The following is a 55679-nucleotide window of genomic DNA, read 5'->3' on the forward strand; positions in this document are numbered from 1 at the left end:
ATCCGAAAGCTCGTTAACATTGTGCTCCTCTCGACTGGTGGCCATATTATGGCAGGATTGTGCCTTGTGAAGGGATGAGCAAGAAAAATCGAGGGATATCCGTGGATTGCTGGTGAAAATCGATATTGGCAAGAACGCGGTTCGATCACATTGGATCAAATGACGCTCCTTCGATTTGTGTTGAAGCCCATCTTTTCCGAAAGCCGTTTCACACTTTTCGGGATGCGCTTTAATCATTATAGGCAACGTGATGGCCATGGTTCACGATGACAGGCAAATGAACGATTTCTGGGTTTTCGGCTACGGCTCGCTGATGTGGCGACCGGGCTTTGCACATGTGGAAACGGTTCGCGCGCGTCTTTATGGCTACAGGCGCAGCCTGTGCATCTATTCCCATGTCCATCGCGGAACACCCGAGCATCCGGGCCTAGTCCTCGGACTGGACGCTGGCGGCTCCTGCCTTGGCATCGCTTTTCGCGTACCCGGCGACATGAGCGACGAGGTGATGACCTATCTGCGCGAACGCGAAATGTCGAACCAGGTCTATCACGAAAAGCACCTTCGCCTGCGCCTCGCTGACGGCCGCAGTGTGGATGCAGTCACTTATGTCGCCGACCGGCACCATATCCAGTATGCGGGGTCGCTTTCAGCCGAGAACGCAGCCGCAATCGTTGCGTCCGCCCGTGGCGATTCCGGAGCCAATGTGGATTATGTTACCAATACGCTTCAGCATCTGCGCAATATGCGGGTGCGCGACCACTGGCTGGAACACGTTAATGATCTCATCCACCGCACTATCAACCAAAATTCGATTTAAGTAGCAGAAGGCAGGCGCAGCGCTTCTCAAAAATTCCGGCACTCCGCTGCTCAGCCCTTGTTCTTGCCCGGTGCAACCGCTACATCTCCGCCAATTGCCAAGGAGGCCCCTATGATCGCATTGTTCCGCACCATTGATCTGGCGCTTGATATCTATACCTATATCATTATTGCGAGTGCCATTTTCTCATGGCTCTATGCGTTCAATGTCGTCAATTCCGGCAACCGGTTTGTGGCTTCGATCGGGGAGTTTCTCTATAAGGTAACGGAACCCGTCCTGCGGCCGATCCGCAATCTTCTGCCCAATCTTGGCGGCATTGATATTTCCCCGATCATCCTGCTGCTGATCATCTTCTTCATCCGCCAGTTCATGTGGACGAGACTGCTGCCACTTTTCCTTTAAAAACGCCTTCCGAAAAGTGGGCCGGAAGCTGACGCGCAACTAACCATCAGTACAAATACAAAAGCGCCCGGACATCGCCGGGCGCTTTTGCTTAGACTGATCGAGAAGCTGCCGCTTACTTGTTCTTGGCGCGTTCGATAGCTTCGACAATGAACTTGCGTGCGTAATCTTCGTCACCCCAGTCACCGATCTTCACCCACTTGCCGGGTTCCAGATCCTTGTAGTGTTCAAAGAAGTGCGCGATCTGCTTCAGAGTGATCTCCGGCATATCGGTATAGTCGTGGATCTTCTCGTAACGGCGCGTCAGGTGCGGCGAGGGAACGGCGATGATCTTCTCGTCCTTGCCGGAATTATCTTCCATGACCAGCACGCCGATGGGGCGAACATTGATCACGCAGCCGGGAACCAGCGGACGGGTGTTGCAGACGAGAACGTCAATCGGATCGCCATCTTCCGAAAGCGTATGCGGCACGAAGCCGTAATTGCCCGGATAGGTCATTGGCGTGTAGAGGAAACGGTCGACGATGAGGGCGCCGGCCTTCTTGTCCATCTCGTACTTGATCGGCTGGCCGCCGACAGGCACTTCAATGATGACGTTGACGTCTTCAGGAGGATTGGAGCCGATGGAGATGGCATCAATATTCATGATGTGTCCTTTCGTGTCGGGCTCTGATAACGGGTTTCAAGGTTGCACGCAAGAAAAACGAAAGTTCTAGAAAACGCGGCGAATTGTCGTTCTCGCAACGCAATTGAACGTGATCAGGCCGTTAACATTGGGTGAAGGTTAAACGCCGAGCTCGTTCAGCCGTTGAACGGCTGTCGGCGGCATCGGGGGCGGGTTGGGATCGCGGCTGGCCGCGAGCAGAAATTCGTCGCAAGCCATCTCGGTCGTTTCGATCAGCCGTTTGAGGAATTCCTCTTTCGGCAGGCCCGGCGGAATGGGCGGGAGAATACGGGCGCGTACGGTTCCCGGATAACGCAGGAACTTGCGGCGCGGCCAGTAAAGGCCCGCATTGTGCGCAATCGGAACGACCGGAATATTGAGCGCTTCGTAGAGGTGAACGATGCCGTATTTATATTGCGGCGGAGCGCCCGGCGCCCTGCGCGTTCCTTCGGGATAAATGAGAATCTGGCGGCCATCGGCAATCGCCTTTTCCGCTCCTTTGGTGATGGAGTGCAGCGCCTTGACACGGGAGCCCCGGTCGACCGGGATCATCTGCATCTTGGCGATATACCAGCCGAAAAGCGGAATGCGCATCAATTCCCGCTTCAGGATCAGCACCGGATCATCGAGATAGGGCAGGAAAGCATAGGTATCCCAAGCCGATTGATGCTTTGGCGCGCAGATATAGGCACCTTCGGGAATGTTCTCCAGTCCCTCGACAACACAGTCGGTGCCAGCGATGTGCTTTTGGAGCCAGAGATTGACGCGTGCCCACAGCTTCGGCACGATCCACGCCTTCTTGCGAGGCAACAGGAAATAGAAGGGGGTATAGACGATCATCTGAACGAGTGTGCAGATATAAAACGCCGCATTGAACAGGATTGAGCGCAGGTAGAGAAGCATCAGTCGGCGGAGACCCTGGCTAAAGCATTTTCGTTTCCGGGTTCCGGCAAACGATCACGCACAAATTCTGGACTTTCTTCGGAAAGTGACGGCACCGATATATCAGGAAGATCGGCCATTTCCATCAGGAAATCGTAATTTGTAGGAGAGATCAGTTCTCCGCCGTCGCGCTTTGTTCGGGCTGCGTTCCCAACAACTCGTTTGCACCCACACGGACTGCGGCGCCCAGATATTTCACATATTCAATGAAGAGCACGCGTAACGTGTCGCCTTCGGCCACCCAGCTGTGTTCGCGATGCTCCCCGTTCACCACCGGATAGGGGATGAATTCCACGTCCTTCATGAGATAGGACATTTCCAGCGTGCTGCGCGGAATATGATAATTGTTGGTGACCAGGATCACACGGCGATAATTGTTTGTGCGAATCCAGCGTTCGCTTTCCGCAGCATTGCCAATGGTATTGAGCGCCGAGCGGTCGAGATCGACGCAGCAATCGAACAGGCTCTGGTCGGCATGTGTTGCGCGCTGCAGTGCCTTTTCGTTGGTCGACGGATGAACACCGCTGATCAGAAGCCGCTTTCCGCGCTTGTCTTTCAGAAGGTTGACCGCAGCCTGAATTCTGGACTGGCCACCGGTCAGAACGATGATCGCATCGGCGGGTTCATCGATAGTCGGCGGCTGCATGCTGGTGACCTTTTCACCGAACGCAACGAAGCCGACGAGAAACGCCAGAAGAATGATAAACAGAACGATGGAAACCGGCTGGAAACGTCTGAACATGCGGATCATGACAGACCACAGGAAATTACCGGACGCAAGTGCAAAGGATTGCAGGTGGACGTGGTTCCGGCTGCGGCGCCAGACCACATCTTTGGGCAATCCGTTTGCTGTCTGCCTCTGTGCCACTGCATCGTCACTCGACCGGTGCCCGCCCGATAGCGCTTGCGGGGTTCGCGCGTCATCTCGTCTTCCATCATAGCCAGCATTGCGGCGAGAAGTCGGAGAAGCGGCTGAAAATCCCGTCCTGAAAGCGCCCGTATCGGAAAAGGTCTTCATTCGGAGCGCACCCCCGGGCCGTCCATGGTTGCAAGCTGGCGGATCACCGTCAGGCGGCTGGTCAGCATGGTCAGGAAACTGACCAGAATGATGATGACGCCGGCACCGATATACCCGCTGCGCCCGATAGCGAAATTGCCGAACATGGCGGCCGCCTGATCGCCTTCGGGCGTCGCCATATGGCTCGATGCCCACCAGGAAAAGACCAGGAACACGACCATCGCCGTTGCACCGCCGCACAGTGCGCCCTTCAAGGCGGTGCGGAAGAAATGCCATTCGAACTCGCGCGCTACGAATTTCGATTCCGCACCGATGAAATGCAGCACCTCGATAATGTGTCCGTTGCCCGACATTGCGCCGCGCGTGGCAAAGATCACAGTTAGGACTGTTGCCGCGATCACAAGCCCGAGGACACCCGTCCCGACGAGTACGGTCGTATGCGCCATCGAGACAAGCCTGTCGACCCAGGTGCGATGGTCGTCAAAGGTTGCAGCCGGAATGGCTCGTGTGATTTCAGCACGCATGGTTTCAAAGTCAGGCGGTGCATTTTCGTCGATGGTGACGACGACCAGACGCGGCACAGGCAATTCATCGATGTTTAGACCGCTGCCGAGCCATGGTTCAAGCAACCGCGCGGTCGCATCCTTATCAATAATGCTCGTGCCTTTGACGCCAGCAAAACCGCGTGCGATCTCGCTCGCCTGGGTCAACGCCTTTTCCATGTCCTGTCCATCGACAGGCCTGATCTGGATCGTGGCTTCGCGTGCGATCTGGCTCTGCCAGGCTGCGGCCGAGGCGCGAACGAGCGTAACGCCGCCCATCGTCAAACATGCCAGAAAGGTCATGATGGCAATCACAATGACGAGCGCGGTGCCCGTTACGCTGCCATCGGGAACGATGGGACTTGGCCCCTGACGCTTCCGACGCTTGCCGATACGGACAAGCAGCATATCCTTCAGGTCTTCCAAACGGAGACGGACATCATCAAATTTACGCTGTAAGGCGTTCTTTGCATCAATCATAGATGTCGAGCCGCCCATGTTCGAGGATCATGCGCCGCGCATCGACCTGATCCATGAGGGACAGGTCGTGGGTCGCTATGATGACAGCCGTACCCGAACGGTTCAGCTCGGTAAAAAGCCGCAAGAGACGCTTTGCGAGCGGCGGATCGACATTACCGGTCGGTTCGTCTGCGAGAAGCAGTTCCGGCTGGTCGATCAGCGCCCGGGCAATTGCGGCGCGCTGCTTCTCACCGCCCGAAAGGACGGGGGGAAGCACATTCATGCGATCGCCCAGCCCAACCCAGTGCAGAAGCTCCTCCACCTCGTGACGATAGGTCGCCTCTTCCTTCCCGCGCACGCGTAGCGGAAGCGCCACATTTTCATAAGTGGTCATGTGGTCGAGCAGGCGAAAATCTTGAAAAACGATGCCGATACGGCGGCGCAGAAGCGGTATTTCCGCATGATTGAGCCGGGCAACATCCTTGCCGAAAATATTGATGAGGCCGCGCGTCGGCTTCAGCGCCATGAAGAGAAGGCGCATAAGCGAGGTTTTTCCCGCCCCGGAAGGTCCGGTCAGGAACTGGAATGAACGCGGCGGAATATGAAAACTGACATCGCGCAGGATTTCAGGACCCATTCCATATCGCAGGCCGACATTCTCGAAACGTATCACCGGGCTGTTTCTCTTCAATTGTCCGCGCTGAAGGACGCACGGATGACATCGATATCGGATCGACCTTTATCCTCTATGGTTAATGTTGCGTTAATTCAGCCCGAGCGAGCCTTAAAAAATGCATGATCGCGACTGCGGCCATGAAGCATTAACCAATATGAGCCAGTCTATAACGCCGGTCGAAGGAGCGAAAACGCAAAGGAAGATGACGTCATGATGGCGAAACGACCATCAACAGCGCAGATGTCGCGGACACCTTCGCGCGAAGACCATCCCACCGCGTGGTTTGCCGTCGATCACGGTCCTGTCGAGGATGCCGAATTCGAGACTATCGTCCCGGCTTCGCCTCGCCGAAAATCCTTCTTCACCGTCATTTCGCAAAAGCCGTACGCATCGCGCAAATTCGCGTCCAAAACCGGTCCGACCAGCGAATGGCCAGGTTTCGGATACTGGGTCTTCGTCGCTCTTTGCGCGACAAGCGCCTTCTGGGTAGCGGGCGGATATACGCTGCTTGCCGACAAACCGGCTTCTCGCGGACAGCCGCTGCTGCCACTGGTTCCAGCGCTTCAGCTGACCGACCTCAAAACCAACATGCCGGAGAATAGCGATGTTCTGAGCGTCGGCGGGCGCATTCGCAACACCACCTCGGAAGAACGCATTGCGCCTCCGCTGATCGTCGTAATCACCTACAGCAACGGCAGCAAACGGGAACGCCGTCTGGCTTCGGGAGAAACGATGCTGAAACCCGGCGAATATATCGAATTCGAGACGATGCTGCCCGCGCTGCACGGCACCATCGAAAAAGTCGACGTCCGACTGGCGGAGCGGGCTTAGCAGGCGCGGCTCACAAAACGCTGGTGGATTGTTTGCTACTGCCAGCAGCCGAGATTGCGACCCTTGAGGTTGTGCGAGTCGATCTCGACCACAAGGCGCGGATCTTCACGCAGGAGGACCAATGTCGTGCGCTGCTTGAGGTCGATCTTCTGCCAGCCTGCGCATTCGGTCGGCATGGGACTGCTGTCGATCTTCACTTTTTCGGTCCACGCCGTCGCCGTACAGCCGGACAGGGCTGCAACGATCGGAACGATTTTGGCTGTCCCGGAAACGAGCCTTTGCGCTTTCGTCCCACGATGAGTGTTCAAGGCTGACAACTCCAATCTGCCCCGCGAACCACCCGCCAATCGCTTCTGCGATGGAGAGCGTCGCCCGTTCGACATCTGTGCTTATAACGTGCCGCGCTCCCTTTCCGCAATATAGCCGAACGGGTTTACCGGCTTTAAAAAAAGCTCGGTCCGACAACGTTGAAGGCACACCGGAACCCGAATTAGAAGAGATATAAAAGCAGAACCGAATATAATAAGAATAGCCTCCCTATTTACTGGAACGATGGGATAAATCCACAGGAAACGAACATCGACAAGCAAGTTAAACATGGCTGTAGAAAGAAAAAGGCGATTATATGCTTCTTGCTAAATGATTCGCATGCAGCAGTTTCACTACACCAACCCTGGGGATTTCCATGCTGAACAAATTGTCGGCTGAATTTTTCGGCACATTCTGGCTCGTTTTCGGAGGCTGCGGCAGCGCGGTCCTCGCCGCGGCCTTTCCTGAGCTGGGCATTGGCTTTCTGGGCGTAGCCTTCGCCTTTGGTCTGACGGTCCTGACCATGGCCTATGCCGTCGGCGGCATTTCCGGTGGCCATTTCAATCCTGCCGTTTCGTTGGGACTCGTGGTTGCAGGCCGCCTTCCGGCTAAAGACCTTGTCCCTTATTGGGTTGCGCAGGTCCTGGGGGCCATCGCGGCCGCGGCCGTGCTTTTCCTGATCGCTTCTGGCAAGGATGGCTTCACCCCCGGAGGATTTGCATCGAACGGTTATGCCGAGCTTTCGCCGGGCGGCTATAGCATGATGGCGGCCCTGCTTATTGAAATCGTCCTCACGGCGTTTTCATCATCATCATTCTCGGATCGACCTCTTCGCTGGCGCCGGCTGGCTTTGCTCCGATCGCCATCGGCCTTGGCTTGACTCTGATCCACCTGATTTCGATCCCGGTCACCAATACCTCCGTCAATCCGGCTCGCTCGACCGGCGTTGCCCTGTTTGCCGAAACGGCAGCACTCGGCCAGCTTTGGCTGTTCTGGGTTGCACCGCTTGTCGGCGCCGCCATCGGCGCAATCATCTGGAAAGGCTTGCTCGGCAAGGATTGATTCCGAAATGGCAGCAAGGGAAAGGCCGGCTCAAACCGGCCTTTCCTGCGTTCAGGGTTGTGCCGCAATTCCTGCCAGCACCCCACAAAATAGTTCCATAAAGTGGTTCCGATCATGGGAGGGATGCTGTAAGTAACATCTAATTTCTTGGTGTCACGCATTGTCCGACGCAAGGTCGCTTCGCGCTTTTGCTGGAAATGCCTCAGATGTAATGAGCAATGTCTCCCGCAACCGACGCTTCCTCTGCTGATCGTTACGCAGCATTCCGACACTCTGCCTTCAAAAAATATTGGGGCGCCCGTTTCCTGAGCGCTTTTGCGGTCCAGATCGTAAGCGTCTCGGTCGGCTGGCAGATCTACGACCTGACACGCGACGCGTTCAATCTGGGCATGGTCGGCCTGGTGCAATTTCTGCCGTCCCTATTGCTCGTTCTGGTGACCGGTGCCGCCGCCGACCGCTTCGGCAGACGCTTCATCATGGGTCTTTCGCTCATTCTGGAAGGCATCGTGACGGCATTGCTGCTCGGCCTGACGCTCGCAGGCCTGTTTGAGCCCCTGACCGTCTTTGCGGCACTGACACTTTTCGGCGTGGCGCGCGCGTTTCTCGGTCCCTCCTCCGCATCGCTCGTGGTGAACCTGGTGCCGACAGAGGATTTCGCCAACGCCGTTTCATGGAATTCGTCAGCATGGCAGGTGGCAACAATCGTCGGTCCGGTTGCAGGCGGTCTGCTTTACGGGATTTCGCCGGTGGCGGCCTATTCCGTAGCAACTGTCTTCCTGCTGATCGGTTCCGTGCTCATCTTCTCCATCCCCAGACCAAGGCAGCACACCCTTGCAGAACGGCGTTCGCTGACGAGCATGCTGGCTGGCTTCCGTTATATCTGGAAGGAAAAGATTGTCCTCGGCGCGATTTCACTGGATCTCTTCGCCGTTCTCCTCGGCGGAACAGTGGCCCTCCTGCCAATTTATGCGCGCGATATCCTTGATCTCGGACCTTGGGGACTCGGACTGCTGCGCTCCGCACCCGGAATTGGCGCCGTTCTGACGGCTGTCTGGCTGGCCGGACATCCCATCCGCGACCATGCAGGCCGCGTGATGTTTCTATTCGTCGGTCTCTTCGGCTTCTTCAATATAATTTTCGGCGTTTCTACCCTGACATGGCTGTCGGTCGTTGCCCTCGCGCTTGCGGGCGCCGCTGACATGATCAGCGTCTATATCCGGGAAACCCTGATGCAATTGTGGACGCCCGACCACGTGCGCGGTCGCGTCAATGCAGTGAACATGGTCTTTGTCGGCGCATCGAATGAGTTGGGGGAATTCCGCGCCGGGCTTATGGCCGCGGCCATCGGCGCCGTTCCCGCCGTAGTCATCGGTGGACTGGGATCGATTGCCGTTGCCGTCGTCTGGGCTGCAATGTTCCCGCAATTGCGCAAGGCACGACACCTGCAGGGGCGAACCTGACTGTTGAAACCGACCCCGGATCGTCAGGAAGTGGACGCGCTGCGGTTCGCCTTATCCATCCGATCCTGTATGGCATTCCGGTCATCGTGACTGATGCCAACCAGTTCGGCCACCCGCCACATCACGTCTGCCTCGACTTCGCTCACCTTGCCGTCGGCATAGACCATGTCCCACATCAGACCGATCAGGTCGAGCCGCGCCTGATAGTCAAGCTGCCGCTTCAGAACAGACGTGAAATCTGACAGGTCAATGGCTTCCTGATCGGCTTTTTCCGCAGCACGGATCAGCTGCTTCAGACTGTCGCCTTTCAGATCATATTTCAGCGACAACATGGAAGAGAGCTTCTTGCGCTCGCTTTCCCGCGTTTCACCGACGGCATCCATGATGTGATAAAGCAGGGCGGCAGCAGCCAGTCGCGGGTCGTCATTGGAAAATTTTTCATTCCGGTCACGAAAACCGCTGGCCGGAAGCTCTTTTAGAAAATCCAGAAAACGATCGAACATTCAACCTCGCTGCCACATTCAAAGCTTGCCGGCCATATCAGCGGCGTTGGCATATTTTCATCAACAAGATTGAAGGTAACGGGCTCAGCACGTCGCGCAAGGCGGTAAACGGCCTATACAACCGTTTACCGTCCAAGAGTTGCGCTGCGTTGTTTTTCGGCAACGATCAGCGAAGGCAGAATCAAAAAAGCCGCAATCCGCTCTGCGCCTTTTGCGTAGTTTTGCTTTTATCGACGCCCGGATCATCCACCACGATATGCGCGTGACGCTGCTCATCCTCAGAATCCGTTGCGCCAGCAACGTCGTCGACCAGAGGCGGCTTCATCTCTTGCAACTGAGGCGCCGGAGGCACCGAGCGCGCTTTGACCGGCTCGGCTGCGGGCACGACGACTTCGGCTTCCTCAACATCGCGAACAGCCGGCTTGTGCTCAGGCCGGGCGGCTGCAGCCATCGCGTCGGCCTTTTCCCTCGGCTTTGGCAGAACAATCGGATTGTCCGGTTTCGTTTCCACCGGCCCCTTGATTTCGGGTTTTTCCGCCTCGATGGCTGGAGCGAGTTCCACCACCGGAACCTTCCACTCGAAACTGTTCAGCCGCCCCGTGACCGGCGATACCGGCGACCATTGTTCGGAAACATAGCCGTCGGCGGTCCACGCAGGATCGCGCGGCGCCCTGACGGCGCGCGCCAGCCACTCGCGAACCTTGCCCTGATCGCCGGTTTCGGCCTCTTCGATGTCGGCGAGCAATAGATAGGCGCTCTCGCGGGGGGAGGCGCGCAGAACCTGCTCGGCATTGTCGCGGGCAAGACGATAATCACCCGCCTCGTAAGCCGCACGCGCCAGAGCAAGACTACCTTCGGCATTGTTGGAGCGCAACGATACGAGATGCCTTGCACGCTTCAGGCGGTCCTGGGCTGTATCGCCCGATCGAGCATAGACGTAGGTTGAAGCGATATCGGGATGCGGAACCCGTTTCCAGGCCGCCTCCAGAATTTTCGAGCCTTTCCGGATATCGCCATCGGAAAATAGCGCGCGTGCCGCAACCACGGCGGCAGGCACCAGATCGGGTGCGAGCTTGTTCGCCTCCAGCGCGAGCGTCCGTGCCTGCGCATGATCGACATCGACAACCGCCATCGCCTTGGCGGTCAAAAGCGCGGCACGTTCCTTCTTCACCACATCCTTGCCATGGGCGAGCGCCTGCTTGCGTGCATCGACGAGCTTCAACGCCGCATCCCAATCGCCCTCCGCGCAAAGCTGGCCCATCATCGCCGACGAGGCCCATTCAAGTTGCGGAGCTTGGGCGGAGGCTTCAGCGGCATAATGACGGGCGGCGTCGCGAGCGCCAACGCGCTGCGCTTCGATATAAAGCCCACGCAAGCCGAGCAGCCGTGTCTCAGGATCGTCCACCATCGCCTCGAAACCCTTGCGGGCATCTTCCGTGCGCCCTTCGAGCATAGCGGTCTGTGCTTCCAGAAGCTTTATCAGCGGCTCCTGATCGGAACTCAGCAACTGACCAGCCTGCTTCGTCATGCGGCGCGCGGCTTCGGCATCCCCGGCACCGGCCGCAATCAATCCGGTCGAAAGCGATTGATAGCCCCGGTCTCGCTTGCGTGCACGAAAATGACGGCGCAGCGTGTAGGGGGACTGGATAATGCTTTTGACCAGCCACCACAGGATGAGGATGGCCGCGACAAGCGCCACGATCCCTGCAACGGCGGTAATCAGCGGCACATTGTAATGGTTGCCCGCGAAAGTGACGTCGAGTTCGCCCGGACGGTCCGCAAGCCATGCAAAACCGAAGCCAAGGGCAGCAACGATGACGAGATAGAACAGGACCCGCAACATCGCCCCGCCTCCTATTGGCCGGAAGAGGCCGGAGCCCCACCGGTTTCATCTGCGGACGTCTTGGGTTTCAAGCTGTCGGCGACGAGCTGCTGCACAAGCGCATCGGCATCACGCCGTGCCCGCATCTGATCGGCAAACTCCTGCGAGGTCGCCTTGGCATCGGCGGGCAGCTGTTCCCACTCGGTGAGCGCACGCTCCAGATCACCAGCCTGAAGGGCTGCTTCCATACGGGCAGTGATCGGTCCAACGCCGGTTCCGCTGACATTGCCCGCAACCGGGCGCACGCTTACCAATCCTCTGGCGCTGGCGACGAGCTGGTCCCAAATTCCGGCATCGGCAGGCAGTTTGTTCTCGGTCGCGACAATCCGGTTTGCGACGGCGCCGAACCATGCATTCAAATCTGCTACAGTCGGAACGCCCTTGTCGGCATGGGCGCGCAACTGTTCGATGGCCGTTTCATCTGGCACGACAGACGCGTAGGTGTCGAGCTCCGCCTTGAACGAACCACCACGATCAATCGCCATTTTCAGCGCATTCGCCGCGATGAGCGCCGTCGCGTCGGGCTGGCGTGAAGCCTCACTGACCTTTTCCTGCAAGGAGGTCAGTTTCGATTCGAGCGATGAAATCGTGCCGCTGTTCCCGGTCACTCCGGCTGTTGCCTCGTCGGCCCGGCTCTGTGCCGCCGAAAGCTTGCTTTCCAGCGCATCAAGCCGTGCGGACAAGGCAGTAGTATCCTCGGCCTGCTGCCCGGCTTCCTTCGGCAAGGCCGCCATTTGCTGCTGGAGGTCGGCGAAGGAGCCCGCGACTGCCTCTGCCTTGATTTCAGCCGCCTGAACATTCTTTTCCAGCGCCGCAAGCTGTGCCCGGCTTGCATCGTCAAGCGGAGCCGGTGCCGGATTACTGCGCAGATTGGCGATCTGCTGTTCCATATGCGCCAGCTGTTCCGCCGTCACTTTCGCGCCGGGTGACGGGACGACATTGCCCCATTGCAGCGCCAGCAGACCGCCAAGGCCGATCACGCCGCCGGCAATACCAGCCAGAAGATGCGACGCGCCCGCACCGCTTTTTTGCGCAGGCTGTTGGATTTCCGGTTTCACACCCGATGTAAAGGGCGGTCCGGCATAGGTTGTATTTTCCGGCTTTTCAGTTTTGGCGGGCTTTTCGGCGGTTGACGATTCCCCTTTCGGCGGTACCGGCTTTGCGGTTTCCGTCTTCAGGCTCTCGGTTTTTGAAAAGGTTCCTACTGGTTCCGCGTCCGGTGTCGCCTTCGCCGGTTCGTCAACCCGCTTCACATCCGAGGGATCGAGATTAATCGTCACGGGGTTGCGGGCAGGTTTGGAATGTCGCGGAGTGCCGGATTTCGCCATGGATCCTCTCGAAGTACCAATTGGTTGTCTCAACTCTAACAGATAAAATCGCCAGATGAAGGAAGGTTGCGCCAAAATGAGTCAAAGTTTGGCGAACAGCCGGAAAAGTCCCTCCTCATCCGGATGGTCCGCAACAAGCGCGTTCGCCCGCCAGACGGGCGGCAATCGATCAGCTACGCGGAGGGAAATGCACAAAAAGCGCGTTTTTTTATCAAAAGGCGGTTCGACTCTGCGCATCGCATCCACAAAGCTCGTCGCCGCAACACCGGAATAGAGCATGACTGCGGCAAAAGGCGCATCGCCCAGCGCAGTTTGGAGGGACGCGGCCGTGTAAGCAATCGTCTCGGTGTCGTAGACATCGACAACATGCATATCGAGTTTTGCGGCCCGCATCTGGTCCTCGAAAACCGGCTGGCGCACCCGTCCGGCGAGATAAAGGATACGAGCTTTTTCTGGAAGTTCGCGCTGCATGGTCGCCGCAAGCCGAACAGCGTCGCCGCCGCCATCAATCACGCTGCCGAAACCGGCCTTCCGCGCTGCCTGCGCCGTTCCCTGCCCCACGGCAAAGAGCGGCAGGTCAAGAAACGGCTTCAGCTGTTCCATGTCCATGTGGTGAAAGGCATTCGCGCTTGTCACTGTCAAAGCCGCAAATGGACCGGCGGGCACAGCAAAAGAAAGCGCAACGGTCCGGCTCAGCGGAAGCAAAACCGCCTCATAGCCTTTTGACGCCAGTCTCGCGGCAGTCCGGGTGCCTGCCGGTTGCGGCCGCGTTACCAAAACCCGGCCAAGAGATGCGATGAGTGCAGGTCCCGCCAAATCTATTCCCAGCCCTCGAAGAATTTGGGACCGGCCTTCGCGCGCAACCGCTCCGCTGCGTCCGTGCCGAGTGCGGCAGCATTCGATGTCGGTCCCTCGGTCCTTATCTCATGCGCCTCAGTCCCGTCAGGCTTCAGGATCATGCCGTGGAAGGACACCCTGTCGCCGTCAACGGTCGCAAGCCCGGCAATCGGCGTGCGGCAGGAACCGTCAAGGGCAGCGAGAAAGGCCCGTTCGCAAGCAAGCGCTATGCCTGTTTCGCGGTGCGCAAGCGGGGCCAGCAGCGCATCAATGCGCGTATCGCCAATACGGGTTTCGATCCCGATCGCGCCTTGTCCCGGCGCGGGCGGAAAGCTTTCCGGATCGACGAGATCGGTGATGACGTCACCAAGGCCCAGACGCCGCAACCCCGCGCAGGCGAGAAAAGTCCCGTCGACCTCCCCGGCTTCCAGCTTACGCAAGCGGGTATCGACATTGCCGCGGAAAATTACCACTTGTATGTCGGGCCGAAGGCGGCGGATCAAGGCCTGACGGCGCAATGATGACGATCCGACTGTCGCGCCCTGCGGCAGATCGAGAAGCCGGGAAGCCGTACGGCCGATAAAAGCATCGCGGGGATCTTCACGCTCAAGGAAAACAGAAAGATGAAGACCATCCGGCAGAACCGTCGGCATATCCTTGGTCGAATGGACGGCAAGATCGATTCGACCGTCCGTCAGCGCCTGCTCGATTTCTTCGGTAAAAAGCCCCTTGCCGCCGATTTCAGAAAGCGCGCGATCCTGGATGCGGTCGCCCGCCGTCGACATGGCTATTATTTCTATCGCCTCTTCCGGAAGACCATGCGCCTTCATCAGGCGTCGACGCGTTTCATGGGCCTGCGCGAGAGCGAGCTTGCTGCCGCGCGTGCCAATCTTCACCGTGCCATTCTTCAAGGATGCTGTTTGCATATTGCTTCGTCCATGGTACCGGATTTTTCAAATGAATTATGAGACAGGCAGGGTCTAACCGCAAATGCGCATTCTTGGAATAGAAACAAGTTGCGACGAAACAGCCGCCGCAATCGTCGAACGGGACGATCAGGGCGGAGGACGGATATTGTCCAACGTGGTTCTGAGCCAGATCGCCGAGCACGAACCCTATGGCGGCGTGGTGCCGGAGATCGCCGCGCGCGCCCATGTCGAAGCGCTCGACCGGCTGGTTGTCCGCGCACTGGACGACGCTGACATGAAACTTGCCGACGTCGATGCGGTCGCCGCCACGGCGGGGCCGGGATTGATCGGCGGGCTGATCGTCGGGCTGATGACAGCCAAGGCGCTGGCCATGGCGGCACAAAAGCCTTTTTATGCCGTCAATCATCTGGAGGGCCATGCCTTGACGGCCCGGCTGACCGATGGCCTGTCTTTTCCCTATCTGCTGTTGCTCGTTTCCGGCGGTCACACGCAGATGGTGCTGGTGCGCGGTATTGGCGACTATGAGCGCCTCGGCACCACGATTGACGATGCACTTGGCGAAGCTTTCGACAAGACCGCAAAGCTTCTGGGCCTGCCTTATCCGGGCGGCCCGGCAGTCGAACGCATGGCGCTTCAGGGCGATCCGAAGCGTTTCGCCCTGCCGCGGCCATTGAAAGGCGAAGCACGGCTCGATTTTTCCTTTTCCGGTCTCAAGACCGCAGTGCGCCAGACAGCAACCGAACTTGTTCCCTTGTCGGATCAGGACGTGGCCGATATGTGCGCCTCTTTTCAGGCTGCGGTCGCCGACACGCTGTCCGACCGGGTGGGTCGTTCGCTTGAACGCTTCAAGAATGAATTCCCAGATTGTGAAACACCGGCGCTCGTTGTCGCTGGCGGGGTTGCGGCGAATAAGACCCTGCGCACCGCGCTCGAAACCCTATGCGCCCGGCATGGTTTCAGCTTTGTCGCTCCACCGCTCGATCTGTGCACGGACAATGCCGCAATGATCGCCTGGGCCGGTGCCGAACGGGCGGCGACCGAAGCGCCCGACAGGCTCGACCTTGCACCGCGCTCGCGCTGGCCGCTCGATGAAAAGTCGGCGCCGCTGATCGGAACCGGACGACGCGGAGCGAAGGCATGAGCACGAAAATTGCCATTTTGGGCGGCGGTGCATGGGGCACTGCTCTTGCTGCCATGGCATGCAGCAGCGGCCATAACACATGGCTATACGCCCGCGATGACGAAACAGTCGATGCCATCAACCGAACACATCGCAATACGCGTTATCTGGGCGAAATCGTGCTTCCCGACGCTATTCATGCAAGCACGGATGCGGCGGCTGTGGTGGGGGGGGCTGATGCGGTTCTGGCAGTCATCCCAGCACAGGCCATGCGTGCCGGACTTTCGCAGTTGTCTGATCTCATTGCGCAACGCACTCCCGTGGTGCTTTGCGCCAAAGGGATAGAACGCAGCACCGGACGGCTGATGTCGGAGGTCGTGGCGGAAGTCCTGCCGAACCACCGGATCGCAGCCCTTTCCGGTCCGAGTTTCGCCACCGACGTGGCGCGCGGACTTCCGACCGCCGTGACCGTTGCCTGCGAGGACGCCCCAACTGCCGACCAGCTTGCAGCACTCCTGTCCGGCCCGGCTTTCCGCTGCTATTCGACAACCGATCTCAAAGGTGTCGAGATCGGCGGCGCGCTGAAGAATGTGCTGGCCATTGCCGCCGGGGCAGCCGTCGGGCGCGGCTATGGCGCGAGCGCTCAAGCCGCCCTCGTCACGCGCGGATTTGCGGAACTCCGCCGCATCGGGCAGGCCATGGGCGCCAGACCCGAAACCATCATGGGCCTTTCCGGCCTCGGCGACTTGATGCTGACCTGCTCGTCCTCCCAATCGCGCAACTATTCCTATGGGCTGGCGCTTGGACGAGGCGAAGACCTCACCAACCGCCCGCTTGCCGAAGGCGTGGCCACCGCGCCGATCGCCGCCGAATTATGCCGCAAACACGCCATCTCCGCCCCCATCATCGATGCGACGGGAGCGTTGCTGGATGGCACCATCACCATTGACGAAGCCGTGACGGCTCTGCTCACCCGACCACTCAAGACCGAAGATTAGAGCGTGATCCCGAAAAGTGGGAACCGGTTTTCGGACAAGACCATGCTCAACGGAAAGGATAATTGACGATGCTTTTTGCTCTTCTGTGCAACGACAAGCCGAACCACCTGCAAGTGCGCCTCGATACGCGCCCTGCGCATCTCGACTATCTCAAGGGTCTTGGCGACAGGCTGAAATTCGCAGGCCCCTTCCTTGGTGAAGACGGCAAGCCGAACGGCAGCCTGGTCGTTGTCGAAGCCGCCGACAAGGCCGCAGCAGAAAAGATCGCCGCCAACGATCCTTATGCGCTGGCGGGCTTGTTCGACAGCGTGACCGTGCGTCCGTGGAACTGGGCGATCAACAATCCGGCTAACGCTTGAGGCTTTTGACTGATGGCTTACTGGCTGTTCAAATCCGAACCGTTCAAATGGTCATGGGACATGCAGAAAGCCCGTGGCGAAAAAGGCGAGCAGTGGGACGGTGTGCGCAATTATCAGGCGCGCAACAACATGCGCGCCATGAAACTGGGCGACAAGGGCTTTTTCTACCATTCCAATGAAGGGCTGGAAGTGGTCGGCATCGTCGAGGTCTGCGCGCTGGCGCACCATGACAGCACAACGGACGATCCGCGCTGGGAATGCGTGGATATCCGGGCTGTGCGCGACATGCCGAAGCCGGTGACGCTGAAAGATGTGAAGGCCAATCCGAAGCTGGAGAAAATGGCGCTCGTCACCTCGATGCGTCTTTCGGTACAGCCGGTGACTGAAGACGAATGGATCGAAGTCTGCCGCATGGGCGGACTGGACGTCAAAGATATCTGATGCTCGATCCGGCCCATAAAAGCGCGCGCGATTTCATTCTGGCTAACACCAGTCTGCAAGCGCCACCGCATGTGCCGGAAATTCGCCTTCATCTGGCGGATGAAGCCCACGACCTCTGGCACAAGACGGAGGAAGAGCTCGCCACGATCGGCCTTCCGCCGCCCTTCTGGGCTTTCGCATGGGCGGGCGGTCAGGGTGTGGCGCGCTATATTCTGGATCATCCCGAAACGGTGAAGGACAAGACGGTGCTGGATTTCGCCTCGGGTTCCGGCCTTGTCGCCATTGCCGCCATGCGGGCGGGCGCATCAAGCGTGCTGGCTTCTGACATTGATCCCTTCGCGGGCCCGGCCATCGAACTCAATGCTGAGGCCAATGGCGTGGCGGTTGCCCCCTCTTTGGATGACCTCATCGGGCAGGATGCCGGCTGGGACGTGATTCTGGCCGGAGACGTCTTTTATGAAAAGCCGCTCGCCGAGCGGCTCATTCCATGGTTTTCAGCCTTAGCGGCACGCGGCGCCCGTATCATCGTTGGTGATCCGGGCCGGGCCTATCTGCCCAAGGACAAGCTGCAACAGCTTGCTGTCTATACGGTGCCCGTGACCCGCGCCCTGGAGGACGCGGAGGTCAAGCGCACGACCGTCTGGGCATTTATTTAGGCAAACCGCTTGGCACCCGCCACGCAGACGACCACAACAGCCGCCGTCGCTACCATCCCCATGCTGACGGATTCCCCTGCGATACCGGCAGCCAGCATAAGCCCAAAGAAGGGCTGGAGAAGCTGCAGCTGGCCGACAGTGGCGGCTCCACCCTGCGCCAGGCCGCGATACCAGAAGAAAAAGCCGATCAGCATCGAGAACAACGAAACATAGCCGAGACTTATCCAGGCCGGTGCGCCGATGCCTGCCCATGTCTCAGGCCGCGTCATCACGCTTAACGGCAGCATGAGCGGCAGCGAGAACACCAGCGCCCAGCAGATGACCTGCCAGCCGCCGAGCCTGCGCGAAAGCTGCGCCCCTTCCGCATAGCCCAGGCCGCAAACGATGACAGCGGCAAGCATCAGCACATCACCCAGCAGCGTGGACTGGCTTCCCTGTCCGTAGGCATAGGAAGCGACAATCAGGCTTCCCACCACCGAAAACAGCCAGAATATCGGGCGTGGGCGCTCGCCGCCGCGCAGGACAGCGAAGATTGCGGTAGCGAGCGGCAGCAATCCGATAAAGACAATCGCATGGGCGGAGGTCATATGCTGGAGCGCAAGCCCCGTCAGAAGCGGAAAGCCGACGACCACGCCAAGCGCCACCACAATCAGCGAAATGGCATCGTTACGGCGAGGAAAAGGTTCCCGGAACGCCAGCAGGAGCGCCAGTCCCAGCACGCCTGCAATCGATGCGCGCACCATTGTCAGGAAGGTCGGGTCGATATCGATTACCGCCAGCCGTGTCGCAGGCAGCGACCCGGAAAAAATCAATACTCCCAAAAACCCGTTGATCCATCCCGCAGTCTTATTCCCAACATTCTTGCTCATCGTGTCTTTTCGGCTTTCTCTAAAATCGTATAAGGATTCGCGAGACAATGCCGTGAAACTGCCGGATTAATCAGGGACAGTTTCCGGACAATTCTGGCAAACTGTACTGGTACAAGGAATAGTACAGATGATCTCGACGGGCCTGCTGCGCAGCCTCGAAGCTGTAGAAGCCGCTTATGCAAGCGGGGAAATCGAGCGCGGCAAGGAAGACGCCGCCTTCGACAAAATACCGCTCGTGGAAAAAGTGATGGGCATTATTCGCGGACGCATTACCGCGATGAGCCTCGCACCCGGCGCGCGGCTGCCTTCCATCCGTCGCCTCGCCGAAACCATGAACGTGTCTAAATCCACCGTCGTCGAAGCCTATGACCGACTGGTAGCTGAAGGGATCATCCAGTCGCGTCGGGGCGCGGGCTTCTATGTTTCGGAGCGCGCGCGCCAGCCGCTTTCGCTCGCCGCTGCCACGCCACACAAGGAGCGTCAGATCGATCCCTTCTGGGTCATGCGGCAATCGCTTGAAGCAGGCGACACCACGCTTAAACCCGGATGCGGCTGGCTTCCCGACGCATGGCTCCCGCAGGACGCAATCCGTCGCGCCATGCGCATGGTCGCCCGCGACGAGACAAGCAACCTTGCCACCTATGGCGAACCGCTCGGCTTTCGCCCGCTACGCCAGCATCTTGCGCACCGGCTCGGCGAACAGGGGATCGACGTTTCGAGCGGAGAAATATTGCTGGCCGATTCCGGCACGCAGGCCATCGATCTTATCTGCCGCTATCTGCTGCAGCCGGGAGATACGGTGCTGGTCGATGATCCCTGTTATTTCAATTTTCAGGCCGTGCTTCTGACGCACCGTGTAAAGCTCGTCGGCGTTCCCTATACCTACACCGGCCCGGACCTCGAAGCCTTTGCCAGAGCTGCGAGCGAGCACGCGCCGAAACTCTATATATCCAATGCGGGGCTGCATAACCCAACCGGCGGCTCGATGACGCCGGCCACTGCGCACCGGCTGCTGAAACTTGCGGAAGCGCACGGCATCACGCTCGTGGAGGACAACATCTTTGGTGATTTCCATCCCTCTCCCGCGCCCTTGCTTGCCGAACTCGACGGCTTCGATCGTGTCCTGCATATCGGTAGCTTCTCCAAGACGTTATCGGCGGCGGCTCGCGTCGGCTATATCGCCGGGCGTCGTGACTGGATCGACGGGCTCACCGACCTGAAGCTTGCAACAAGCTTTGGCGGGAATGCATTGTCGCCGCAGATCGTGCATGCACTTTTGACGGACGGCACCTACCGCCGCCATGTCGACAGCCTTCGTGCCAAGCTGGCCGATGCCATGACGCTAACTGCCAGCCGCCTGAAAGCGGAGGGCCTCACGCTCTGGACCGAACCCCAAGGCGGCATGTTCCTTTGGGCAAAATTGCCGGATGGGCTGGACTCCGGCCAGATTGCCCGGCATGCTCTGGAAAAAGGCGTGCTGTTCGCGCCGGGCGACGTCTTCAGCCCCTCCCGCTCGGCAGGCGGTTTCCTGCGCTTCAACGTTGCGCAATCGCTGGAACCGTACGTTTTCGCGGTGCTGCGCGATGCAATGCGAGACCTCCGCAGCAAAGCCGACAACTGAAAACACGCCTCGGCATTAGCGCTCTCACATCGAAAACAATTTCAAGCAAAAGAGACACAGTCATCCGGACGGCTCCGGTTATACTCCTGCGACATGTCTTTGGAGGAGACATCGCGTGTTGCATCGTCGGTTTAGCGTCTAATGACATAATGCCATGACGATCCAGCACAGGGAGAACGGAGAGAGCAGGCTGGCGATGCGTTCGCGCCTGCTGGGAGGGAGTATCATTGAATACGCACCAGTCCGGGGCGGATGCGCTTTCGCGTCCCGAAGATGAAAAATTATCTGTCACTGCCAACCTGGCTTACGGCTTTCAGCATGTGCTGACCATGTATGGAGGGATCGTCGCGGTTCCGCTGATCATCGGACAGGCGGCGGGCCTCAGCCCGGCCGAAATCGGCCTGCTGATCACCGCATCCCTGTTTGCGGGCGGTGTTGCGACCGTCTTGCAAACCATCGGTATCCCCTTTTTCGGCTGCCAGCTTCCGCTTGTTCAAGGCGTCTCGTTTTCGGGCGTCGCCACCATGGTCGCCATCGTCACGTCGAGCCAGACGGGCGAAGCAGGCTTGCAAGTCGTGCTGGGGGCCGTCATCGCGGCAGCCGCGATCGGCCTTATCATCACGCCGATATTCTCGCGGATAACGCGTTTTTTTCCGCCGCTCGTCACCGGCATCGTCATCACCACCATCGGCCTGACACTGATGCCCGTTGCAGCGCGCTGGGCGATGGGCGGCGACAGCAACAGTCCGGAATTCGGCAGCATGGCCAATATCGGTCTCGCAGGCATCACGCTGGTTATCGTTCTCATTCTCAGCAAGATGGGCAATGCCACGATCTCCCGGCTGTCGATCCTGCTTGCCATGATCATCGGGACCTTCGTTGCCTGGGCGCTCGGCATGACGGACTTTTCCAGGGTGGGCGAAGGTTCAATGGTGGCACTGCCTGAAATCTTTCATTTCGGCATGCCGGTATTCAGCCTTGCGGCAACGCTCTCGATGTTCATCGTGATCATGGTTACGCTGGTCGAGACCTCTGCCGATATTCTGGCTGTCGGTGAAATCATCGGGACGAAAGTGGATTCGCGGCGTCTCGCCAATGGCCTGCGTGCGGATATGCTCTCAAGCATCCTGTCGCCGGTTGTGGGCTCATTCACCCAAAGCGCTTTTGCGCAGAATGTCGGCCTTGTCGCGGTGACAGGTGTGAAAAGCCGCTATGTCGTGGCAACGGGGGGATTGATTCTCATCACGCTCGGTCTCCTGCCGGTAATGGGCCGGGTAATTGCCTGCGTTCCTCCGGCTGTTCTGGGCGGGGCAGGCATCGTCCTGTTCGGCACGGTGGCTGCAAGCGGCATCCGCACCCTTGCGAAAGTGGATTATGAGAACAATATCAATCTCATCATCGTGGCAACCTCCATCGGATTCGGCATGATCCCGATTGCCGCGCCGCAGTTCTATCACCACTTCCCGACTTGGTTTGAAACCATTTTCCATTCCGGCATCAGTTCGGCGGCGTTGATGGCTATTGCGCTCAACCTGATGTTCAACGAGATCAAGCTCGGCAACAGCAACCAGATGTCAGTCTTTGCGGAAGGTACGGAACGCATCATTCGCCATCACAACATCGCTGAATTGCATGACGGAGATTATTTCCTGAACGGCAAGCTGTACGATGCCAAGGGCAACGAGGTGAAGGTCGCTGCCATACACTGAAACAGCTATCTCAGGACGCGGATTACAGTCCGGCTTGTCAGATGAGGCAGGAGGCGCGCCATGTCGGCGCGCTTCAATGCTATGCAGCCTTCGGTCGGCGTATAGCCCGGTCGCGCCAGATGGAAAAAGATCGCGCTGCCGCATCCGCGACGGCGCGGCGCGATGTTCCAGTCCATGACGATGCAGACGTCGTAGAGATCGTCGCGCCGCCACATATCCTCGTGACTTGCCGCATAAGGCAGCCTGACGGGACAGTTGTAATTGGCATCGGACGGCGCATCGCACCAGCCGTCCAGACGCCGGACACGACTGAGCGGCAACCGTGAGGATGGCAACAAACCCTTGTCGCCCCGCCTGTATCCATAGAGCAGCCGCATGGTTGCCAGAGGCGTCGCGCCATCACCTTCGCGCTTGAAAGCGCTGATGCCCCCCTTGCCAAGAGCACATTCTAGCACCAGATTGCCCGCAACAAGCAAGCCGCGAGTATTGTGACCCGGCTTGGCCCGAACATCGATGACGCCAATTCCCCGGCTGATTCCATATCTGGCCAAGCCCCGCCTCCGTGACATGTTTGTTTAAAACCGTTGTCGGCGGACGCAAAAACCTGTTTCGCGTTTCGCCGCTTCAACTTGTCTCCATTAAATGTCATAAAACACCAAGAGCCATTTAAATCAAAGATTAACGAGGACAGGCATGACAGGCCGTACGATACTGATTGTGGACGATGACGAAGATCTCCGTTCCATCCTCGTCGAACAGCTGGAGCTGTGCGAAGAATTCCAGATCCTGCAGGAAGACAATGCCACCAAGGGCATCCAGACTGCGCGAAACGGCATTGTTGACCTCCTGATCATGGATGTCGGCCTGCCAGATATGGACGGTCGGGAAGCTGTAAAGCTGCTGCGCAAGGGCGGCTTCAAGGCGCCGATCATCATGCTCACCGGTCACGACACAGAATCGGATACGATTCTCGGCCTCGAATCGGGCGCCAATGATTACGTCACCAAGCCGTTCAAATTCGCGGTCCTTCTGGCCCGCGTGCGTGCGCAGCTGCGCCAGCATGAACAGAGCGAGGATGCTACTTTCATCGTTGGACCCTATACGTTCAAGCCCGGCCAGAAATTGCTCATTGATGAGAAGGGCAGCAAGATTCGCCTCACCGAAAAGGAAGCGGCGATCATCAAGTACCTTTATCGCGCTGGCGACAAGGTTATCGGCCGCGATGTCCTGCTGGAAGAGGTGTGGGGCTACAATTCAGGCGTCACCACGCACACGCTGGAAACCCACGTCTATCGTCTGCGTCAGAAAATAGAAAAAGATCCGTCCAATGCGGCGCTTCTCGTCACAGAAAGCGGGGGATACAAGCTTGTCCCATGATGGACAGCGCCCGATGCAGGTGTATTGACGATCCATGGCGCTTGATGACGATATTCGCATTCTCGGCACGGTGGGCCTGTTCGAGTCTTTCACGGCCGAACAGCTGCGGTTGCTTGCCTTCGGTGCCGAACGCCTGGTTCTCAGAGCCGGACGTGAGCTTTTCCGTGAGGGGCAAAGTGCCGACTGCGCCTATATCGTCGTATCGGGCAGCATTACCCTGTTTCACGAACAAAACCAGGGGCGGATAGCCATCCGCCCCGTCGGCCCCGGTGCCATGATTGGAGAAATGGCCCTCATCGCCCAGACCTCGCGTCTAACCGGTGCGGTCGCCGAAGCCGAAACCGAAGTCATCCGCATCAGCCGCGCAATCTTTCGGCGTATTCTGGAAGAATATCCGGAAGCGGCAGCAGCACTCCACGCCCATATCAGCCGCAACCTGCTGGAACTGATCGGCGAAATCGAAAAAGTCGCGCCGCGGCTCAACGGCGGCTGATCTCTCAATCCAGATTGAATGTCGCAATGACCGGCACGTGATCGGACGGCCGGTCCCAGCCACGCGCGTCGCGAAGGATTTGCAGGCCCTGCATATGCCCTTCAAGATCGGCGGAACCCCAGATGTGATCCAGCCTGCGGCCACGATCCGATTCATCCCAGTCCTTGGCGCGATAGCTCCACCAGGTGAAGATTTTCTGGTCTGCCGGAATAAGATGCCGCATCAGGTCGCTCCAGCCGCCCTTGACGCGCAAATCTTCCAGCGTCTCGGTCTCGATCGGCGTATGGCTGACGATTTTCAATAGCTGCTTATGCGACCAGACATCGTTTTCGAGCGGGGCGATGTTGAGATCGCCGACGAGGATAGATGACAGCCCATCCTGCCGGTCGGCGACAATGGCGCGCATTTCCTCGAGAAAAGCCAGCTTGTGCGCAAACTTCGGATTGATTTCCGGGTCCGGCTCGTCACCACCCGCGGGTACGTAGAAATTATGGATGCGAAGCTTTTTGCCGCCTGCTTCGACCACCGCGCTCAGATGCCGGCAATCGCCCATATCACAGAAGCCAATCTTTTCGACTCCTGTCAGCGGACGTTTGGAAACCGTCGCCACGCCGTGATAGCCCTTCTGGCCGCTGATCGCGATATGTTCATAACCGAGCGCGCGAAACCCTTTGGCCGGGAACAGATTGTCGGGACATTTCGTTTCCTGAAGACACAGAACATCCGGCTGATAATCGCGCAGAAACTGTTCGACCAACGGCATGCGCAGGCGAACGGAATTGATGTTCCAGGTAGCAACGGAAAAAGCCATGAAGATAGGACTCGCAGCAACGAAAGGATGCTGCGAACCTAATCATTTATCCGGCAAATGCAAACGGATTGCCTGTCACAAACTGACGATTACTGACCTTTGCGCTTCATGGCGATGCGCTGATAGTCGATCTTGAACATATCGTCGGTAAAACGCACGCCTGTGCGCACATTGAAGATCATGACAGTGGTATCGAGCTTTTGCGCGTCGGTGATGGTCCACTGCTTCAGCTCGTAGGATTTGGGATCGAACATCATGGTGATTTTCGAATCGCCGAAGATCGACTTGTCGCCCAGCACCAGCGTGGTCATGTCCGGCTCCTGCTTCACATTCTGAAGACGGCCGCCGCCAAGATCAATGCGGTCTGCCAGAAGCAGCTTCAAGGGCGTCTTGGAAAGCGGATAAAGGTCCCATGTGTCGAGCTTGCGATTGTTGATGACGACCGATTCGCCATCCGAAATCACCCGGATCGGGGAATTGTTGTAATTGAAGCGAATCCTGCCCGGACGCTCGATATAGAAAGTGCCGCCCGTCTGCTCGCCCTTCGGTCCGAACTGCACGAACTCGCCGGTCATGGTGCGTACCGATGAGAAATGGTCTGCAATCTGCTGCGCCGCCGCACCGCCGCCAGCGCCCTGCGCCATCGCGGCGACCGGTGCCAGAACCAGCGACGTCATTCCAAGCCCCAGCGCTCCCATTCCCAACACGGCTGCAAGGCGTCCAGCTTTCGCGAAGGCGGTGAAACGGGAGAATATCATCGGCAAACTTTCTCTTTTCGTCATTCTGTTTCACTACGCCGTCAGTTGGGCGCGAGTATGGCCATCAGAAATCATCGTCACCGGTCGGCACCAATATTTCACGCTTGCCCGCATGGTTGGCGGGACCTACAATGCCTTCCTCCTCCATGCGCTCGATGATGGACGCAGCACGGTTATAGCCGATGCCCAGACGGCGCTGGATGTAGGACGTCGAAGCCTTCTTGTCGCGCAGAACCACGGCGACGGCCTGATCATACGGATCGTCGGAATCCTCCAGATTGCCGGTTCCGGCCGGGCCGCTGCCGCCTTCGTCCTCGTCTTCATCCTCGGTGATGGCGTCGAGATATTCCGGCACACCTTGAAGCTTCAGATGCTGCACGATGCGCTCCACCTCGTCGTCACCAACGAATGGGCCATGCACGCGCTGGATGCGTCCGCCGCCAGCCATGAAGAGCATATCGCCTTGGCCGAGAAGCTGTTCGGCGCCCTGCTCGCCCAGAATGGTGCGGCTGTCGATCTTCGATGTGACCTGAAACGAAATGCGGGTCGGGAAATTTGCCTTGATCGTTCCGGTGATGACATCGACCGAGGGGCGCTGCGTGGCCATGATGACGTGAATGCCCGCTGCACGCGCCATCTGCGCCAGACGCTGCACCGCGCCTTCGATATCCTTGCCCGCGACCATCATCAGGTCGGCCATTTCGTCGATGATCACGACGATATAGGGCATCGGTTCGAGATCGAGTTCTTCCGTCTCGTAGATCGCCTCGCCCGTATTGCGGTCAAAGCCGGTCTGCACGGTGCGCGCAATCGGCTCACCCTTTTTCTGCGCAAGGCCGACACGCTGGTTGAAGCCGTCGATGTTGCGCACGCCGACCTTGGACATCTTGCGATAGCGGTCTTCCATTTCGCGCACGGTCCATTTGAGCGCGACGACCGCCTTCTTCGGATCGGTGACAACAGGTGTCAGCAGATGCGGAATGCCGTCATAGACGGAGAGTTCCAGCATCTTTGGGTCGATCATGATCAGGCGGCATTCCTGCGGCGTCATGCGATAAAGCAGCGACAGGATCATGGTATTGATCGCCACCGACTTGCCCGAGCCGGTGGTACCGGCCACGAGAACATGCGGCATCTTGGCGATATCGGCGATGACCGGCTCGCCATTGATGGTTTTGCCGAGTGCAAGCGCCAGCTTCGCCTTCGATTGCTCGAAGTCGCGGCTTGCCAGCATTTCGCGCAGGTAAACCATTTCGCGCTTCGGGTTCGGCAGTTCGATGCCGATGGCATTGCGCCCCGGAATGACCGCAACGCGCGCCGCGATCGCGCTCATCGAGCGGGCAATGTCGTCGGCAAGGCCGATGACGCGCGAGGACTTGATGCCGGGAGCTGGTTCAAGCTCATAAAGCGTCACCACCGGGCCGGGCTTCACATTGATGATTTCGCCGCGCACGCCGAAATCTTCCAGCACGCCTTCAAGCAGACGCGCATTCTGTTCCAGCGCGTCCTTGGAAAGCGCTGGGTCGCGCTGAACGAGCTTCGGTTCGGCAAGGAAATGGAGCGACGGCATTTCAAAAACGCCATTGTCCTTGAGGAAGGAGGGCTGCGCCTCGCGCTGGGCGCGCGGGCCGGGCTTCGGCGACGGTGCGGCCTGTTCCACACGCGCCTTGCGGGCGCGGGGCGGCGGCGCATCATGCCATTCCTGACCGGCGAGCGGCGTGTCGTCATCCATATCGTCCATATCGAAAGGCGGCGCGTCGTCGACGGCGGCAGGCGCCCCGAAACCGGGCTCCCGGCGCGGCGCACTGCGCGCTTCGGCGTTGCGGCGCACGACGCGCATATCGTCGAAATCGTCCTCGCGCGAGCGCCGTCGACCCAGCCCGGTCAGGCGCTTGAAATTGGCGGTCGTCGTCAGTGCCAGATGAGTGAGAGCCCCCATAAGCTGAAAACCGCCACCGGCAGATGCTTCATCATCCTCGTCATCAGCAACAAAATCATCTTCGGCACCGCGATGAGCCGAGACTTGCCCGGGGTTGACAATACCTGCGCCGCGCCCGACGATGCCGCTGGCAAAAAGGCAGAGCCAGAAAGCAGGGACTGCAAGGACAAGTGCAATGCCCGATGCGATTGCGCCTTGCGGGAAACCGCCGAGGAAGAGGCCCGGGAATTTCAGGATCATGTCGCCGAAAACGCCACCGAGGCCGATTGGCATCGGCCAGCTTGCCGGCACGGCAAAGCAGCTCGCTATGGCGGCAAACAACAATGCGGCGCCGAACCATGCGAAGCTGCGCTTGGCCACACGCCCGATGCCGCCGCGCGTCATCAACAGCAGCGACCAGACAGCAAGTGGAAGCAGGGCGGGAACGCTCGCCAGACCGAAAAACTGCATGGCAATGTCGGAGAACACAGCGCCCGGATAACCGAGCGCATTCGTCACCGGATTGTCGGTCGCGTGGCTGAAGCTCGGATCGGCCACATTCCATGTCGCCAGCGCGCCGACAGCCATGCCGGTGAGCGCCAGGAGCCCCAGGCCAAACAGGATATAGAATTGCCTGCGGAAGAGATTGGCCAGTTTCAGCCTGTCTTCCGTAATCCGCTCGTCACGCAGCGGGTAAGAGGGCGAATATCCTTGCCGCATATAGCCTGTCCCGAACCGAAATATTTGCTGGCCCCTGAGCGGACATGCTCCGGGCACATTGAATCGGTCCGATCCTAATCGCCGGATGGTTAATTCCTCATTAACCATGCAGGAACTGCGAACAAATCCCATTGATGAAATGAAAAAGGCGCAGTTTCCCGCGCCTTTTTCCGCTTGAGACAATCCCGCTCTATTGAACGGATTCGCCGTGCAAAGCGATGTCGAGGCCTTCGATCTCGGCCTGCTTGCTGGGCCGCAGGCCCATGATGGCCTTGACCACATAGAGGATGATCGCAGTGGCAATCGCGGTGTAAACGATGGTGATGGCCGCGCCGAAGAACTGCTTGCCGATAGTGGCCCCTTCGCCAGCGGGGTTGATCGCTGCATCGGCAAAAAGGCCGGTCAAAACAGCACCCACGAAGCCGCCTACGCCATGGACGCCGAATGCATCGAGTGAATCGTCATAGCCGAGCGCGTGCTTGATCTTGACTGCCGCCAGATAGCAGACCGCACCGGCGACGATACCGATGATAAGCGCCCCTGTCGGATTGACGAAACCGGCGGCAGGCGTGACGGCAACAAGGCCTGCAACGGCACCCGAGACGATGCCAAGCACGCTTGGCCTGCCCGCTACCGCCCATTCAACGAACATCCAGGCCAGAGCAGCACCTGCGGTCGCAACCTGCGTGTTGAGCATGGCAACACCAGCGAGCGCGTTGGCCCCGGCAGCAGAGCCGGCATTGAAGCCGAACCAGCCAACCCACAGCAGAGCGGCGCCGATAACCGACAGGACAAGATTGTGCGGCGCCATGTTGGTGTGGCCGTAACCGTCGCGCTTGCCGATGATGAGGGCGGCAACCAGGCCGGCGACGCCGGCATTGATATGGACAACCGTGCCGCCAGCAAAATCAAGCACGCCGTCCGAAGCCATGAAGCCACCGCCCCAGACCCAATGCGCCACCGGAATATAGACGATGAACAGCCACAGTGTCAGGAAGACCAGCATGGACGAAAACTTCATCCGCTCGGCAAATGATCCGGCGATAAGTGCAGGCGTGATGATGGCGAAAGTCATCTGGAAGGTGATGAACACATATTCGGGAATTGTTCCCGTCAGCGATTCCATCGTGACGCCGGAGAAGAAGGCCTTGGAAAGACCGCCAATATAGGAATTGAGTGAGCCGCCATCGGTAAAGGCCAGTGAATAGCCTGCGATCATCCACAGAATGGACATGAGACAGGTGATGGCAAAGCTCTGCATCACCGTGGACAGCACGTTCTTCTTGCGCACCATGCCGCCATAAAACAGCGCCAGACCCGGTATGGTCATCATCAACACCAGCGCGGTTGAAGTCAGCATCCAAGCCGTATCGCCCGTATCGAGGGTTGGTGTCGGTGCGGCCTCCTGTGCAATTGCCGTTCCCGCCATGGCGACGAGCGCAGGCAAGGTAGCCAGAAGGGCCGTTTGCTTGTTTCTTCCTGTTATGAACATCGAATATCTCCGTCGAAGGGCGGCTTCAAACGCGGCTGCGCTGGAAAGACCGGTTCAAACAGAGAGAAACAAAATTCATGCCAGTTGGCAGAAACAGATAAATTAACTGCAAATTTTGTGATGTCGGGTACGCCCGACGCGGGAATTTGCCGCTGCGAATGTGTTGCTACGGACGCAGCTCCAGACCGAATGATGCCTAACTGGTTCATTCGATTCGGTTTTACACCGCGGCACCTCGCAAGCCACTCGCGAAATGCCTTAAATTTAACCAGTCACTTAATCCCTGATTAAAAACTAATCAATTGTTCTCATGAACGCGGATAAGCCCTTCCTGCGCCACCGATGCGATCAGCACACCGTCGCGCGTATAAAGCGCGCCGCGGTTGAAACCACGTGCGCCTGAAGCGCTTGGCGTATCCTGCGTGTAGAGGAGCCAGTCGTCGAGCCTGCACGGGCGATGAAACCACATGGCGTGATCAAGGCTTGCCACCTGCATGTCCCGGTCGAATATCGTGCGCCCATGCGGATGAAGCGACGTGTCCAGCAACGTCATGTCGGAGAGATAGGCGAGAATGGCTGCCTGCAACGCCCGGTCATCCGGTACGATGCCACTCGCCCGGACCCAAACATGCTGGGCAGGCTCGAGCTTCTCACGCGAGAAATAATGGGTAAGCGAGACAGGCTTGATCTCGATGGGCCGTTCCCGCTCCCAGTATTTGCGAACATTGGGCGGCGCCATATGGAGATATTGTTCCTTGATGTCACGATCGCCGACGAGTTGCTCGGGCATGGGCAACCCTTCCGGCATCGGCATCTGATGATCAAGCCCGCCTTCATCGATCTGGAACGAAGCGGAAAGCGTGAAAATTGCCTTGCCATGTTGCTTGGCCAGGACGCGTCGGGTGCTGAAGCTGGAGCCGTCGCGGATACGGTCCACCTCATAGACGATGGGGATGGCCGGATCGCCGGGCCGCACGAAATAGGCATGGAGCGAATGCACATGGCGCTCGGGCTCGACAGTGCGTTGCGCGGCAATCAGTGCCTGCCCGATGACCTGTCCGCCGAACACCCGCTGCCAGCCTACCTGTGGACTGTTGCCTCGAAACAGATCCACCTCGAGCATTTCCAGATCGAGGATGGACAGAAGCTCACGCATTGCCGCCGTCTGCTCGATCCCGGACTTTTCTTTTTCAGACATGGACAGCCTGCCTTCCGCAACCATATATGCTGTTACAAAGTTCGAAAGGCATGTTTGAGCCCGCCCATCCATGCCTGTCAAGAACCGGGCACGCAGGAGGAAATGCATTCCCGCACCAATGGTGGGCTGGGGATGCGCGGCGCGGCAAAATATCGGGTTTCATACGCAGCGATCTGTGCCAAAACACTGCGCGAAAGACGGATTCTGGAAAGGAACGACAATGGCTGGCCAGAAAAAAGTAGGCGCGCCACGCAATAATGATGTGGTGATTGCAGGCGGCGGCTATGTCGGGCTTGTCACCGCAGTTGCAATCAAATCGGCAGCACCGCATCTTTCCGTGACGGTGATTGATGGCGCTCCGGCTGGCGCCTGGAAAAGCGATCCGCGCGCTTCCTCCATCGCCGCCGCCGCCTCACGCATGCTCGACCAGCTCGGCTGCTGGCAGGAAATCCTTCCCGAAGCGCAGCCCATAACGGAAATGGTCATCACCGATTCGCGAACTTCCGATCCCGTGCGCCCAGTGTTCCTGACTTTTGAAGGCGAAGTCGAGCCAGGCGAGCCCTTTGCCCATATGGTGGAAAATCGCGTCCTCAACACCGCCCTCCACAACAAGGCGGAAGCGCTTGGCATCACCTTCCTTGAAGCAACAAGCGTGGATAATTTCACGACGCTTCCCGAAAGCGTGACCGTCACGCTTTCCGATGGAGACACGCTCGAAACGCGCCTGCTGATCGCCGCAGATGGCGCGCGCTCTCGCCTCCGTGATCTGGCGGGTATCAAGACGGTCAACTGGGACTACGGCCAGTCCGGGATCGTCTGCAATGTCGCGCATGAACTGCCGCATGGCGGTCGGGCCGATGAGCATTTTCTCCCGGCCGGACCGTTTGCGATCCTCCCGTTGAAGGGCAATCGCAGTTCGCTTGTCTGGACCGAGCGCACATCAGATGCCGAACGCCTCATTCGCGAAGACGACTTCGTGTTCGAAGCAGAACTGGAGCAACGTTTCGGCCATCGCCTCGGCGCCCTGCATGTCGAAGGGCCGCGTCGCGCCTTCCCGCTCGGCCTGACGCTGGCGCGTGAATTTGTCAAGCCGCGCTTTGTGCTGGTGGGCGATGCGGCGCATCGTATCCATCCTATCGCCGGTCAGGGCCTCAATCTCGGCTTCCGCGACGCCGCCGCAATTGCGGAGGTCGTGGTTGAAACAGACCGGCTCGGCCTCGACATCGGTTCATTTGCTGCGCTGGAGCGTTACCAGTCCTGGCGTCGCTTCGACACCGTGCAGATGGGTGTCACGACAGATATCCTCACCCGGCTTTTCTCCAACGACAATCCAGCCGTCCGCTCGATGCGCGATATTGGCCTCGGTCTCGTCGACCGGGTTCCAATACTGAAATCCTTCTTCATCAAGCAGGCTGCAGGCCTTTCAGGCGATACCCCTCGCCTGTTGAAGGGCCAGTCCATCTGAGTGCTGGCCCCGTTCCCCGATCGCTCTATATTGGAAGAGAAATCCCAACCGAGAGGAGAGCTTCCCATGGACAGAAAAGCAACCGCCGTCTGGCAAGGCACGCTGAAGGAAGGCAAAGGCACCCTCGACACGCAAAGCGGTGCGCTGAAGGATCTGCCTTACGATTTCTAGGCTCGTTTTCAGGACGAAAGCGGTCGCTCCGGCACCAATCCGGAAGAGCTTCTGGGCGCCGCCCATGCAGGCTGTTTTGCCATGCAGCTTTCAGCCCTCCTGACAGAACACGGAACCCCGCCGGAAAAGCTGGAAGCGACTGCCGCGGTTACTGTCGGCCCCGCAGCCGGCGGCGACTTTGAAATCAGCCGCAGCGCACTCACGCTTAACGCGACAATCCCCGGCATCTCAGCGGAAGATTTCGAGGCGCTTGCGAACAAGGCCAAGCAGTCCTGCCCGCTTTCAAAAGCGTTGGGCGCTATTGAGGTAACGCTGGACGCAAAACTGGCTTGAACGAATATAAGTTGCGAGGATAAGAAGCGGGCGCAAGCTCGCTTTTTATTCCGGCAGGTGGCAGACAGCCTCGATATTATGGCCGTCCGGGTCGATAACGAAAGCGGCATAATAGTCGGGATGATAATCGGCCCGCAGGCCGGGCTTGCCATTGTCCTTGCCGCCAGCGGCAATGGCTGCTTCATAAAAGCGGTCCACCTCGGAGCGGGTCCCAGCCGAAAAAGCGACATGAAGCACGCCCTTGAGCTTCGCCCCCTTCTGCTTGCCGATCCAGAATTCCGGCTTGCCATTGCGGCCATATCCCACCCAATCGCCGAATTCCATGGCGCGGCCTATGCCGAGCGGCGCCAGCGCCGCATCATAAAAAGCCCGCGACTTGGGCATGCTGGAAATGTTGAATCCGATATGATCGAGCATGATGGCCCTGTCTCCGATGGATATGCCCTAATGAGATATCGGTGCCTCTACAAAGATCAAGCCTTCTACGAAGGTGAACCAAAGTTTAGGTAAAGGAAAAGGGGGAAGGTTTGGACCTTCCCCTCTTGGTTCTTGGAATCGATCTCGCAATTACACGCGGCGCTCGACCATCATCTTCTTGATTTCGGCAATTGCCTTGGCCGGGTTCAGGCCCTTCGGGCAGGTCTGCGCGCAGTTCATGATCGTGTGGCAGCGATAGAGCCGGAACGGGTCCTCGAGATTGTCGAGGCGTTCGCCCTTGGCTTCATCGCGACTGTCGATCAGCCAGCGATAGGCCTGAAGCAGCACGGCGGGGCCGAGATAGCGGTCGCCATTCCACCAGTAGCTCGGGCACGAAGTCGAGCAGCAGGCGCACAGAATGCATTCGTAGAGGCCGTCAAGCTTCTGGCGATCCTCATGGCTTTGCAGCCATTCCTTCTGCGGCTCCGGCGAAACCGTCTTGAGCCAGGGCTCGATCGAACGGTGCTGGGCATAGAAATTGCTGAGGTCCGGCACGAGGTCCTTCACCACCGGCATGTGCGGCAGCGGATAGACCTTGATGGCGCCCTTGATGTCGTCCATGCCCTTGGTGCAGGCCAGCGTATTCGCGCCATCGATATTCATAGCGCAAGAACCGCAAATGCCCTCACGGCACGACCGGCGCAGCGTCAGCGTCGGGTCGATTTTGTTCTTGATATAGAGCAGACCATCCAGCACCATCGGCCCGCAATCGTCACGGTCGACATAATAGGTGTCGATGCGCGGATTGTCGTCATCGTCCGGCGACCAGCGATAAATGCGGAATTCCGTGACACGCTTTGCGCCATCAGGACGGGGCCAGGTCTTGCCCTCCTGCATACGGGAATTCTTGGGAAGTGCGAGTTCAACCATTGCTCTTTCCCTTGATTAGTAAACGCGCTTCTTCGGCGCAATCTTGGCGAGGCTGATGCCGCCTTCCTCTTCCGTCGTCAACGGATCGAGATGGACAGGACGGTAATCAAGCTTGACCTTGCCATCCGGCGACAGCCAGGACAGGGTATGCTTGCGCCATTCGGCATCGTTGCGATCCGGGAAATCCTCATGCGCATGGGCGCCGCGGCTTTCGTGACGCGCTTCCGCCGAAACAACGGTCGTCAGCGCATTGGCCATCAAGTTTTCCAGTTCCAGCGTTTCCACCAGATCGGAGTTCCAGATCATCGACCGGTCAGTGACCTTGACGTCCGGCAGCTCCTTCCAGAGCTTTTCCATGCGCTCGACGCCCTGCTTGAGCGATTCCGAAGTGCGGAACACGGCGGCATCTTCCTGCATGGTGCGCTGCATCTTTTCGCGCAGTTCCGCGGTCGGCTGGGAGCCGTTGGCAAAACGCAGGCGGTCGAAACGCTCCATGATCTTGTCGCAGGCGGCAAGGTCGAGATCGGGAATCTTCGACTTGCGGTCGATGACCTGACCGGCGCGGATGGCAGCCGCACGGCCGAACACCACGAGATCGATCAACGAGTTGGAGCCGAGACGGTTCGCACCGTGCACCGAAGCGCAGCCCGCTTCGCCAACGGCCATCAGGCCCGGCTGCACGCGGTCCGGATCGTCAGCGGTCGGGTTCAGCACTTCGCCCCAGTAATTGGTCGGAATGCCGCCCATATTGTAGTGAACGGTCGGCAGAACCGGGATCGGTTCCTTGGTCACATCCACGCCTGCAAAAATCTTGGCCGATTCCGAAATACCCGGCAGGCGCTCATGCAGAACGGCTGGATCGAGATGGTCAAGATGCAAGAAGATGTGATCCTTGTTCTTGCCGACGCCGCGACCAGCACGGATTTCCATGGTCATGCAGCGCGAAACAACGTCGCGCGAGGCAAGGTCCTTGGCCGAAGGAGCATAGCGTTCCATGAAGCGCTCGCCTTCGGAATTGACCAGATAGCCGCCTTCGCCGCGTGCGCCTTCCGTGATGAGGCAGCCCGCGCCATAGATGCCGGTCGGATGGAACTGCACGAATTCCATGTCCTGCAGCGGCAGCCCGGCGCGTGCCACCATGCCGCCACCGTCGCCGGTGCAGGTGTGCGCCGAGGTAGCCGAGAAATAGGCGCGGCCATAACCGCCCGTTGCCAGAACCACCATCTTGGCAGAGAAGCGATGGATGGTGCCGTCATCGAGGTTCCACGCCACAACGCCGGTGCACACACCGTCGGTCATGATGAGATCGAGCGCGAAATATTCGATGAAGAACTGCGCGTTGTTTTTCAGCGACTGGCCGTAAAGCGTGTGCAGGATCGCGTGGCCGGTACGGTCGGCGGCAGCGCAGGTGCGCTGGACCGGGGGGCCGTCGCCGAAATTCTGCATGTGACCGCCGAACGGGCGCTGATAGATCTTACCTTCTTCGGTACGCGAGAACGGCACGCCGTAGTGCTCGAGTTCATAGACGGCGGCTGGTGCTTCACGCGCCAGATATTCCATCGCATCGGTATCGCCGAGCCAGTCCGATCCCTTGACGGTATCGTACATGTGCCACTGCCAGCTGTCCGGGCCCATGTTCTTGAGCGAAGCGGCAATGCCGCCCTGTGCGGCGACCGTATGCGAACGGGTCGGGAAAACCTTGGTGATGCAAGCCGTCTTCAGGCCCTGCTCGGCCATGCCGAGCGTTGCGCGCAGGCCTGCACCGCCAGCCCCGACGACCACCACGTCGAACTTGTGATCGACATAGGTGTACTTGCTTGCCGCGGCAGGCGCCGCATTGTTTACTGCACTAGCCATCGGGCTATCAACCTCCGAAGCTCAGCTTGAGGATCGCAAAAATGCAGGCGAAGCCGACAACAGCGGTAAAGAAGCTGTTCAGCATCACCAGCACGACCTTCATGCCTTCACCATGCACATAATCTTCGATAATGACCTGCATCCCCAGACGCATGTGGTAGACGCCGGTTAGAACGAACAGCGCCATCACGATTGCGGTGAATGGATGCGACAACGCAGCCCGGACTTCCGCATAGCTTGCGCCATTGAGCGAAATGACCAGACCGATGAAAAACATGACCAGCGGCACAAGGGCGACCGCGCTCAGGCGCTGATACCAGAAATGGCCGGTACCTTCCTTGGCCGATCCCAGACCCCGAACCTTGCCGAGCGGGGTGCGCATATCATTGTTCATACCGTTCATGAAACCAGCTCCCCTTAGCGCACCGAATAGGCGACGACCCAGACGAGGATCGTGGCGATGACGGAGAAAACAACGGTCGTCCAAGCGATCTTGGAGGCGGTGTGCTTTTCAAGGCCTGCGCCCGTATCCCAGATCAGGTGGCGAACACCGCCAGCCAGATGGTGCAGAAGCGCCCAAGTATAGCCGAACAGGACCAGGCGGCCGATCCAGGACGAGAATAATGCGTTGACGGTATTGAAGCACTCCTCGCTGACCGCAGCCGAAATCAGCCAGGCCGCCAGCAGCAGGGTGCCGAAGTAAAGTGCGCCGCCTGTGATACGATGAACGATGGACATCGTCATCGTAATAACCGGCTTGTAGACGGATAGGTGGGGCGACAAAGGACGCTGGCGCGTTACAGTCGGTTGTGTCATGGCTCTGTAGGCTTCCCTGACGTTTCTCTCCGGCCCCACTCTGCTGACGACGATCAGCAAGGCAGCCGGGTTGCGGGTTCTGCCGAACCCTGGTTCGACGCCGTCCCCGGCACAGGGAACCGGACTTTACGATCCCGCGCCGGTACGACCCAAGAAAATATGGCTGGACCGTGGCGTACGGCCCTATGTGGCGCTTTCTACTGCTCTTTTACCATCACGTCAAAGAAGCTTTTTCACGAAAAGACTAACAATTGGTCGCACCTTGGCGACACATTCGCGTGATTGCGGCATTCAAACGATTGAAGACCGCAACCCGCAAAAACATGTGTAATTTCATCAACTTTCGGGAAGTCGCTTAATTGCCGAATCGAATCACATAGCTCGACCAGTCGGCAGCCGTCGCAATCTGTTCATAGAGCTTGCGCCCGTCTTCCGGCACGCGCGGCGCATTGAGTACCAGCTTGGACCAGCTGCGCTCCTCGGCCTTGTCGGCCAGCACGTCGATCAGGGCCTTGGCGATGCCTTTTCCGCGATGATCGTGGTGCACATAGATATGATCGACCTGTCCCGCGCGCAGGCCGGTCACCGGTTCGGGCAGGTCGTAGAAGATCACGAAGCCGACCAGGTTTCCGTCGACCCGGGCTCCCAGCGTTTCAGCGGCACGGTCCTGAAGCAGATGCTCGGCATAAAAATCATCGGGACGGCGTGGCGCCCCCCGCTTCAGCGCCTGCGCGTAGCTTGCCAGCAGCGGCGCGAACTCATGGGCATCCCGCAGATGGAGGAGCGCTATATCGACGGCATGATCTTTGGTCATTGGACGTTCCTTGGCGTTTCCAGTTCTTCGATGCGCCACCTTGCGAAGCAGCAGCGCGCGGAAGAGCGGTTCGATTGTAGCCAGCACGGATGACAAAGGTAAAGAAAGAGTTAAGATAGCCATCATTCTCTTGATGAAACCTGACAAGGCTTGAATGATGATGGCAAAGCGCGGACCGACAATGCTTGGTTTCATCGGAACTCTCGCGCTGGCTAGCCCCACACTCGCCGACGATGCGATACGTTCCATGGATGTATCAGGAAACCTCGTGATCCAGATGCCGGATAATGGCGCGAAGATCATCCGGGTCGGCGCGGCGCAAAAGCCTGTTTCTACGCCACCGCAGCACATCAGGATAATTTCTGTGCCGCGCGACAAAGCCATCGCCTACATCGTGGCAAAGCCCAACAGCAATTGCGAAAGTGCCGTCGTGATGCGCGGACGCTCTTTCATGTATGGGATCGACCGCGGGGAAACGCCGGTTTTGGACCATCCCGGCTGCCGCTGATCGCGCCGTTCAGCGCCCTGTCATTGAACGAAATTCGAGAACGGTTTCGTCCACCATTATCGGCAGCGCGCTGCGGACGCAGTTGCGCCCAGCCTTTTTTGCTTCATAAAGCGCACCATCCGCGCGTTTATAGAGATCGGAAAACACATCGTCGAATTCCATTTCCGCAATGCCGAAGCTCGCGGTGAAAACAATTGTCCCGTTTCGTCCGGGAATATGGATATCGCGGCAGACAAGCCGTGTCTTCTCCGCGAATCGCCATGCCGATTGGATCGTGTTCCCTGGCAGGATGATCGCAAATTCCTCACCGCCGATGCGAGCCGAAATTCCGTTTTTACCGTTCGCCGCCTTGCGCAATTCGGCGGAGAAAGCAGCAATAACACGATCTCCCAACGCGTGGCCGTGCGTGTCGTTGATCGCCTTGAAATGATCGATATCGCAAAGGACGAGCGACAGGGCCTGCCGCATGCGCTTCGATTTTTCTATCGCGGCTTCGGCTCGAAACTCGAAGCCGCGCCGGTTGAGCAGCCCCGATAGCTGGTCCGTCTCGGAGCGTATCAGCATATTGGCAATCAACTCCCGCATCAGGCTCAAAAGCAGGAGCAAGCCGCCAGCAACGGACAGAGCGGCCCCGATCGACTGCGAGAACATCGCATAGGTCGTATCTATATAATCTTTCGGCTCCACGCCTGTTCCTCCCGATAGCATGGCGATGACCGGCTTGAACAGAAAATGGATGGCGCTGATGCCGAACAGCACCGCCATCAAGGTGTCGATGCCATTGCGATCCACCCGCAGGATCACCCGCACGGCCAAAAGCAGGATGAGGAAATAGGGCACCTGATAGAGAAGCATGCCTATCATCTGGCTGCGGGCAATGTCGTATATGCTGTAAACTATCGCGAGGGATACAACGGTCAGCAGCCCAAGCGCGATCCACGGTACAGGCCGGGCATACATGCGTGCCAGACCGATGACCAGACAGGCCAATGCCAGATAGTAGGACGCAAAGGCCAGCATATAGCCAATGCGGGGATTGGGAATGGAAGGCATGGCAAGCTCTGTCAGGAAATAAAGCATTGCGAAAATGAATCCGAAGGCAAAGACAGGCGCTGCCGCATTATCCCGCGCGTAAACAGCTATGCCGAGGAACGCGAAAGCAAACAGACCGGAGACGGTCATGTTGATCAGAAGGATAAAGTCGGCTCCATTCATCTGTGCTCTTCCCCTGCCGGCTGTCAAAGTCTTCCCGGACGCCAGCCACCCCGGCACACCCATACAATCAAAGCGTGAAAAACCTGCTAATTTACAGCCAAAGAAAAACCGCCGGGATGAACCGGCGGTTTGATCTTCTGAGAGTCTTCGAGGAGCCTCGGAGTGGTTCCCTGTTTTCACAGAATCGTTGGAACCGCTCTATCTATTTGTTCTGCCGCATTTCCAACCGTTTCACACTTTTGGTTCGGAATGCTCTAGTTCCACTCGCGAATGTCGACGAAATGTCCGGCAATCGCGGCAGCGGCGGCCATGGCAGGCGACACGAGATGCGTGCGGCCCTTGAAGCCCTGACGGCCTTCGAAATTGCGATTCGAGGTGGAAGCGCAACGTTCTCCCGGCTTCAGGCGATCATCATTCATGGCAAGGCACATCGAACAGCCAGGCTCGCGCCAGTCGAAGCCGGCTTCGATGAAGATCTTGTCGAGACCTTCAGCTTCCGCCTGCTCCTTCACCAGACCGGAGCCAGGCACGATCATCGCGCTCACACCGGCGGCGACCTTCTTGCCTGCGGCCATGCGCGCAGCGTCGCGAAGGTCCTCAATGCGGCCATTGGTGCAGGAGCCGATGAACACCCGGTCAATCTTGATATCGGTCATCTTGGTGCCGGGCTTCAGGCCCATATAATCAAGAGCACGCCACTTCGATGCACGCTTGGTCTCGTCCTTGATCTCGTCTGGATTCGGAACGATGTCGGTAACGAAGACCACGTCTTCCGGCGAGGAGCCCCAGGACACGACCGGCGAAATCTTGGCAGCGTCGAGTTCGACGATCTTGTCAAAATGCGCGCCTTCGTCCGAATGCAGCGTCTTCCAGTAGGAAATCGCCTGTTCCAGCGCTTCGCCCTTCGGCGCGCGCGGCTTGTCCTTGATATAGGCAAAGGTCGTTTCGTCCGGCGCGATCAGGCCAGCACGGGCACCGCCCTCAATCGACATGTTGCAGACCGTCATGCGGCCTTCCATCGAGAGCGAGCGAATGGCATCGCCCGCATATTCGATCACATAGCCGGTACCGCCAGCAGTACCGATCTCGCCAATGATGGCAAGCGTGATGTCCTTGGCAGTGACGCCAGGCGCCAGCTTGCCATTCACGCGCACCAGCATGTTCTTCGCTTTTTTCTGGATGAGCGTCTGGGTTGCCAGAACGTGCTCGACCTCGGAGGTGCCGATACCGTGCGCCAGCGAACCGAAAGCGCCGTGCGTGGAGGTGTGGCTGTCGCCGCATACGATGGTCATGCCGGGCAGCGTAAAGCCCTGTTCCGGCCCGACGATGTGTACGACGCCCTGACGCCGGTCACGCTCGGAATAATATTCGACGCCGAAATCGGCGGCATTCTTGGCCAGAGCCTCGACCTGAATGCGGCTTTCCTCGTTCTTGATACCGTTGATGCGGTCCGGCGAGGTCGGAACATTGTGATCGACAACCGCCAGCGTCTTTTCAGGATGGCGCACCTTGCGGCCAGCCATGCGCAGGCCTTCGAAAGCCTGTGGGCTCGTCACTTCGTGCACAAGATGGCGATCAATATAAAGGAGGCAGGTTCCGTCTTCCTGCTGATCCACTACATGGTCGTCCCAGATCTTGTCATAAAGTGTACGCGGCGCGCTCATTGCGGGAGGTCCTTTGAATAGTTCTTAAACTTGGCTGTCATATGCACCCGCCATCGCGCTTCGTCAAGAAACTGAAACCGCAACAGGGTGTCGCAGTAACATTCTTGCGAAATGCTGGCAGAATTATGCAATATGTTACGCAGGTCTTTGCTTTTGGCAAATAAAAAAGGCGACCCGAAGGCCGCCTTTTCAAACAGGGTATCATAAAGCTTATTCAGCAGCCTTGGCGGCTTCCGCCTTGGCAGCGGCAGCCTTGTCGGCTTCGCGCTCGGCCTTGGTGCGGTTGTCTTTCTTTTCAGCGATACGGGCAGCCTTACCCGTGAGGCCACGCAGGTAGTAAAGCTTCGCGCGACGAACCTTGCCGCGGCGAACCAGTTCAACGCCCTCGACGATCGGGGAGTAAACCGGGAATACGCGCTCTACGCCTTCGCCGTAGGAAATCTTGCGAACGGTGAAGTTTTCATTGAGGCCAGCGCCGGAACGGGCGATGCAGACGCCTTCATAGGCCTGCACGCGGGTACGCGTACCTTCGGTAACGCGAACCTGAACGCGAACCGTGTCGCCCGGCTGGAAATCTGGAAGCTTGCGCTTTTCTTCGATCTTTGCTGCCTGTTCGGCTTCAAGCTGACGAATGATATCGGTCATCGTCTTTCTCCTTCTGAATTCTTCTCAAACAGTCAGAGCGCTCTGCACTTGCCACCAAGCTATCCTTGGCCCTGTGGCTATGCCCTCAAATTCAGGCAGGAGCGGTACACCATTTATTGGTTTTGGATGTCGGTATTTCCCGAACCCGCAGGCACATACAGCATCACGACCGCTTTGTCACGCCCTGTCAGAAATTTTCGTAGTCATCAGGCACAAGCCTGTGTCAGAATTATCGTCAACAATAAAAGCTTAAATCGTAATCAACTTTCAAAGTTGTTGCTAAAAAAAGGGGACAGCATGACAATCAAGAATCCATCGCGCGCTTTATATAATGAGGATCTGGCGCCGGCCGAAGAGCGCAAATGGGGCGCCTTCAGCATTTTCAACGTGTGGACGTCGGATGTTCACAGCCTCTGGGGCTATTATCTGGCCGCAAGCCTGTTTCTTCTATGCGGCAGTTTCCTGAACTTCTTTATTGCGATCGGTGCGGGATCGCTGGTCATCTTCTTCCTGATGACGCTGGTCGGCAATGCCGGCGTGCGGACGGGCGTGCCTTTCCCGGTGCTCGCGCGCGCATCCTTCGGCACGTTCGGAGCCAATTTTCCAGCCCTCGTGCGCGGTGTCGTCGCCTGTTTCTGGTATGGCGCACAGACAGCCGCGGCCTCCGGCGCCATCGTGGCGCTGCTTATCCGCAACGAAAGCATGCTGTCCTTCCACCAGAACAGCCATCTGCTCGGCCACTCGACGCTGGAAGTCATATGCTATGTTCTGGTTTGGGCAGCCCAGCTTCTCATCATCCAGCGCGGCATGGAAACCGTTCGCCGGTTTCAGGACTGGGCCGGTCCGGCAGTCTGGATCATGATGCTTATTCTCGCTGTCTATCTGGTCATCAAGGCCGGTACATTCTCATTCGGCAGCGAAATTCCGCGCGATGTGCTTCTCGAAAAAACGAAAGATGCAGGCGTTACCGGCGAGCCTGGTTCCTTCGCGGCCCTTGCTGCGGTTGCAGCCACGTGGATCACCTATTTTGCCGCACTTTACCTGAACTTCTGCGACTTCTCGCGCTATGCCAAGGACGAAGCATCCTTGCGGCGCGGCAATCTTTGGGGCCTGCCGGTCAATCTTCTGGCCTTCTGCCTTGTCGCAGGCGTCACCACCACCGCTGCCTTCACAGTTTATGGCGAAGTCCTGCTTCATCCCGACCAGATTTCGGCAAAGTTCGATAGCTGGTTCCTTGCACTGCTTGCCGCGCTGACTTTCACCGTCGCCACGCTCGGCATCAACGTGGTTGCGAACTTCGTTTCCGCGGCCTTCGACTTTTCCAGCACATTCCCGCAGAAAATCTCCTTCAAGCGGGGCGGTGTCATCGCGGCGCTGATCGCACTGTTCCTCTATCCGTTCGCACCGTGGGAAACCGGCGCCGCCCAATTCGTCAACTTCCTCGGCTCCACAATGGGCCCGATCTTCGGCATCATGATGGTCGATTACTATCTGCTGCGTCGCGGACAGTTGAATGTGGCTGATCTTTATCAGGAAAACGGTGAGTTCCGGTTCCAGAATGGCTGGCACGTCAAGGCTTTCATCGCTTTTGCAATCGGTGCCTTGTTCTCATCCGTGCTGCCGATGGCCACCAATCTTCTGCCGAGCTGGTGGGCGACCTATGGCTGGTTCTTCGGCGTGGGCATTGGTGGCGGCGTCTATTTCGTGTTGCGTAGATCGCATACAGAACTTCGCAGTCCGGCAAGTCAGCATTCTGCCTGATAAAAAGAGACGAAAATGCCCGGCATCTGCCGGGCATTTTTATTTAGAGCGCATCCTAACAAGACATTGGAGCGCCGATCTGATCCAATCAGATGGGCGCTCTAACGGCCAATCCGGCCCAGATGCGTATCCTGAAATCCTGATCCATATTTGAGACCGAAGCCGAGTGCACGGTCGACGCCGATATGCACGGCCCAGATCAGCGCAATTGCAAGGCAGAGCGGCCAGTTCATGGCCCAGCCAAGCACTGCCACCAACACCACGCCGATCCAGCTATGAGCAATATTATAGACGACCGCGCCTGTACGCGGTCCCCTCATATAGCCGAAGAACGAAAGATCCGGCGCAGGGATGAGGATAGCGAAGATCCACCAGCTTGCGCCACTGACCCAATAGGCTCCAAGCGCCAGCAGCGCGAGGGAAAGACTTTCGAGCCGCTGGATCAGGTTCATTTGCGCTTTCCCTCGCAATAGGCGTCCCAAAGATCGGGACGCCGCTCCCTGGTGATCCGCTCAGCCTGTTCGTGCCGCCATTTATCGATGGCGCCATGATTGCCGGAGGTCAGGATTTCGGGAATGGGCCGATCTTCCCAAACCTGCGGGCGGGTGTAGTGCGGATGTTCGAGCAGGCCGGTCTCGAAACTCTCCGTCTCGCCGGATTCGCGATTGCCCATCACGCCCGGCAAAAGCCGCACAATGGCATCGAGCAGCACGATGGCCGCAGTCTCTCCGCCCGACAGGATGTAATCGCCAATCGATACTTCCTCAAGATTGCGCGCCTCGATCACACGTTCATCCACGCCTTCGAAACGCCCGCAGAGAATGATCGCGCCCGGCCCTTCGGCCAGTTCGCGAACGCGCTTTTGCGTCAGCGGCTTTCCGCGTGGACTCATCAAAAGCATCGGACGCTGACCGTCGGCAACCGAATCCAGCGCGCGGGCGATAACGTCCGGCTTCATCACCATGCCAGCGCCGCCGCCAGATGGCGTATCGTCCACCATACGATGCCGCCCTTCCGCAAAATCGCGTATCTGTACCGCATCGAGCCGCCATTTGGCTTCACCGAGCGCCTTGCCCGCAAGCGAAGCGCCAAGCGGCCCGGGAAACATTTCCGGATAAAGCGTCAGCACGGATGCATGAAAGAAACCGGCCTCAGCATCGACCTTGGAAACTTCGGTCATGACTTCTTCGGCTTTTTCTTTTCGCTTTGCGGACGCTCGTCCTCATCGTCGGCGATCAATCCAGCGGCATAGGGCTCGACCAGCAATGTTCCCTTGTCGAAATCGATCTCCGGCACGGCAGCTTCCGTGAACGGAATGAGCATCGGGCGCTTGCCCTTTTCGGATAGCTCGATGAGATCGCCGCCGCCGAAATCGAAGAGCGCGCTCACCACGCCATAGGTCTTGCCTTCGGCATCCACCGCCAGCAGGCCGATGAGGTCTGTCTGGAAGAATTCGTCTTCATCCAGTTCGTCATCCGGCAGTTGCGAACGATCGATGAAAAGCTCGATCCCGTTCAGCGCTTCGGCGGCATTGCGGTCATTGATGCCCTTGAACCGCACGACCACCACGGTCTTTGCAGGACGCGCTTCCAGAATCTCGTAGCTCTTGCCCTGTTCGTCATAAAGGAGGCCGTATTCAGCGATGGCCAGCGGATCGCCGGTAAAGGTCTTCACTCGCACTTCGCCACGCGTGCCATGGGCGGCACCGATGACGGCGAGCTGGATCGGGTTTTCTGGACGCGGCATTGCCAACCTTGTTTCTGCTGCACGGAGAGGACTATTTTTCGTTCAATAGCTCTTTCGTCGGTCTTTTTCACGTCATTTCGTCAGAAAATCGCTCTTCAACCCACGAAAACCAGCCGGTAACCTATCGCTGGCAGACTGCACGCGAATCCAGAGTGAACGATCGGCCCGATTATGACGACGAACAGCGAATTTCTGATCCCTGCCCGCGCCGACCTCGCAGCCGCGCGGGAAGAATGGCTGAAGACGCTGAAAGATGCGCGCCGCCTGTCCGAAAATACGCTCGAAGCCTATGAACGCGACACGCGCCAGTTTCTCAATTTCCTGACCGGCCATCTGGGCGAGCCGCCGTCGCTGAAAGATGTCGGCAATCTGCGGATCGCCGATCTGCGCTCCTTTCTGGCCAGCCGCCGCAATGACGGCGTCGGCGCCAGAACGCTGGGGCGTGGTCTTGCCGGTGTTCGCTCGCTGCTGCGCCATCTGGAAAAACGCGGCCTTGCCAATGCAGCGGGCGCAAGTGCCATGCGCGCGCCGCGACAGCCGAAATCCCTGCCGAAGCCCCTGACCGCCGAAGATGCCCGCCGCGTGGTCGCCGCCGACGGGCAGATGGCAGAGGAACCATGGATCGCCGCGCGCAACGCCGCCGTTCTGACATTGCTCTATGGCTGCGGCCTGCGCATTTCAGAAGCGCTTGGCCTCATGGGCGACGCTTTATCCGACGGCACCGCCCTTTCGATCACCATCACCGGCAAGGGCAACAAGGCCCGCCTCGTGCCGTTGCTGCCCGTTGTGCATCGCGCCGTCGCCCAATATCGGGCGCTTTGCCCGTTCCATCTTACCGCCGACAAGCCGCTTTTTCGCGGCGCTAAGGGCGGCATTCTTCATGCGGCGATCATCCAGCGCGAAATGCAGAAGCTGCGCGCCGGTCTCGGCCTGCCCGACAGTGCGACGCCGCATGCGCTGCGCCATTCCTTTGCCACCCACCTTCTGGGACGCGGCGGCGATCTCAGGACCATTCAGGAACTGCTTGGTCATGCAAGCCTTTCAACTACTCAGGTCTATACCGGCGTGGATACCGAGCGGCTTCTGGAAATTTACGACAAGGCGCATCCGCGCGCTTGATATTGGTCTCGCATCCAGGAAAAACGGTCTTATATTGCCCTCATGAAAAAGCTGCTTCTGACCCTTCTCCTTTCCTGTCTTGCAGGCACAATTCCCGCTCGCGCCGACAATGTACCCGCTGCTTGCACCCCGCACGGCGTCAATCTGGTCGAGGGGCTGGAGACGAAAGACCCGGCAAGCTGGCAGGAGTTGCAGCGAGACGCCGACAAGATTCCCAACCGCAAAGGGCTTCTCTGGAAAATCGACAAGGAGGGCGTCGAGCCATCCTTTCTCTTCGGCACGATGCATTTTTCCGATCCCCGCGTCATGACGCTGGCGAAAGCCGCCGATGAGGCCTATCGATCGGCAAGCACCGTCGTCGTGGAAACGACCGATATTCTGGACCCGAAGTTTTTCCTGCGTGTGAGGCTGGAACGACCCGAGCTGCTGCTTTTCACCGATGGCACCACGCTCAAATCGCATCTCCCCGAGCAACGGCGTGAAGAAATCGAACGGAAGCTCGCAGAACGCGGCATTGTTCTCGACGCGGTCGCCAAAATGAAACCATGGGTGCTATCCAGCTTGCTGGCCCTTCCCAAATGCGAGAGGGAGCGGCAAGGCGAAGGCGAGAAATCGCTCGATGAAAAGCTTGCCCTCGATGCACAGGCCGAAGGCCGCGATGTTCAGGGCCTTGAAAGCGCGGAAGAGCAGCTCACCGCGATGAACCGGATGCCGCTCGATTTCCACCTCCGCAGCCTTGTCGCCACCATCGATTATGGTGATGCGATCGAGGATGCCATGGAGACGACGACTGCCCTCTATCTCGATGGTGAAATCGGGATGATCATGCCGACGCTCCGGAAGATTGTTCCCGACAGCCTTTCCGACGATGACTATGATTTATTCTTAAAATATCTCATTTCGGACCGTAATCACCTCATGGCTGATCGCGCCGTCCCGATTATCGACAAGGGAAATGCTTTTATTGCCGTGGGCGCGCTACATCTGCCGGGCAAGGACGGTATAATCGAATTGCTGCGGGCAAAGGGCTATCGGGTAATCCCGCTATAGAACCCATGTGCCTGAATATTTCTAACCGGCTCTAAGATCGGTGATGCTATTTTCAATGGCGGTAATATTGAGTTCCAGTTCGGCAATCTGTCTCAGTATGGATTTTCCCGGAAGCGCTTCTTCTCTGGCTGCTTCATCCAGAAGCTTGAACTGTTCATCGCGCAAAAGCGACGAGAGCTTTTCGAAGCGCTCAATGGTTTTCATATTTTCTTTCGAAGGCATAATATCATTTCCTTAAATTTCGGCGTGGCTTTTAAGCGCTTGTGATGATCCAGCTTTACAGTGATAAAGCCTGCATAGTCAGTTGATCGATCATAATCCGGCTTCCCGGACCACTTCCGTGATTGAATATACATAGCGATAGGCAGTTTCGCTCGGGTTAACAGCATATTCATCGCGCGTTCCCGCAGACCTATCAATCCATACTCCTTTCTTATCTTGGAGTTTTCGGAACGATCCTCGCTTTTTCGCATTGTTATATACCGGGTGTGTTTTCGCAACATGATGCGGTTGGTGCTGAAGCGGTTCATGAATGACCCAATACCCGGCCAACCGGCGCTTCCCGGCTATCGCTTCGATGATGGAAGGAACCATTGGAGGAACCCGATATGGTTGATCCCCTCGACCCGCGAACCAGAGATCCGCACCTTTCGGACCCGACTGGCCAAACCGGAATGCCCCCGCCACCGCCCAATCGGGGCGGAAGCGGCTATCTGCTTGGCGCGGTGCTTCTGGCTGCGATCATCCTTCTGGGCTACTTCTTCTACCGCAATGGCAGCGGGACCGATACTTCCGCTCCGCCTTCGCCGCCACCGGCGACACAGAGCGAGCCTGCAACACCGGCTCCGGCTCCCCCGACCACCCCGCCAGCGCAGAATTAGACATCAAAAAAGGCCCGCACGCGCGGGCCTTTTTACAATGGCAGAAATGCAGCCGATCACATATGGATCGGCTTGGCAAAGGTGGCCAGGGCAGATTCGCGCACGGCTTCCGACATGGTCGGATGGGCGTGGCAGGTGCGGGCGAGGTCTTCCGACGATCCGCCGAATTCCATCAGAACCGCCAGTTCGTGGATCATTTCACCGGCATTGTAGCCAAGAATATGCGCGCCCAGAACGCGGTCCGTAACCTTGTCGGCGAGGATTTTGACGAAACCGTCGGTATGCAGCATGGCACGCGCGCGACCATTGGCCGTGAACGGGAATTTGCCCACCTTGTATTCGATACCGGCGGCCTTCAGTTCCTCTTCGGTCTTGCCGACGGAAGCCACTTCCGGCTGCGTGTAGACCACGCTCGGGATAACATCGAAATTCACGTGACCGGCCTGACCGGCAATGATTTCGGCAACCGCAATGCCTTCGTCCTCAGCTTTGTGCGCCAGCATCGGCCCCTGCACCACGTCGCCAATGGCATAGATGCCTTCGACATTGGTGCGCCAATGATCGTCGATCGCAACGCGGCCGCGATCATCGACATTCACGCCCGCTTCCTGCAGACCAAGACCATCCGTGTAAGGACGACGACCGGTCGCAATCAGTACCGCGTCGGCTTCAAGTGTTTCAGCCGCGCCACCCTTGACCGGTTCAAAGGTCACTTTCGCGCCCCCGGAATCAGCCTTGCCAGCTTTCTCGACGCCTGTAACCTTGGCGCTAAGCTTGAAGGCAATGCCCTGCTTTTCAAGAAGGCGCTGGAACTGCTTCGACACTTCGCCATCCATAGGCCCGAGCACCTTGTCGAGATATTCGACAACCGTAACCTTCGCGCCAAGACGCGCCCAGACCGAACCGAGTTCGAGACCGATCACGCCGCCGCCGACCACGATCAGGCTGCCCGGAACCTTGTCGAAGGAGAGCGCGCCGGTCGAGGAAACGATGACTTTCTCGTCAATATCGACCTTGACGCCCGGAATGCCAGCAACGTCCGAGCCGGTGGCGATGATGATGTTCTTGGCTTCGATTTCCTCGACCTTGCCGTCTTCGGCGGTCACGGAAACCTTGCCCTTGCCGACAATCTTGCCGGTGCCGATGAAGGCCGTGATCTTGTTCTTCTTGAACAGGAATTCAACGCCCGTGACATTGGCCTTCACGGTCGCATCCTTATGCGCCAGCATCTTTCCCAGATTGAGCTTCGGCGTCACTTCCACGCCGAGCGTGTCGAAGGAGTGACCGGCTTCGGCAAACACTTCCGACGCATGCAGAAGCGCCTTGGAGGGAATGCAGCCAATATTCAGGCAGGTGCCACCGAAGGTCTTGCGCTTCTCGACAACAGCAACGGAAAGACCAAGCTGTGCAGCCTTGATCGCGGCGACATAACCGCCGGGACCCGTACCGATGACAACCACATCGTATGACATTGAACTATCCTTCTTCACTCTGTCCTGAACGTTTTCGAACGCCCGGTTCATCCGGGTCCGTTCTCTCATTCGAAACTATTTCCATGCAACCGGCATCCTTGAGGGGCCGGTCATTCCTCGTCGGGCGAGCATCCCTGAAAGCGGAATGCCTCCCACTGAAGCGGCTTTTCGGGTTTTGCCGCTCCAAAATCATAACCGTCGAGCGCCGTCACCAGATCGGGCAGCAGGATCGCCTGCGCCGCCGGTTCGCCCGCCTTGGGCAGGACATCAGCTTCGGCGCCTTCCTTCAGCGCGTAGATAACGCTCTGCCAGATGCTGCAATCGTCAAGATCCTCCGGATTGGAACCATCGCCCTTGCAGTTATAGGTCAGCAGCGCATAGGGACGCGCCACGCCTTCCTCCGGCCAGATCACCATGCCGTTCAGCTTGAACTCCGGCTTGTCGTTGGCCGTGATCGTGAATTCATTCGTCGGCGCCGGTGTCATTTTCAGGTCGTTCGGCTGCTCGGGGCGGAACGTGAGCGTATAGGCATCGTCACGATCACGGTAAATCGCGCGGTTCTGCGTACAGGCGGCCTGAACAGCGGTGGAGAAAACCGTCAGCGCGAGCGCTGCAATAGCGGTGCTCCTGAGAAGCTTGTTTGCTGCATGCATCTGTCGGTTCTCCCTGAATGTTCCGGCTGAGCTTTTCCGGCAGCGAATCTTCGGTGTCCGAAGATAAGGACTACATAGCCTTTTCGGTGGCAAGTTTAAGCCCCAGCGCGATGAAGACAACACCGCTGGCCCGATCGATCCATTTCGAGGCACGCGAGAAGGCCGCGCGCATCTTCGGCGTCGTCATGAAAAGGCTGACGCCGACGAACCACGAGATCAGGGCGGTAGCCATCACCACACCGTAACCAAGCTTCACCTCAGTCGGCGTATGAGCATGAACGACGGTGGAGAAAATCGACAGGAAGAAGAACACGGCCTTGGGGTTCAGCGCATTGGCGGCGAAACCGAGGCCGAAAGCCTTGGCGAAACTCTGCTGCTTGCGCGGTTCCTTTGGCGCGCTCTCCACCTCGATCTTCGTCGTTCCAGCCCGCAGCGCCTTGACGCCGATATAGACCAGATAGGCCACACCGCACCATTTGACGATGTTGAACAGATAGATCGACTTGGAAATTATGAGACCAAGACCCAGCACCGTATAGGTAACATGCATCATCAGCGCCGTGCCGATGCCGAAGCTGGTGATGATCGCCTCGCGACGGCCATGCAGCAGCGACTGCCTTATGACCATGGCGAGATCGGCGCCGGGGGAAACGATGGCAAAGACGAAGATCGCCATCAGGGATGCAAGTTCGAACAGATAGGGATGCATCGCGTTTCCTTCATTGCGCGTGTCTCACGCGCAGGCTGTCATCACAGAACCAAAGCCAGAAGCATGATACCGAGCCCCACCAGACTGATCAGCCAGACAAAGGACCGGAAGTAGGGAATGCCCGCCAGATAAAGCGGGATATAGACGATGCGACCGACAAACCAGAGCCACGCCCCGAGGATGCCCCATCCGGACGGATCGCCTTTCAGCACGAGCGCCAACGCCAACGCCACGAAAGCCGGATAGGTTTCGCGGAAATTGGCGGATGCCCTCTCCGCGCGACCGGCAAACTTGCCGGAGGGCTTCAGCCCCTCGTCGCGCGGACCGGCATTCCATCGGGAGCCGAGTTCCCTCGTCGCCGCAAAGCCCTGCAGGAGGATATGAACCACCAGCAGAACAACGCTTAAGCCGACCAGCGGCAGAAACGGCGATGCGGAGAAAAGGCCCGGCTCCATCGTTTTTCCTTAGAGATCGAGAACCAGACGTTCCGGATCTTCCAGGCTTTCCTTGACGCGCACGAGGAAGGTCACGGCTTCCTTGCCGTCCACGATGCGGTGATCGTAGGAAAGCGCCAGATACATCATCGGGCGGATCACGATCTGGCCGCCGACGACAACCGGACGTTCCTGGATCTTGTGCATGCCGAGAATGCCCGACTGCGGCGCGTTCAGGATCGGCGAGGACATCAGCGAACCGTACACGCCGCCATTGGTGATGGTGAACGTGCCGCCCTGCATGTCGGCCATGGACAGCGAACCGTCGCGAGCGGCCTTGGCCAGACGGCCCAGTTCCTTTTCGATTTCCGCAATCGACATGCTGTCGGCATCACGGATGACAGGAACCACAAGGCCCTTGTCCGTGCCGACGGCCATGCCGACATGGGCGAAGTTCTTGTAGATGATGTCGGTGCCGTCAATCTCGGCGTTAACCGCCGGGATTTCCTTCAGCGCATGGGTCACGGCCTTGGTGAAGAAGCCCATGAAGCCGAGCTTCACGCCATGCTTCTTCTCGAAGATGTCCTTGTACTTGGTGCGCAGTTCCATCACCGCAGACATGTCGACTTCGTTATAGGTCGTCAGCATGGCGGCTGTGTTCTGGGCATCCTTCAGACGCTTGGCGATCGTCTGGCGCAGGCGGGTCATCTTCACGCGTTCTTCACGCGATGCATCGTCAGCCGACGATGCCGGACGGGCAGCGGCTGCAGCAACTGGAGCCGGAGCAGCCGAAACACCCTTTGCAATAGCGTCAAGCACATCGCCCTTCAGCACCTGACCGCGCTTGCCCGAACCTTCCACCTGATCGGCGGAGAGGTTGTTTTCTGAAAGCAGCTTGGCAGCGGCAGGCGCTGGCTGCATGGCCGGGCCGGACGAAGCGGATGCGACCGGAGCAGGGGCAGCGGCAGCAGGCTTGGCTTCTTCCTTCTTCGCAGCCGGAGCAGCGGCGACCGCAGCGCCATCGGTGGAAATCTGGCCGAGAAGTGCATTGACCTCGACCGTGTCGCCTTCCTTGGCCGTGATTTCAGCCAGTACGCCAGCAGCAGCAGCCGGAACTTCCACTGTCACCTTGTCGGTTTCCAGTTCCACCAGCGGTTCGTCGGCAGCGACAGCATCGCCGACTTTCTTGAACCATTTTCCGATGGTTGCCTCAGTAACGGACTCCCCAAGCGTGGGAACGCGAATTTCGGTGGCCATGGTTTTTTCTTCCGTTGATCTTCGAATTTTGAATTTGTGTTCAAGTGCTGGAGCCGCCCGCGAGGCGGCTCCAAAACCGGTTAGCTGCCGAGCGCATCCTCAAGGAAAGCGGCAAGCTGCGCAAGATGCTTCGACATCAGGCCCGTTGCAGGCGATGCGGCGGCCGGACGGCCTGCATAGCGCACGCGCTGATGCTTGGCATCGATATGCGCCAGCACCCACTCCAAATACGGGTCGATAAATGACCACGCGCCCATGTTCTTCGGCTCTTCCTGACACCAGACCATTTCCGCCTGACGGAACCGCGACAGCTCGTTGATGAGCGCCTTGGCCGGGAACGGATAGAGCTGTTCGACACGCAGCAGGTAGACATCGTCGATGCCGCGCTTTTCGCGCTCTTCGTAAAGGTCGTAATAGACCTTGCCCGAGCAGAGAACGACGCGACGGATCTTTGCATCCTTCTGAAGCTTGATGCCTTCGTCCTTGTTGTACTGCGCATCGTCCCACAGCAGGCGGTGGAACGAGGATTCGCCCGACATTTCGGCCAGCGTCGAAACGGCGCGCTTGTGACGCAGCAGCGACTTCGGCGTCATCATGATAAGCGGCTTGCGGAAATCGCGCTTCATCTGGCGGCGCAGGATGTGGAAGTAGTTGGCGGGCGTCGTGACGTTCGCGACCTGCATGTTGTCTTCGGCGCAGAGCTGGAGATAACGTTCCAGACGGGCCGAGGAGTGTTCCGGACCCTGGCCTTCATAGCCGTGCGGCAGAAGGCAGACGAGGCCGGACATGCGCAGCCACTTGCGTTCGCCCGACGAGATGAACTGGTCGAACACGACCTGTGCACCGTTGGCGAAATCGCCGAACTGGGCTTCCCACAGAACCAGAGCGCGCGGGTCGGACAGCGAATAGCCATATTCGTAGCCAAGCACTGCTTCTTCCGAGAGCATCGAATTGATGGCCTCGTAGATCGCCTGCCCCTTCTGGATATTGTTGAGCGGGATGTAGCGGTTCTGGTTCTCCTGATCGTAGAGAACAGTATGACGCTGCGAGAAGGTGCCGCGCTCGACATCCTGGCCGGACAGGCGAACAGGGCTGCCTTCGGCGACCAGCGAGCCGAACGCCAGCGATTCAGCCGTTGCCCAGTCGATCCCCTCGCCCGTTTCCATCATCTTGGCGCGGTTGTCGAGGAAGCGCTGAATCGTGCGGTGGACGTGGAAGTCCTTCGGCACTTCGACGAGCTTCTTGCCGATTTCCTTGAGCGTCTTCATCGGCACGGCGGTTTTGCCGCGGCGCTGCTCGTCGGCATTGTCGGCGGTGCGCAGACCAGCCCACGCGCCGTCCAGCCAGTCGGCCTTGTTCGGCTTGTAGCTCTGGCCGGCTTCAAATTCGGTTTCCAGATTTTCGCGCCACTGCGCTTTCATCTGGTCGATTTCTTCCTGCTTGATCAGGCCTTCCGCGATGAGCTTGTCGCTGTAGAGCTGCACCGTGGTCTTGTGCCCACGGATCGCCTTGTACATCAGCGGCTGCGTGAAGGACGGCTCGTCGCCTTCGTTGTGACCGAAGCGGCGATAGCAGAACATGTCGATGACCACCGGCTTGTGGAAGGTCATGCGGAACTCGGTCGCAACCTTGGCAGCGAACACCACGGCTTCCGGATCGTCGCCGTTGACGTGGAAGATCGGCGCCTCGATCATCTTCGCCACATCTGACGGATAAGGCGACGAACGCGAGAAGGCCGGATTGGTGGTGAAACCGATCTGGTTGTTGATGATGAAATGCACCGTACCGGCAACGCGGTGGCCCTTCAGTCCCGAAAGGCCAAGACACTCGGCCACAACGCCCTGACCGGCAAAGGCGGCATCGCCATGCAGCAGGAGCGGCAGAACCTTGGCGCGGGTTGCAAGCGGAACCATGTCGTCGCGGGTGCGTCCGGCCAGCAGGTCCTGCTTGGCGCGTGCCTTGCCCATGACGACCGGGTTGACGATTTCAAGGTGCGACGGGTTGGCGGTGAGCGACAGGTGGACCTTGTTACCGTCGAACTCGCGGTCCGACGAAGCGCCCAGATGGTACTTCACGTCGCCCGAACCTTCCACATCGTCGGGGGCATAGGAGCCGCCCTTGAACTCGTGGAAGATGGCACGATGCGGTTTGCCCATGACCTGGCTGAGCACGTTCAGGCGGCCACGGTGGGCCATGCCCAGAATGATTTCCTTGACGCCCATGGCGCCGCCGCGCTTGACGATCTGCTCAAGGGCGGGGATCAGCGATTCACCGCCATCAAGACCGAAACGCTTGGTGCCCTTGTACTTGACGTCGATGAACTGCTCAAAGCCTTCCGCTTCGATCAGCTTCGACAGGATGGCCTTCTTGCCTTCCGGCGTGAAAGCAACCTTTTTGTCCGGGCCTTCGATGCGTTCCTGAATCCAGGCCTTTTCAGCCGGATCGGAGATATGCATGAATTCGACGCCGATCGTGCCGCAATAGGTGCGCTTCAGAATGTCGAGCATTTCCGGCACGGTCGCATATTCGAGGCCGAGCACGTTGTCGATGAAGATCTTGCG

General features: G+C 58.5%; 56 protein-coding genes and 2 pseudogenes (1 of these 58 cut by a window edge). 21 read left to right on the top strand and 37 right to left on the bottom strand.

Features of this window, described 5'->3' with window-relative positions; translation table 11 throughout:
- Nucleotides 1-250: 250 nt before the first annotated feature.
- Entirely contained in the window at nt 251-817 is a 567-nt protein-coding gene (locus F9K78_RS12785; RefSeq protein ID WP_121984904.1) for a gamma-glutamylcyclotransferase, read from the top strand.
- 111 nt (nt 818-928) lie between these two features.
- On the top strand, nt 929-1219 hold the full coding sequence (locus F9K78_RS12790; protein WP_121984905.1) for a YggT family protein: 291 nt from the start codon (nt 929-931) through the stop codon (nt 1217-1219).
- 115 nt (nt 1220-1334) lie between these two features.
- On the opposite strand, the gene ppa is transcribed toward F9K78_RS12790, so the two are convergent.
- The 5 genes from ppa to ftsE form a co-directional block, all read right to left on the bottom strand.
- Nucleotides 1335-1865: an inorganic diphosphatase gene (gene ppa, locus F9K78_RS12795; RefSeq protein WP_006467934.1), complete on the bottom strand. Its 531-nt coding sequence runs from the start codon at nt 1863-1865 to the stop codon at nt 1335-1337.
- Between the two features lie 138 nt (nt 1866-2003).
- Nucleotides 2004-2786 (bottom strand): lysophospholipid acyltransferase family protein, encoded by a 783-nt coding sequence (locus F9K78_RS12800; RefSeq protein WP_121984906.1) that lies wholly within the window; start codon nt 2784-2786, stop codon nt 2004-2006.
- Nucleotides 2787-2937: 151 nt separating this feature from the next.
- A complete protein-coding gene (locus F9K78_RS12805) occupies nt 2938-3843 on the bottom strand; it encodes a YdcF family protein (RefSeq protein ID WP_121984907.1) in 906 nt (301 codons plus the stop codon).
- Nucleotides 3840-4865, bottom strand: a complete 1026-nt coding sequence (locus F9K78_RS12810) for a cell division protein FtsX (RefSeq protein WP_376903007.1) — start codon at nt 4863-4865, stop codon at nt 3840-3842. Before F9K78_RS12810 ends, F9K78_RS12805 begins: the two co-directional genes overlap by 4 nt.
- The gene (ftsE, locus tag F9K78_RS12815) at nt 4858-5481 is read right to left on the bottom strand and encodes a cell division ATP-binding protein FtsE (protein WP_235925422.1); all 624 of its coding nucleotides are present in this window, start codon (nt 5479-5481) and stop codon (nt 4858-4860) included. Before ftsE ends, F9K78_RS12810 begins: the two co-directional genes overlap by 8 nt.
- Before the next feature lie 249 nt (nt 5482-5730).
- On the opposite strand from ftsE, the gene F9K78_RS12820 reads away from it, so the two are divergent.
- Nucleotides 5731-6351, top strand: coding sequence for a hypothetical protein (locus tag F9K78_RS12820; RefSeq protein WP_151682227.1), 621 nt, complete (start codon nt 5731-5733; stop codon nt 6349-6351).
- A gap of 35 nt (nt 6352-6386) precedes the next feature.
- On the opposite strand, the gene F9K78_RS12825 is transcribed toward F9K78_RS12820, so the two are convergent.
- The gene (locus tag F9K78_RS12825) at nt 6387-6659 is read right to left on the bottom strand and encodes a hypothetical protein (RefSeq protein ID WP_121984909.1); all 273 of its coding nucleotides are present in this window, start codon (nt 6657-6659) and stop codon (nt 6387-6389) included.
- A gap of 377 nt (nt 6660-7036) precedes the next feature.
- On the opposite strand from F9K78_RS12825, the pseudogene aqpZ reads away from it, so the two are divergent.
- Nucleotides 7037-7722 (top strand): annotated as a pseudogene (gene aqpZ / locus F9K78_RS12830) (aquaporin Z).
- A 218-nt stretch (nt 7723-7940) separates the two neighbouring features.
- Nucleotides 7941-9182: an MFS transporter gene (locus F9K78_RS12835; RefSeq protein ID WP_121984910.1), complete on the top strand. Its 1242-nt coding sequence runs from the start codon at nt 7941-7943 to the stop codon at nt 9180-9182.
- A 23-nt stretch (nt 9183-9205) separates the two neighbouring features.
- Here F9K78_RS12835 and F9K78_RS12840 read toward each other — a convergent pair whose 3' ends face one another.
- From F9K78_RS12840 to hemC, 5 genes are all read right to left on the bottom strand, one after another.
- Nucleotides 9206-9685, bottom strand: coding sequence for a tellurite resistance TerB family protein (locus tag F9K78_RS12840; protein ID WP_151682228.1), 480 nt, complete (start codon nt 9683-9685; stop codon nt 9206-9208).
- A 181-nt stretch (nt 9686-9866) separates the two neighbouring features.
- The gene (locus F9K78_RS12845; protein ID WP_121984912.1) at nt 9867-11528 is read right to left on the bottom strand and encodes a heme biosynthesis protein HemY; all 1662 of its coding nucleotides are present in this window, start codon (nt 11526-11528) and stop codon (nt 9867-9869) included.
- 11 nt (nt 11529-11539) lie between these two features.
- Complete coding sequence (locus F9K78_RS12850; protein WP_121984913.1) at nt 11540-12895, bottom strand: COG4223 family protein; 1356 nt, start codon at nt 12893-12895, stop codon at nt 11540-11542.
- An 81-nt stretch (nt 12896-12976) separates the two neighbouring features.
- Nucleotides 12977-13711, bottom strand: coding sequence for a uroporphyrinogen-III synthase (locus F9K78_RS12855; protein ID WP_121984914.1), 735 nt, complete (start codon nt 13709-13711; stop codon nt 12977-12979).
- 2 nt (nt 13712-13713) lie between these two features.
- A complete protein-coding gene (hemC, locus tag F9K78_RS12860; protein ID WP_121984915.1) occupies nt 13714-14658 on the bottom strand; it encodes a hydroxymethylbilane synthase in 945 nt (314 codons plus the stop codon).
- 64 nt (nt 14659-14722) lie between these two features.
- Between hemC and tsaD the strand changes: the two genes are divergently transcribed.
- The 5 genes from tsaD (at nt 14723) to F9K78_RS12885 (ending at nt 18235) form a co-directional block, all read left to right on the top strand.
- Complete coding sequence (gene tsaD, locus F9K78_RS12865) at nt 14723-15802, top strand: tRNA (adenosine(37)-N6)-threonylcarbamoyltransferase complex transferase subunit TsaD (RefSeq protein WP_121984916.1); 1080 nt, start codon at nt 14723-14725, stop codon at nt 15800-15802.
- On the top strand, nt 15799-16779 hold the full coding sequence (locus F9K78_RS12870) for an NAD(P)H-dependent glycerol-3-phosphate dehydrogenase (RefSeq protein WP_121984917.1): 981 nt from the start codon (nt 15799-15801) through the stop codon (nt 16777-16779). Before tsaD ends, F9K78_RS12870 begins: the two co-directional genes overlap by 4 nt.
- Before the next feature lie 68 nt (nt 16780-16847).
- Nucleotides 16848-17138 (top strand): YciI-like protein, encoded by a 291-nt coding sequence (locus F9K78_RS12875; protein ID WP_121984918.1) that lies wholly within the window; start codon nt 16848-16850, stop codon nt 17136-17138.
- Nucleotides 17139-17150: 12 nt separating this feature from the next.
- Complete coding sequence (locus tag F9K78_RS12880) at nt 17151-17579, top strand: EVE domain-containing protein (RefSeq protein ID WP_121984919.1); 429 nt, start codon at nt 17151-17153, stop codon at nt 17577-17579.
- Nucleotides 17579-18235 carry a class I SAM-dependent methyltransferase gene (locus F9K78_RS12885; protein WP_121984920.1) on the top strand — a complete coding sequence of 219 codons (657 nt, stop codon included), beginning with the start codon at nt 17579-17581 and terminating at the stop codon, nt 18233-18235. Before F9K78_RS12880 ends, F9K78_RS12885 begins: the two co-directional genes overlap by 1 nt.
- On the opposite strand, the gene F9K78_RS12890 is transcribed toward F9K78_RS12885, so the two are convergent.
- Nucleotides 18232-19104, bottom strand: a complete 873-nt coding sequence (locus tag F9K78_RS12890; RefSeq protein WP_121984921.1) for a DMT family transporter — start codon at nt 19102-19104, stop codon at nt 18232-18234. The two genes, F9K78_RS12885 and F9K78_RS12890, sit on opposite strands and share 4 nt — an antisense overlap.
- A gap of 127 nt (nt 19105-19231) precedes the next feature.
- Here F9K78_RS12890 and F9K78_RS12895 point away from each other — a divergent pair, with 127 nt between their 5' ends.
- Entirely contained in the window at nt 19232-20725 is a 1494-nt protein-coding gene (locus F9K78_RS12895; RefSeq protein ID WP_121984922.1) for an aminotransferase-like domain-containing protein, read from the top strand.
- Between the two features lie 227 nt (nt 20726-20952).
- Complete coding sequence (locus F9K78_RS12900) at nt 20953-22434, top strand: nucleobase:cation symporter-2 family protein (protein WP_121984923.1); 1482 nt, start codon at nt 20953-20955, stop codon at nt 22432-22434.
- Nucleotides 22435-22439: 5 nt separating this feature from the next.
- Here F9K78_RS12900 and F9K78_RS12905 read toward each other — a convergent pair whose 3' ends face one another.
- Nucleotides 22440-22985 carry a L,D-transpeptidase family protein gene (locus tag F9K78_RS12905; protein ID WP_121984924.1) on the bottom strand — a complete coding sequence of 182 codons (546 nt, stop codon included), beginning with the start codon at nt 22983-22985 and terminating at the stop codon, nt 22440-22442.
- 142 nt (nt 22986-23127) lie between these two features.
- Here F9K78_RS12905 and F9K78_RS12910 point away from each other — a divergent pair, with 142 nt between their 5' ends.
- Together F9K78_RS12910 and F9K78_RS12915 are read left to right on the top strand one after the other, a co-directional pair.
- A complete protein-coding gene (locus F9K78_RS12910; protein WP_006467959.1) occupies nt 23128-23811 on the top strand; it encodes a response regulator transcription factor in 684 nt (227 codons plus the stop codon).
- Nucleotides 23812-23845: 34 nt separating this feature from the next.
- Complete coding sequence (locus tag F9K78_RS12915; protein WP_121984925.1) at nt 23846-24304, top strand: cyclic nucleotide-binding domain-containing protein; 459 nt, start codon at nt 23846-23848, stop codon at nt 24302-24304.
- 4 nt (nt 24305-24308) lie between these two features.
- Here F9K78_RS12915 and F9K78_RS12920 read toward each other — a convergent pair whose 3' ends face one another.
- The 5 genes from F9K78_RS12920 to tesB form a co-directional block, all read right to left on the bottom strand.
- The gene (locus tag F9K78_RS12920; RefSeq protein WP_121984926.1) at nt 24309-25115 is read right to left on the bottom strand and encodes an exodeoxyribonuclease III; all 807 of its coding nucleotides are present in this window, start codon (nt 25113-25115) and stop codon (nt 24309-24311) included.
- Between the two features lie 89 nt (nt 25116-25204).
- Nucleotides 25205-25873, bottom strand: a complete 669-nt coding sequence (locus F9K78_RS12925; RefSeq protein ID WP_174813452.1) for an outer membrane lipoprotein carrier protein LolA — start codon at nt 25871-25873, stop codon at nt 25205-25207.
- A 64-nt stretch (nt 25874-25937) separates the two neighbouring features.
- On the bottom strand, nt 25938-28511 hold the full coding sequence (locus F9K78_RS12930) for a DNA translocase FtsK (protein WP_121984928.1): 2574 nt from the start codon (nt 28509-28511) through the stop codon (nt 25938-25940).
- A 190-nt stretch (nt 28512-28701) separates the two neighbouring features.
- Nucleotides 28702-30003 carry an ammonium transporter gene (locus tag F9K78_RS12935; RefSeq protein ID WP_121984929.1) on the bottom strand — a complete coding sequence of 434 codons (1302 nt, stop codon included), beginning with the start codon at nt 30001-30003 and terminating at the stop codon, nt 28702-28704.
- A gap of 298 nt (nt 30004-30301) precedes the next feature.
- Nucleotides 30302-31201: an acyl-CoA thioesterase II gene (gene tesB / locus F9K78_RS12945; RefSeq protein ID WP_121984930.1), complete on the bottom strand. Its 900-nt coding sequence runs from the start codon at nt 31199-31201 to the stop codon at nt 30302-30304.
- Between the two features lie 220 nt (nt 31202-31421).
- On the opposite strand from tesB, the gene F9K78_RS12950 reads away from it, so the two are divergent.
- Nucleotides 31422-32666: a ubiquinone biosynthesis hydroxylase gene (locus tag F9K78_RS12950; protein WP_121984931.1), complete on the top strand. Its 1245-nt coding sequence runs from the start codon at nt 31422-31424 to the stop codon at nt 32664-32666.
- Between the two features lie 66 nt (nt 32667-32732).
- Nucleotides 32733-33170 (top strand): annotated as a pseudogene (locus F9K78_RS12955) (OsmC family protein).
- Between the two features lie 45 nt (nt 33171-33215).
- Here F9K78_RS12955 and F9K78_RS12960 read toward each other — a convergent pair.
- The 6 genes from F9K78_RS12960 to F9K78_RS12990 form a co-directional block, all read right to left on the bottom strand.
- Complete coding sequence (locus F9K78_RS12960; protein ID WP_121984933.1) at nt 33216-33587, bottom strand: VOC family protein; 372 nt, start codon at nt 33585-33587, stop codon at nt 33216-33218.
- A gap of 150 nt (nt 33588-33737) precedes the next feature.
- Entirely contained in the window at nt 33738-34517 is a 780-nt protein-coding gene (locus F9K78_RS12965) for a succinate dehydrogenase iron-sulfur subunit (protein WP_121982368.1), read from the bottom strand.
- Nucleotides 34518-34532: 15 nt separating this feature from the next.
- Entirely contained in the window at nt 34533-36374 is a 1842-nt protein-coding gene (gene sdhA / locus F9K78_RS12970; protein ID WP_121984934.1) for a succinate dehydrogenase flavoprotein subunit, read from the bottom strand.
- Between the two features lie 7 nt (nt 36375-36381).
- Complete coding sequence (gene sdhD, locus F9K78_RS12975) at nt 36382-36777, bottom strand: succinate dehydrogenase, hydrophobic membrane anchor protein (RefSeq protein WP_121982370.1); 396 nt, start codon at nt 36775-36777, stop codon at nt 36382-36384.
- 14 nt (nt 36778-36791) lie between these two features.
- Nucleotides 36792-37190 carry a succinate dehydrogenase, cytochrome b556 subunit gene (gene sdhC / locus F9K78_RS12980; RefSeq protein WP_121984935.1) on the bottom strand — a complete coding sequence of 133 codons (399 nt, stop codon included), beginning with the start codon at nt 37188-37190 and terminating at the stop codon, nt 36792-36794.
- Nucleotides 37191-37545: 355 nt separating this feature from the next.
- The gene (locus F9K78_RS12990) at nt 37546-38004 is read right to left on the bottom strand and encodes a GNAT family N-acetyltransferase (RefSeq protein ID WP_006470954.1); all 459 of its coding nucleotides are present in this window, start codon (nt 38002-38004) and stop codon (nt 37546-37548) included.
- A 154-nt stretch (nt 38005-38158) separates the two neighbouring features.
- On the opposite strand from F9K78_RS12990, the gene F9K78_RS12995 reads away from it, so the two are divergent.
- A complete protein-coding gene (locus tag F9K78_RS12995) occupies nt 38159-38512 on the top strand; it encodes a hypothetical protein (protein WP_235925420.1) in 354 nt (117 codons plus the stop codon).
- A 9-nt stretch (nt 38513-38521) separates the two neighbouring features.
- On the opposite strand, the gene F9K78_RS13000 is transcribed toward F9K78_RS12995, so the two are convergent.
- The 3 genes from F9K78_RS13000 to rplS form a co-directional block, all read right to left on the bottom strand.
- The gene (locus F9K78_RS13000; RefSeq protein WP_121984937.1) at nt 38522-39727 is read right to left on the bottom strand and encodes a GGDEF domain-containing protein; all 1206 of its coding nucleotides are present in this window, start codon (nt 39725-39727) and stop codon (nt 38522-38524) included.
- Nucleotides 39728-39981: 254 nt separating this feature from the next.
- Nucleotides 39982-41391: a 3-isopropylmalate dehydratase large subunit gene (gene leuC / locus F9K78_RS13005; RefSeq protein WP_121984938.1), complete on the bottom strand. Its 1410-nt coding sequence runs from the start codon at nt 41389-41391 to the stop codon at nt 39982-39984.
- 210 nt (nt 41392-41601) lie between these two features.
- On the bottom strand, nt 41602-42036 hold the full coding sequence (gene rplS / locus F9K78_RS13010) for a 50S ribosomal protein L19 (protein ID WP_121984939.1): 435 nt from the start codon (nt 42034-42036) through the stop codon (nt 41602-41604).
- A gap of 297 nt (nt 42037-42333) precedes the next feature.
- Between rplS and F9K78_RS13015 the strand changes: the two genes are divergently transcribed.
- Complete coding sequence (locus tag F9K78_RS13015; RefSeq protein ID WP_151682229.1) at nt 42334-43797, top strand: NCS1 family nucleobase:cation symporter-1; 1464 nt, start codon at nt 42334-42336, stop codon at nt 43795-43797.
- 101 nt (nt 43798-43898) lie between these two features.
- Here the strand turns inward: F9K78_RS13015 and F9K78_RS13020 are convergent, their stop codons facing one another.
- The 3 genes from F9K78_RS13020 to rimM are packed head-to-tail and all read right to left on the bottom strand — an operon-like array spanning nt 43899 to nt 45543.
- Nucleotides 43899-44249, bottom strand: a complete 351-nt coding sequence (locus F9K78_RS13020; protein ID WP_121984941.1) for a DUF4260 domain-containing protein — start codon at nt 44247-44249, stop codon at nt 43899-43901.
- Nucleotides 44246-44977, bottom strand: a complete 732-nt coding sequence (trmD, locus tag F9K78_RS13025; RefSeq protein ID WP_121984942.1) for a tRNA (guanosine(37)-N1)-methyltransferase TrmD — start codon at nt 44975-44977, stop codon at nt 44246-44248. Before trmD ends, F9K78_RS13020 begins: the two co-directional genes overlap by 4 nt.
- A complete protein-coding gene (gene rimM / locus F9K78_RS13030) occupies nt 44974-45543 on the bottom strand; it encodes a ribosome maturation factor RimM (protein ID WP_121985005.1) in 570 nt (189 codons plus the stop codon). The genes trmD and rimM overlap by 4 nt, the downstream gene beginning before the upstream one ends.
- 171 nt (nt 45544-45714) lie before the next feature.
- Here rimM and F9K78_RS13035 point away from each other — a divergent pair, with 171 nt between their 5' ends.
- Nucleotides 45715-46662: a tyrosine recombinase XerC gene (locus F9K78_RS13035; RefSeq protein ID WP_121984943.1), complete on the top strand. Its 948-nt coding sequence runs from the start codon at nt 45715-45717 to the stop codon at nt 46660-46662.
- A gap of 42 nt (nt 46663-46704) precedes the next feature.
- Nucleotides 46705-47712 carry a TraB/GumN family protein gene (locus tag F9K78_RS13040; protein ID WP_121984944.1) on the top strand — a complete coding sequence of 336 codons (1008 nt, stop codon included), beginning with the start codon at nt 46705-46707 and terminating at the stop codon, nt 47710-47712.
- Nucleotides 47713-47733: 21 nt separating this feature from the next.
- Here F9K78_RS13040 and F9K78_RS13045 read toward each other — a convergent pair whose 3' ends face one another.
- Nucleotides 47734-47934 (bottom strand): hypothetical protein, encoded by a 201-nt coding sequence (locus F9K78_RS13045; protein ID WP_121982380.1) that lies wholly within the window; start codon nt 47932-47934, stop codon nt 47734-47736.
- A 386-nt stretch (nt 47935-48320) separates the two neighbouring features.
- Here F9K78_RS13045 and F9K78_RS13050 point away from each other — a divergent pair, with 386 nt between their 5' ends.
- Complete coding sequence (locus F9K78_RS13050; protein WP_121984946.1) at nt 48321-48593, top strand: hypothetical protein; 273 nt, start codon at nt 48321-48323, stop codon at nt 48591-48593.
- Between the two features lie 56 nt (nt 48594-48649).
- Here the strand turns inward: F9K78_RS13050 and lpdA are convergent, their stop codons facing one another.
- From lpdA to F9K78_RS13085, 6 genes are all read right to left on the bottom strand, one after another.
- A complete protein-coding gene (gene lpdA / locus F9K78_RS13055; RefSeq protein ID WP_121985006.1) occupies nt 48650-50065 on the bottom strand; it encodes a dihydrolipoyl dehydrogenase in 1416 nt (471 codons plus the stop codon).
- 110 nt (nt 50066-50175) lie between these two features.
- Nucleotides 50176-50718 carry a hypothetical protein gene (locus F9K78_RS13065; RefSeq protein WP_121984947.1) on the bottom strand — a complete coding sequence of 181 codons (543 nt, stop codon included), beginning with the start codon at nt 50716-50718 and terminating at the stop codon, nt 50176-50178.
- Nucleotides 50719-50788: 70 nt separating this feature from the next.
- On the bottom strand, nt 50789-51427 hold the full coding sequence (locus F9K78_RS13070; RefSeq protein WP_121982383.1) for a LysE family transporter: 639 nt from the start codon (nt 51425-51427) through the stop codon (nt 50789-50791).
- 41 nt (nt 51428-51468) lie between these two features.
- Complete coding sequence (locus tag F9K78_RS13075; RefSeq protein WP_121984948.1) at nt 51469-51882, bottom strand: MAPEG family protein; 414 nt, start codon at nt 51880-51882, stop codon at nt 51469-51471.
- 9 nt (nt 51883-51891) lie between these two features.
- On the bottom strand, nt 51892-53118 hold the full coding sequence (gene odhB, locus F9K78_RS13080) for a 2-oxoglutarate dehydrogenase complex dihydrolipoyllysine-residue succinyltransferase (RefSeq protein ID WP_121984949.1): 1227 nt from the start codon (nt 53116-53118) through the stop codon (nt 51892-51894).
- An 80-nt stretch (nt 53119-53198) separates the two neighbouring features.
- On the bottom strand, nt 53199-55679 hold the 3' portion of the coding sequence (locus F9K78_RS13085; RefSeq protein ID WP_121982386.1) for a 2-oxoglutarate dehydrogenase E1 component. It continues 525 nt past the right edge of the window; 2481 of the gene's 3006 nt are visible here — the last part of the coding sequence; its start codon lies beyond the right edge, outside the window; the stop codon is at nt 53199-53201.

This window comes from Brucella pseudintermedia (assembly GCF_008932435.1).
Lineage (GTDB): Bacteria > Pseudomonadota > Alphaproteobacteria > Rhizobiales > Rhizobiaceae > Brucella > Brucella pseudintermedia.

Excerpts from the sequence above, each read along its gene's own strand:
- F9K78_RS12820 (WP_151682227.1), top strand. The coding sequence starts at position 5,731 with ATGATGGCGAAACGACCATCAACAGCGCAGATGTCGCGGACACCTTCG.
- F9K78_RS12965 (WP_121982368.1), bottom strand. The coding sequence starts at position 34,517 with ATGGTTGAACTCGCACTTCCCAAGAATTCCCGTATGCAGGAGGGCAAG.
- F9K78_RS12790 (WP_121984905.1), top strand. The coding sequence starts at position 929 with ATGATCGCATTGTTCCGCACCATTGATCTGGCGCTTGATATCTATACC.
- F9K78_RS12785 (WP_121984904.1), top strand. The coding sequence starts at position 251 with ATGGCCATGGTTCACGATGACAGGCAAATGAACGATTTCTGGGTTTTC.
- F9K78_RS12935 (WP_121984929.1), bottom strand. The coding sequence starts at position 30,003 with ATGTTCATAACAGGAAGAAACAAGCAAACGGCCCTTCTGGCTACCTTG.
- F9K78_RS13075 (WP_121984948.1), bottom strand. The coding sequence starts at position 51,882 with ATGGAGCCGGGCCTTTTCTCCGCATCGCCGTTTCTGCCGCTGGTCGGC.
- ftsE (WP_235925422.1), bottom strand. The coding sequence starts at position 5,481 with ATGGGTCCTGAAATCCTGCGCGATGTCAGTTTTCATATTCCGCCGCGT.
- F9K78_RS12995 (WP_235925420.1), top strand. The coding sequence starts at position 38,159 with ATGATGATGGCAAAGCGCGGACCGACAATGCTTGGTTTCATCGGAACT.
- F9K78_RS12840 (WP_151682228.1), bottom strand. The coding sequence starts at position 9,685 with ATGTTCGATCGTTTTCTGGATTTTCTAAAAGAGCTTCCGGCCAGCGGT.
- F9K78_RS13070 (WP_121982383.1), bottom strand. The coding sequence starts at position 51,427 with ATGCATCCCTATCTGTTCGAACTTGCATCCCTGATGGCGATCTTCGTC.
- lpdA (WP_121985006.1), bottom strand. The coding sequence starts at position 50,065 with ATGTCATACGATGTGGTTGTCATCGGTACGGGTCCCGGCGGTTATGTC.
- F9K78_RS12915 (WP_121984925.1), top strand. The coding sequence starts at position 23,846 with ATGGCGCTTGATGACGATATTCGCATTCTCGGCACGGTGGGCCTGTTC.
- F9K78_RS12880 (WP_121984919.1), top strand. The coding sequence starts at position 17,151 with ATGGCTTACTGGCTGTTCAAATCCGAACCGTTCAAATGGTCATGGGAC.
- F9K78_RS12835 (WP_121984910.1), top strand. The coding sequence starts at position 7,941 with ATGTCTCCCGCAACCGACGCTTCCTCTGCTGATCGTTACGCAGCATTC.
- F9K78_RS13000 (WP_121984937.1), bottom strand. The coding sequence starts at position 39,727 with ATGAATGGAGCCGACTTTATCCTTCTGATCAACATGACCGTCTCCGGT.
- F9K78_RS12800 (WP_121984906.1), bottom strand. The coding sequence starts at position 2,786 with ATGCTTCTCTACCTGCGCTCAATCCTGTTCAATGCGGCGTTTTATATC.
- F9K78_RS12870 (WP_121984917.1), top strand. The coding sequence starts at position 15,799 with ATGAGCACGAAAATTGCCATTTTGGGCGGCGGTGCATGGGGCACTGCT.
- rplS (WP_121984939.1), bottom strand. The coding sequence starts at position 42,036 with ATGACCGATATCATTCGTCAGCTTGAAGCCGAACAGGCAGCAAAGATC.
- F9K78_RS12810 (WP_376903007.1), bottom strand. The coding sequence starts at position 4,865 with ATGATTGATGCAAAGAACGCCTTACAGCGTAAATTTGATGATGTCCGT.
- ppa (WP_006467934.1), bottom strand. The coding sequence starts at position 1,865 with ATGAATATTGATGCCATCTCCATCGGCTCCAATCCTCCTGAAGACGTC.
- tesB (WP_121984930.1), bottom strand. The coding sequence starts at position 31,201 with ATGTCTGAAAAAGAAAAGTCCGGGATCGAGCAGACGGCGGCAATGCGT.
- sdhC (WP_121984935.1), bottom strand. The coding sequence starts at position 37,190 with ATGACACAACCGACTGTAACGCGCCAGCGTCCTTTGTCGCCCCACCTA.
- F9K78_RS12885 (WP_121984920.1), top strand. The coding sequence starts at position 17,579 with ATGCTCGATCCGGCCCATAAAAGCGCGCGCGATTTCATTCTGGCTAAC.
- F9K78_RS13040 (WP_121984944.1), top strand. The coding sequence starts at position 46,705 with ATGAAAAAGCTGCTTCTGACCCTTCTCCTTTCCTGTCTTGCAGGCACA.
- F9K78_RS13020 (WP_121984941.1), bottom strand. The coding sequence starts at position 44,249 with ATGAACCTGATCCAGCGGCTCGAAAGTCTTTCCCTCGCGCTGCTGGCG.
- leuC (WP_121984938.1), bottom strand. The coding sequence starts at position 41,391 with ATGAGCGCGCCGCGTACACTTTATGACAAGATCTGGGACGACCATGTA.
- F9K78_RS13045 (WP_121982380.1), bottom strand. The coding sequence starts at position 47,934 with ATGCCTTCGAAAGAAAATATGAAAACCATTGAGCGCTTCGAAAAGCTC.
- hemC (WP_121984915.1), bottom strand. The coding sequence starts at position 14,658 with ATGCAAACAGCATCCTTGAAGAATGGCACGGTGAAGATTGGCACGCGC.
- sdhA (WP_121984934.1), bottom strand. The coding sequence starts at position 36,374 with ATGGCTAGTGCAGTAAACAATGCGGCGCCTGCCGCGGCAAGCAAGTAC.
- F9K78_RS12910 (WP_006467959.1), top strand. The coding sequence starts at position 23,128 with ATGACAGGCCGTACGATACTGATTGTGGACGATGACGAAGATCTCCGT.
- sdhD (WP_121982370.1), bottom strand. The coding sequence starts at position 36,777 with ATGAACGGTATGAACAATGATATGCGCACCCCGCTCGGCAAGGTTCGG.
- F9K78_RS12890 (WP_121984921.1), bottom strand. The coding sequence starts at position 19,104 with ATGAGCAAGAATGTTGGGAATAAGACTGCGGGATGGATCAACGGGTTT.
- odhB (WP_121984949.1), bottom strand. The coding sequence starts at position 53,118 with ATGGCCACCGAAATTCGCGTTCCCACGCTTGGGGAGTCCGTTACTGAG.
- F9K78_RS13050 (WP_121984946.1), top strand. The coding sequence starts at position 48,321 with ATGGTTGATCCCCTCGACCCGCGAACCAGAGATCCGCACCTTTCGGAC.
- F9K78_RS13035 (WP_121984943.1), top strand. The coding sequence starts at position 45,715 with ATGACGACGAACAGCGAATTTCTGATCCCTGCCCGCGCCGACCTCGCA.
- F9K78_RS12925 (WP_174813452.1), bottom strand. The coding sequence starts at position 25,873 with ATGATATTCTCCCGTTTCACCGCCTTCGCGAAAGCTGGACGCCTTGCA.
- F9K78_RS12805 (WP_121984907.1), bottom strand. The coding sequence starts at position 3,843 with ATGAAGACCTTTTCCGATACGGGCGCTTTCAGGACGGGATTTTCAGCC.
- trmD (WP_121984942.1), bottom strand. The coding sequence starts at position 44,977 with ATGACCGAAGTTTCCAAGGTCGATGCTGAGGCCGGTTTCTTTCATGCA.
- F9K78_RS12960 (WP_121984933.1), bottom strand. The coding sequence starts at position 33,587 with ATGCTCGATCATATCGGATTCAACATTTCCAGCATGCCCAAGTCGCGG.
- tsaD (WP_121984916.1), top strand. The coding sequence starts at position 14,723 with ATGCGCATTCTTGGAATAGAAACAAGTTGCGACGAAACAGCCGCCGCA.
- F9K78_RS12920 (WP_121984926.1), bottom strand. The coding sequence starts at position 25,115 with ATGGCTTTTTCCGTTGCTACCTGGAACATCAATTCCGTTCGCCTGCGC.
- F9K78_RS12875 (WP_121984918.1), top strand. The coding sequence starts at position 16,848 with ATGCTTTTTGCTCTTCTGTGCAACGACAAGCCGAACCACCTGCAAGTG.
- F9K78_RS13015 (WP_151682229.1), top strand. The coding sequence starts at position 42,334 with ATGACAATCAAGAATCCATCGCGCGCTTTATATAATGAGGATCTGGCG.
- F9K78_RS12850 (WP_121984913.1), bottom strand. The coding sequence starts at position 12,895 with ATGGCGAAATCCGGCACTCCGCGACATTCCAAACCTGCCCGCAACCCC.
- F9K78_RS13065 (WP_121984947.1), bottom strand. The coding sequence starts at position 50,718 with ATGCATGCAGCAAACAAGCTTCTCAGGAGCACCGCTATTGCAGCGCTC.
- F9K78_RS12930 (WP_121984928.1), bottom strand. The coding sequence starts at position 28,511 with ATGCGGCAAGGATATTCGCCCTCTTACCCGCTGCGTGACGAGCGGATT.
- F9K78_RS12895 (WP_121984922.1), top strand. The coding sequence starts at position 19,232 with ATGATCTCGACGGGCCTGCTGCGCAGCCTCGAAGCTGTAGAAGCCGCT.
- rimM (WP_121985005.1), bottom strand. The coding sequence starts at position 45,543 with ATGCCGCGTCCAGAAAACCCGATCCAGCTCGCCGTCATCGGTGCCGCC.
- F9K78_RS12845 (WP_121984912.1), bottom strand. The coding sequence starts at position 11,528 with ATGTTGCGGGTCCTGTTCTATCTCGTCATCGTTGCTGCCCTTGGCTTC.
- F9K78_RS12950 (WP_121984931.1), top strand. The coding sequence starts at position 31,422 with ATGGCTGGCCAGAAAAAAGTAGGCGCGCCACGCAATAATGATGTGGTG.
- F9K78_RS12990 (WP_006470954.1), bottom strand. The coding sequence starts at position 38,004 with ATGACCAAAGATCATGCCGTCGATATAGCGCTCCTCCATCTGCGGGAT.